Here is a 55197-nt window from a genome sequence, read left to right as displayed (position 1 = left end):
TTTGCCGCGGGTCATCTCGGGCAATTCTTCGGTTGGGAAGACCAGGAACTTACCGTTCTGAGACACCACCGCCACGTGATCGCCATCGATGGGCTTACAGATCATTGCGGTTTCTTCGCCTTTGACGTTCAGCACCTGTTTACCGTTGCGGGTCTGGGCCAGCACCTCATCCTCGGGCACCATGAACCCGTTACCCGCATCCGAGGCCACAAGCAGCTTGCGCCCGGGTTTATGGATCAGGATGTCGATGATCTGCGCTTCGTTCGGTAGATCGACCATCAGACGCAGCGGCTCGCCCATGCCTCGCCCGCCGGGCAGGTTGGCGGCGCTGACCGTGTAAAACCGCCCGTTCGAGGCAAACACCAGCAGCCGGTCCGTCGTTTCCGCGTGGAAGATGAAACGCGGGCCGTCGCCATCCTTGAATTTCAACTCGCGCTTCAGGTCGATATGCCCGGTCATGGCGCGAATCCAGCCCATCTGAGAGCAGACGACCGTGATCGGTTCCTTATCGATCATCGCCTCAAGGGGAACCTCTTCAACCTGTCCGGCTTCGGCAAACTGGGTACGGCGCGCACCGCCTTCGTAGTCTTTGCCAAAGGTCTTTCTGGTCTCTCTCAACTGCTCGGCGATCTTGGCCCATTGCAAGGCCGGATCGGCCAGCAAGTCTTCAAGATTGGCGCGCTCCATCATCAACGCGTCGCGCTCGCGCACCAGTTCCATCTCTTCCAGACGGCGCAAGCTGCGCAGGCGCATGTTGAGGATCGCGTCGACCTGAACCTCGGACAGCTCGCCCTCACCCGGTTTGGGTGAGACATAGTCGGCCTCACTTGTGGCACGGACATGATCGATCCCCCAGTCCTCGCGCATCAGCGCGGCTTTGGGGTCGTCGTCGTAGCGGATAATGTCGATCACACGGTCGAGGTTCAGGAAGGCGACGATAAAGCCTTCCAACACCTCAAGGCGGTGGTCGATCTTGGCCATACGGTGACGCGAACGTCGCAGCAGCACCTCTTGCCGATGATCGAGGAAGGCGCGCAGAACTTCCTTCATCGAGCAGACCTTGGGCGTGACCCCGTCGATCAGCACGTTCATGTTCAGGCTGAACCGCACCTCAAGGTCCGAGTTGCGATACAGCATTCCCATCAACACCTCGGGGTCCACATTCTTGGAACGTGGCTCAAGGATCAGGCGGATGTCGTCGGCGGATTCGTCGCGCACATCAGCGAGAATTGGAATTTTCTTGGTCTGGATAAGCTCGGCGATCTTTTCGATCAGCTTGGATTTCTGAACCTGATACGGAATCTCGGTGACAATGATCTGCCACTGGCCACGGCCCAGATCCTCAACCTCGAACTTACAGCGCAGACGGAAGGACCCGCGCCCGGTGCGATAGGCCTGCGCGATATTCTCAGGCGGCTCGACAATGACGCCACCGGTCGGGAAATCGGGGCCGGGCACATAGTTCAGCAGAGTGTCGTCGCGCGCGTCAGGTGTTTTGATAAGATGCAGGCAGGCGTCACACAGCTCGGCAATGTTATGCGGCGGAATGTTTGTCGCCATACCAACCGCGATGCCGCTGGAGCCATTTGCCAGCAGGTTTGGAAACTGCGCGGGCAGCACGACCGGTTCGGTCAGCGTGCCGTCATAGTTATCGCGGAAATCGACGGCGTCCTCGTTCAGACCCTCAAGCAGCGCCTCGGCGACGATGGTCATCCGTGCCTCGGTGTATCGCGAGGCCGCCGGGTTATCGCCGTCGATATTGCCGAAGTTCCCCTGCCCGTCGACCAGCGGGTAACGGACGTTGAAGTCCTGCGCCAGACGCGCCATCGCATCGTAAATCGCGGCGTCGCCGTGCGGGTGATAGTTGCCCATCACGTCGCCGGAAATCTTCGCAGACTTCCGGAAACCACCCGTCGCACTGAGTCGCAACTCGCGCATCGCATACAGGATTCGCCGGTGAACCGGCTTCAGCCCGTCGCGCGCATCAGGCAGCGCCCGGTGCATGATGGTGGACAAAGCATAGGTCAGATAGCGTTCGCCAATCGCGCGGCGTAGCGGTTCGGCTATCTCGCCCCCGTTGTCGGGGGCCTCCATGTTGGGGTCGTCGATCGTATCGGTCATACATGATGTGATACGCCGCAACCGCGCGCTGGTAAAGCGAGCAGCACGCATTTTACTGGGGACAAGTGGCGCTTTTTGCAACAGGGGGAGGCAACCCCCCGATTTCCCCCGTCTTTCGACTTGGACCCTGAAATATGCTACGCTGACTGGATTAGACTGCTGCCTATTTCTTGTATCTTACGATTGACCCTGGGGGATGCGCCATGACGCGCCTTGTTGTTTTTACTTTCGCTGCACTTGGTTGGTGCTTTTACGTAATGAGCGGCGGGCCGGATTTCGAACCGCGTGGCCTGCGTGCCGAGCAACCCGCTCGTATTGCAACCGCCCCGACGCAAACCATTGCTCCTGCCCAGGCCGAAGAGCTTGTGACCAATGTCGCAGTTCGTGCGCCAACTGCACGTGTGCAACCCAAGCCCGCCGTGGAAGAGGTGGTCGAATTTGTGGCCGATGATGCCACGCTGGGGTCTTTCTCAACCATTACGGTTTTCGCGGACCAAGACGCCAACATCACGCTTGCTTCGCTTGAGGACGGTGTCGCCGGGCTGCGCCAGATCACGGATGACGTACAGGAAGATGTGGCCGAAACACCCGCCATCCCCGAGCCCGAAAAAGACATTCGCGAGATTTCGGGAACCCGCGTGAACATGCGCGACGGGCCGGGTACGATCTATCCGATTGTCGGCAAGGCCACCATCGGTCAGAAGGTCGAAGTACTAAGCGAATCCGGAACCGGCTGGCTGCGCCTGCGCGTGTTGCCTCAGCAACAGGTCGGATGGATTTCGGCCTCGCTAGTGCGAAAAATCGCGAACTGACGCAGCCGTGTCATTGTCCTGACCTGAACCTCGCCATAGCTATAGATCAGGTTCAGATTCAGGAAGACCATGCAAAAGACCATTCTTATCACCGGCTGCTCCTCGGGCATTGGACTGGATGCGGCGCACGGCATGCGCGCCCGAGGTTGGCGAGTGTTTGCCTCCTGCCGTCAGCAGCGAGATTGCGACCGGCTGCGGGCTCAAGGGTTTGAAAGCCCGCATATTGATTACACCGACGCCGACAGCATCACCGCGGGGCTGGCTTCGGTGTTTGAGGCGACGGGTGGCACGCTGGATGCGTTGTTCAACAATGGCGCGCATGGCCTGCCCGGTGCGGTCGAGGATTTGCCGACGGATGGCTTGCGCGCAATTTTCGAGGCCAATTTTTTTGGCTGGCACGAGCTGACCCGGCAGGTGATTCCAGCCATGAGGGCGCAAGGACATGGGCGAATCGTTCAGAACTCGTCCGTGCTGGGCCTGGTGGCCTATCCCTGGCGCGGCGCCTATGTGGCCACGAAGTACGCGGTCGAAGGTCTGACGGACACGCTGCGCCTGGAACTGGCAGATACCGACATCAAGGTTATCCTGATCGAGCCCGGCCCGATCACCTCGAAAATCCGCGAAAACTCGATCCCCTTCTTTGAAAAATTCATCAACTGGCAGAACTCGCCCCTGCGAGAGCGGTACGAATCTTCGTTGTTGAAAAGACTGTACGAATCCTCGGGGCCGGATCGGTTCGAACTACCCGCGTCGGCGGTAACCGACAAGCTGGCCCATGCGGTCGAATCAAAACGGCCACGCGCGCGATACTATGTGACGACGCCGACTTATATCGCCGGATACCTGCGACGCGTTCTGCCGACCCGCACGATTGATCGCATTCTGTCGGACGTCTGAGGCAATATTACCCGTTCGCTTTTCACACCTACGGGGCTAGATGATAGCCCAAGGAAACAAAAAACGCGGACGGTGCACCCATGGACCTAATGATGGTCGTTTTGCTGTTGGCCATGGCGGCTGTTGTCGTCGTGCTGGCGATTGGCATCTCAAACTTTGGCAAAAGCGGTAAAGAGGCCGCGATGAAAAGCAACAAGATGATGCGCCTGCGTATCCTGTTTCAGTTCATTGCCGTGGTGCTGATCGTGCTTTACGTCTGGTTGCGTGGACAAGGAGCCCAATAGATGGTCGTTCTCAACAAGATTTACACTCGCACTGGCGATGACGGCAAAACCGCTCTGGGCAATGGTGAGCGTGTTGCAAAGTATTCCGGCCGTGTTGCTGCCTATGGCACTGTTGACGAGTTGAACGCATTTGTTGGCGTGGCCCGCACCGAAGCCGAGGGCGATGTCGAAGCCGCCCTGTCCCGTATCCAGAACGATTTGTTCGATTTGGGCGCCGATTTCTGCCGTCCCGACATGGAAAAGGATGCCGAGGCCGACTATCCCCCGCTGCGCATCGTGCCAGCCCAGATCGACCGATTGGAAGCGGAAATCGACGCCATGAACGAAGCATTGGAGCCGCTGCGCAGCTTCATTCTGCCGGGTGGTTCGCGTCTGGCGGCACATCTTCACGTGTGCCGCACTGTTTCACGCCGGGCCGAACGGCTGGCGGTAGAGCTGACCAATATGGAACCGGTGAACACGGTTGCGGTGAAATACCTCAACCGTCTCAGCGACTGGTTCTTCGTCGCCGCACGTTGCGCCAATGAAAACGGCACGCAGGATGTGCTTTGGGTTCCGGGAGCGAACCGCTAAGTCGCGGACCTTAACGTCAAAAAACACGAAACGCGACGTCCCAAACCCATGACGTGACGATTTTGCTCTGTTGCAGGGCGAATTCAGACGTTATTCAGTCGTCCGAGAGCATTGGTGGAGTCGCAACGCGGCTTACCGTTTTTTGTGAGGAGCAAGCGCTAAAATGAAGGTACTCGTGCCTGTCAAACGCGTGATTGACTACAATGTGAAGGTTCGCGTGAAAGCGGACGGTAGCGGTGTCGATCTCGCCAATGTCAAAATGTCGATGAACCCGTTCGACGAGATTGCGGTGGAAGAGGCGATCCGCCTGAAAGAAGCCGGCAAGGCCGAAGAGGTTGTAGCCGTTTCGATTGGCGTCAAGCAGGCGCAAGAAACCCTGCGGACCGCGCTGGCCATGGGCGCCGACCGCGCCATTCTGGTTGTGGCCGCCGATGACGTGCATCAAGACATCGAGCCGCTGGCCGTCGCCAAGATCCTGGCCAAAGTGGTCGAAGAAGAGCAGCCCGGCATCGTTCTGGCGGGCAAGCAGGCGATCGACAATGACATGAACGCCACCGGTCAGATGCTGTCGGCCCTGCTGGGTTGGTCGCAAGGCACCTTCGCGTCCGAGCTGGACATCGAAGGCGACGCCGCCAAAATCACCCGCGAGGTGGACGGCGGCCTGCAGACCATCAGCGTCAAGATGCCGACCATCGTGACCGTTGATCTGCGCCTGAACGAGCCGCGCTATGCGTCGCTGCCCAACATCATGAAGGCGAAGAAAAAGCCGCTGGAGGAGAAGACCGCCGCCGATTACGGCGTAGACGTTTCCCCGCGCCTTGAGATCGTCAAGACCGAAGAGCCGCCGGCGCGTGCTGCGGGCATCATTGTCGGCTCGGTTGATGAGCTGGTTACGAAACTCAAAGATGCGGGGGCTGTGTAATGGCTGTTCTTCTTCTTGCCGAGGTTAACAATGGCGAGCTGGCGCTGGACGCCACCGCCAAGGCCGTCAATGCCGCCAAGGCTCTGGGCGACATTACCGTTCTGGCCGCTGGCGGTTCCGCCGCTGCTGCTGGAGAAGCCGCTGCCAAGATCGACGGTGTGTCCAAGGTTCTGGTTGCCGAAGACGACTCGCTGGGTCATCGCCTGGCGGAATCGACCGCTGCGCTGATCGTCAGCCTCGCAGGCGACTATGAACATATCGTTGCCCCTGCCACCACCGACGCCAAGAACGTGATGCCGCGCGTTGCCGCGCTGCTGGACGTGATGGTGATCTCGGACGCGTCGGGCGTGGTCGACGGCTCGACCTTCGAGCGCCCGATCTATGCGGGCAACGCCATCCAGACCGTGAAATCGAACGACGCCAAAAAGGTCGTCACCTTGCGGACCGCCAGCTTTGACGCGGCGGGCGAAGGCGGATCGGCCGCGGTCGAGACCGTTTCGGTTCCGGGCTCCGAAGGCCTGTCGTCCTGGGTCGAGGACAAGGTGGCCGAAAGCGACCGGCCGGAACTGACTTCGGCTGGGGTCGTTGTGTCGGGCGGACGTGGTGTCGGCTCGGAAGACGATTTCAAACTGATCGAAGGTCTGGCCGACAAGTTGGGCGCGGCGGTTGGTGCCTCGCGCGCGGCGGTCGATTCGGGCTATGCGCCGAACGACTGGCAGATTGGGCAGACCGGTAAGGTTGTTGCCCCGGACTTGTATGTCGCCGTCGGTATCTCGGGTGCGATCCAGCACCTGGCTGGCATGAAGGACAGCAAGGTCATCGTCGCGATCAACAAGGACGAAGAAGCACCGATCTTCCAGGTCGCAGACTTCGGACTGGTTGCCGACCTGTTCCAGGCCGTGCCAGAACTGACCGAAAAGCTCGACTGATTGCAGGATAAGATTTTTTGATGAAAAATCTTGCAAGGCCCGCCATTTGGCGGGCCTTATTCATTGCAGGTTCCGAATTGGACTAACCAGTGCATCCGCGATTGACCGATGTGCCGCTGGGCCAATCATGTGCTCGGCCATCGGCTGTTGCAACGTACCGAACAACATATCCTCAAGCTCATTTGAATGCCCGGACACACAAGCCGTGCCTTCGACACAATCGGCGCAGAAAGGCCGCACGGCCTTTAGCATTTCAGGAGTGACTGTCATTGGTGCCCTCTCTTCCTGATGTTCATCATTTTTTTGCGGCAGCACCTTCAGCGCCAGCAGCAGGACCGGTACCTTCAACCTTTGCAGCAGGTCGCTGATTTTCCGAACCCAGTTACGACGCAGCTCTTCTGCCACAACCTCAAAGCGGGCATCCTGATAGTCTTGCAGCCGCCGCATCAGGTGGCCCACAAAATGGACATCGGTAAAGTCAACCTTGGGGTAGAGGTCGATCAGATCCTGAGTTGGTGCCAAAACCCGGTCGTTGCGCCGAGGATGGACACGGTAAAAGTGGTTTGACTGGCTCAGAACCCCGGGCGCCTGTAACACACACAGTTCAGCCCCATTCAACAGCGTGAACAGGCCTGCATCGCCGCACAGCGCCTCGACGCCGCAAAACAGGCTGCCCAAATTCAGGCAGCGCCGGTCCAGCCTGTCCTCTAGAATCGCTGCATAAGGACGGTCAACAAATCGCCCATAGGTCTCATTCCCGCCGACACAAGCCATATAGGCCGTGTCCAAAGACCTCTCTGGTCCCCGAAACCAAAGACGTGATTGACCGTATTGGCATACGGCATGCCCGGCACCTGCCGAGCCTGTTTGATGATAGCTCATAACACTCACCCATTTTTCACCCGGTTGCCATCTTGCAGCCGCATGTCTTGAGAAATTCCTAATGCGCGCAATTTAGACAAATTCGATGGGTCCGATCCCCTTGCCGCCCCTACCGATCTGCCGGTACTGTCCCTTCAATCCCGAGACACAGAGGCATCAGAACATGGACGTAAAATCAGTCGGAGTGATTGGCGCAGGCCAGATGGGCAATGGTATCGCCCACGTCCTGGCCCTTGCGGAATATGACGTTCTGCTGAATGACGTGAACCAGGATGCACTGGAAGCTGCCGTCGCCGCAATCGAAGGCAACATGGCGCGTCAGGCCTCGCGCGGGAAAATTACCGATGAGGCGATGCAAGCCGCCCTGAAACGCGTAAAGACGACACTGGAATTGCCGGAACTGGGGCAAACGGACCTGGTGATCGAGGCCGCCACCGAGCGAGAATCAATCAAGCAGGCGATCTTCGAGGATTTGCAGCCGCACCTGCAACCGCACACGATTCTGACGTCGAACACGTCGTCAATTTCAATCACCCGCCTGGCCAGTCGTACGGACCGGCCTGAACGGTTTATGGGGTTTCACTTTATGAACCCGGTGCCAGTGATGCAGCTGGTCGAATTGATCCGCGGGATCGCCACGGACGAAGAAACCTTCAACACTTGCAAATCCGTGGTGGATCGTCTGGGTAAAACCGCCGCCAGCGCCGAGGATTTCCCCGCCTTCATCGTGAACCGCATTCTGATGCCGATGATCAACGAGGCAGTCTATACCTTGTACGAAGGCGTGGGCAATGTGCAATCCATCGACCAGTCCATGAAATTGGGCGCCAATCACCCGATGGGGCCGTTGGAATTGGCCGATTTCATTGGTTTGGACACCTGTTTGGCGATCATGAACGTGTTGCACGAAGGATTAGCCGACACAAAATACCGCCCCTGCCCGTTGCTGACCAAATATGTCGAAGCCGGATGGCTGGGCCGAAAAACCGAACGCGGGTTTTATGACTATCGGGGCGAGGTTCCGATTCCGACCCGCTAAGGCAGAGGGGGTCAGCCCCCTCACCCCCGAGGTATTTTGGCCAGATTAAGAAACGGATCAGTTTTTTTGCGTTTCGGCCAGCGACATTGTGCGTTTTCTGAGCCAAGCCATGAAGCCACGCGGGTCGCGTTCCAGCAATTGCATGTCCTCGTCCGAGATCGGATCGCCGATAACCGGTGATTGCGGTTTGTTGCACGACCGCACGATCTCATGCAGCAGAAGGCCTTGTCGCAGGATCGGGGACAGCTTGTTGGCAATCTGATAGGCGCGAGAGTTTCTGCCCGGAAAGAAGATCGGAACCACTTTGGCACCGGACCGGCGGATCATCTTGGCAGTGAACACGTTCCACTCCCGCTCTTGCGCCGGGCCGAACCAGTCGTCCGAGGACATCACCACGCCTGACGGGAACAAGGCAACGACACCACCTTCTTTCAGGTGGTCCATCGACTTGCTGCGCATTTCCAGCATCTTGGTTTGCGCCTCGGGGTCATGGGGAAATGGCACTGGGATCATGAACGATGTCGCGGCTTCGTCCAGCCCCGTCAGAACAGAACGGGTCAGGATGCGGTAATCGCTGCGCACCTGGCCAATGAGTTCAGCCAAGATCATCCCGTCAACCATACCGTGGGGGTGGTTCGCCACCACAACAACGGGACCTTCTTTAGGTATACGGGCGATTTGTTCCTGAGGGGTGGTCAGGTCGATGCCCATCGTCTTGAGCGCACCACCCCAGAACCGTTGGCCGCGATAATATTCGTTCTTCTTTTCGAATTTGTTGACCATACGCAGAATGGTCAGCTTGCCAGTACACCATTCGATGGCGCGAATGGCCGTCGACGTCCAGACATCATCGAACGAATTCGCATAGGTCAGGGTTCTACGATCGTAGATCTCACCCTGATCTGTGGTCCCATCCACCACTGGGCCGGTCTTCGTCTCGTGCGTTGTTTCCGCCAATTCCAGGTCTTCCCGTTCTTCGTTGCGCGGCGGATGAAATCAGAAACCTTCCCCGAACTTGTCGTTCACCAGGGTTTCCAAGGCATCAGCCAACGCCTCAGCATCCGGTCCGGACGTCTCGACGTCAATAGTCGTTCCGCGCGAGGCTGCCAACATCAAAAGGCCCATTATACTATCGCCGGATGCAGAAAATCCGTCTTTGGATACTTCGGCCTGTGCGTCAAAGCCCTCGACCACCTCAACCAACTTGGCCGAGGCGCGGGCATGCAAACCTTTTTCATTAATGATTTTCAGGCTTCGATTGGTCATTCTTAATCTGTCCGGTCTTCTTCTAATGTAATGTTTTGCGCATTGATATATTTGCGTCCAGCCTCCATCGCCTGCCGTACTGAATCTGCTATGGGCAGGTGGCGGGTTTTGGCCAGTTTGATCAACATAGGCAGATTTGCACCGTAAAGGATACGGCGATCCTGTGGCGCGCAGGCCCGCAAGCTCAGGTTCGACGGGCTGCCCCCGAACAGATCAGTTACAACAACAACCCCATCCCCGACATCGACGCTGTCAGCAGCCGCACAGATTTCAGCCTGTTTTGCGGCACGGTCGTGGTCAGCCTCGATCGAAATCGCGACTAGGCCGGGCTGCTTTCCGACCACATGTTGCATGGCGGCCAGATACTCTTTGGCCAACCCACCATGTGCTACGAGTACGATCCCGATCAATCCGGCCTCACATTCAACGATCGACGTTCTATTTCGCGGTGCCTAATTGCCACTTGCTGCCCCTCCTCTGCAAGGGCCTTTGCAACCGCTTCGGCCATGGCCACCGATCTGTGTTGCCCTCCGGTACACCCAAAGGCCACGGACAGGTGTGCTTTGCCTTCGGCACGGAAGGTCGGCAACAAGAGTTTTAGCAGATCCACCACCCGGTCGAAAAAAGGTGCGTAGTTCGTGTCCGATTGTACATAGCGCGCGACATCGGGGTTTCGACCATCTTTCGCCCGCAAGTCAGGGCGCCAGTACGGATTGTCCAGAAACCGACAGTCAAACACCATATCCAACCCGCGCGGCAAACCGCGCTTGTACGAGAAAGATTCAATCGAAACAGCCAGATGCCGTCCGCCTTTGGGAGCGAACCAGCGTTCGACCTCTTCGCGCAATTGGTGGACGTTCAGCGGGCTGGAGTCGATCAATGTGTCGGCGATTTCGCGGATCGGAGCCAACAGTTCTTTTTCCTGCCGCACACCGGTTTCCGGGCTGGCATCTGTGGCCACAGGGTGCCTACGCCGGGTTTCCGAGAAACGCCGCAGCAATACCTCGTCGCTGCAATCCAGATAGAGGGTAGTCAAGTCTACCTGCTCCATCCGCCGCAGCCGGACCGCCAGCTCAATAAACCCGATGGTCGAGAAATCGCGGTTGCGTGCGTCGATGCCCAGCGCCATAGGACGATCGCTTTGCGGACCGTCCAGCAGGCGCATCAAAAGACCCATCGGCAGGTTATCGATGGCTTCAAAACCCAGATCTTCAAGAACGCGAATCGCCGTCGAGCGCCCGGCGCCCGAGGGGCCGGTTACCAGAACGATGCGCCGTTGCGAAGTCATGTGCTGGGCCATTCCGGGTCCACGCGTCCCATTTTCAAAAGTTGCATGAGTGCTGCCGCCAAATTGGGGACGCCTGCCGCCCGTAGCAAGGGAACGGATTGCTTTAGAACTAGGGTCTTATCGGGATCGGGCAAGCGGGCGGATTCGTTTTGATCAAGATCCACCACATAGCGGATCGGCGTTGTCCCCGCCGTGTGCGCCCGAAGCAAACCAATGCCCCGTGCCTCGATCAATCCACGTAGGTTTGGAGCAGTATCAGCCATAGCCGTATCGCCCACCATCGACAGGGCAACTCGGTCGTCAGCCACCAAAGTTGCGCCATGCGCCATCATCTGCAAGGCCAGCGCCGATTTGCCCGAACCCGACTGCCCCAGAATCAATGCGCCTTGCCCGTCGACGGCAACACATGTCGCATGGAGGATGGCCTTGTCTTGATGTTGGATGTCCAAGAGGGTCTTGCCGCTCATGCGCTTATACAGGCAGCCCCACGACAAAGCGCGCGCCTTGTGGGTCTGATGTAATATCTGCCTCGGTTGGGCGGATGTTCTCGGCCCAAATCACGCCGCCATGGGCCTCGACAATCTGTTTCGAGATCGCCAGCCCAAGGCCCGAGTTATTGCCGAAATGCTCGTCGGGACGCTGTGAATAGAACCGTTTGAAGATTTTGGTCAGCGCCTGTTCCGGGATGCCCGGGCCGGTATCCTCGACCACGATCAATACCCGGTTTTCGCGACGCCGCACCCAGACGCGAATGGCATCGCTGTCTTCGCAGAAAGAAATCGCATTGGTGATCAGGTTGACGAATACCTGCGCCAGTCGCGCTTCGAGCCCGTTCACGATAATCGGCTGAGACGGCAGGTCAGTGATATAGTCGATGCCTTTGGTACGGGCCTCTTCGCCCAGATATTGACCGATATTGCCCAGCAATTTCAGCAGATCAAAGGGTTGTTCCTCTTCTTTGACCAGTTCGGCATCCAGACGCGATGCGTTCGAAATATCGCTGACCAGACGATCCAGCCGCCGCACATCATGTTCGATCACGCCCAACAACTTGTCGCGTTGGTCGTCGCGTTTGACCACGCGCAGGGTTCCCACCGCGGATTGCAGGCTGGCCAACGGGTTCTTGATCTCATGCGCCACATCGGCGGCAAACTGTTCATTCGCATCGATACGATTATACAGCGCTGTTACCATCCCACGCAGGGCGCGGCTGAGGCGTCCGATTTCATCCGGCCGCGCACTGAGGTCCGGGATGCGGATACGGCCGGGATTTACCCCGGCACCGCGATCTTTGCCCATCTCGGCCGCAGCGGCCAGATCGGCCAACGGGTTGGCGATGGTCGAGGCCAAAACAAGGCTGAGACCGATGGACACCAGCAATGCCACAACAAACATCTGCAAAATGCGTTCCTGCGCGCGCCGGGCCAGCGCGTCAATCTGTCCAGCAGGACCAGCCATTGCGACGGCGCCCACCGGCTCGCCGCTTTGCAGGATCGGAGCCGCTGCCACGATGACCGTTTGACCAGCGTCATCCTTTACCGCCTCAATCTGCTTCTGCCCCTGAATCGACAATGGAATGATTTCCTGCACGCGCTGCGCCAGCGTTGGTGCTTCGTCGGGGTCGGAACGGGTGAACACCCGGGACAGCCCGGTCCACACAGCGTTCAGTGCGTCACTGATCAGGGTACTTCCGGTCTGCACTTCGGCTTCGGTTTTCAGCAGTGCATAGGTCTGCGTTGAGGTCGAAACTCCGCGCGTCCAGCCGATCAGCGTTCCATCCATGTCATAGACAAAGACCTCGCCGCCGTCAGGCAGGCTAAGCCCCGCCAGCGTATCCTTAACGTCCAACGCCGCCGCATCCTGTGCGGTTCCGGATTGGTTTTGACGCAGCTGGGCTTCGAACACATTGCTGACTAGCTGCGCGTCCCCGATCAGGTTGCGCGCAGTCTGCTGGACCTGCTCTTCGCGAGAATCGTCGAGATACAGCAACCCGGTGACTAGGATCACAAGGGCAATCAGATTGAAGGTAATAATCCGACGCGCAAGGGGCGACCCGCGCAGCGAGAACATGTTGCGACGTCGGCGCGAGGCCCGGAGTTCAGCCGAATCCGGGTCTTGTGGGATGACCCAATCATCCCCCAGAACGACGTCACCGTCGCGCAACTCGTTTGCTTGTTCCGTATCGCGCACGAGACCCGGTTACCCCTTCTCAGTGGCCACACTTATTCTTCGTTGTACCTGTATCCGATACCATACAGCGTTTCGATGGCCGAAAACTCAGGGTCTGCGGTGCGCATTTTCTTGCGCAGGCGCTTGATGTGGCTATCGATGGTCCGGTCGTCGACATAGACTTGGTCATCATATGCAACATCCATCAGCTGATCACGGCTTTTGACAAAGCCCGGTCGCTGCGCCAACGCCTGAAGCAGCAAGAACTCGGTCACCGTCAACGATACATCCGCACCCTTCCAACTGACCGCATGGCGCAACGGGTCCATCCGCAATTCGCCACGTTCCATCACCTTGGTTTCGCCGGTATTGGCGTTGGTCGCATCACCCGCCGTCGCCTCTTGTCGACGCAGCAATGCGCGGATGCGTTCGACCAGCAAACGTTGGGAAAAGGGCTTTTTTACATAGTCGTCCGCGCCCATGCGCAGGCCCAAAACCTCATCGATTTCATCATCTTTCGAGGTCAGAAAGATCACCGGCATCTGGGTTTTCTGTCGCAGCCGTTGCAACAGATCCATACCGTCCATACGCGGCATCTTTATATCCAGCACGGCCATATCGGGCAGTTTCTTGTTGAAAGCATCCAGAGCCGCCTGCCCATCATTATAGGTTTCGACTTCGAATCCTTCAGCTTCGAGCGTCATGGACACGGACGTCAGAATGTTTCTGTCGTCGTCCACCAGTGCAATCTTTGACATCGGGTTCACCCCTATTCCTGCTCACCTACGCAATAATACGCTTTTTTGTAAGTCATTGTTGGCGGTTTTGACGCGCCGAATCAATCCGTAACTGCGAATCATGCCATTCTTGCGGCAGCTATGCGGCAAAAATGCCTTGCAGCCCGCAAAATACTGCCCAGATTTCCATCAGGAAATTCTTGGTGGCGCTAAACTTGAGCTTGGTGGCGCTAACTGCGCCAAACCGTCCTGTTCATGCCCTAAACGACCGTGATAAGAGGCGCCTGACCGCCGGGTTTTTCCGGCAAATGCCCCAAGAGCGCATCCAGGCCAATCGCCAATGCGCCGCCACAGGAGAAGACACACATGACATCTGGACGGGTTAACCCGCAATTCCGCCTCGAAGATCAGGGCATCGAGGGATTGGGCAATGTCTATTACAACTTCATGGAACCGGCGCTGATTGAAGAGGCGTTGAAGCGTGGCGAGGGTACACTTGGCAACGGCGGGGCATTTCTGGTCACTACCGGCAAGTTTACCGGTCGCTCACCCAAGGACAAACATGTCGTCAAAACTGAAAGCGTTCTTGACTCTATCTGGTGGGAAAACAACGCCGAGATGAGCCCAAAAGGCTTTGACGCGCTTTATGATGATATGCTGGCTCACATGAAGGGCCGGGATTATTTCGTGCAGGACCTCGTTGGCGGAGCAGACCCAGCCTATTCGATCAACGTTCGGATGGTCACCGAGCTGGCCTGGCACAACCTGTTCATCCGCCACCTGTTGCGCCGTCCGGATCGCGAGGATTTGGATGAATTCATCGCGGATTTCACCATCATCAACTGCCCCAGCTTCCAGGCCGACCCGAAAAAGCACGGCTGCCAGTCTGAGACGGTGATTGCACTGAACTTCGATCGCAAGCTGATCCTGATCGGCGGCACTGAATACGCAGGTGAAAACAAAAAGTCCGTATTCACCCTGTTGAACTACATGCTGCCGGAAAAAGGTGTGATGCCGATGCATTGCTCGGCCAACCACGCGGTTGGCAATCCAGTCGACACCGCTGTTTTCTTTGGCCTGTCCGGCACGGGTAAGACTACCCTGTCGGCCGACCCGTCGCGTACGTTGATCGGTGACGACGAGCATGGCTGGTCGGATCGCGGCACCTTCAACTTCGAAGGCGGCTGCTATGCCAAGACCATCAATCTGAATGCCGAGGCCGAGCCGGAAATCTATGCGACAACCAGCAAATTCGGCACGGTCATCGAAAACATGGTTTTCGACCCCGAAACCAAGGAACTGGATTTCGACGACGACTCGCTGACCGCAAACATGCGCTGCGCTTATCCGCTCGAGTATATCTCGAATGCGTCCAGCAGCGCACTGGGTGGTCACCCTAAGAACATCATCATGCTGACCTGCGATGCGTTCGGCGTTCTGCCTCCGATCGCGCGACTGACCCCGGCACAGGCGATGTACCACTTCCTGTCGGGCTTCACATCCAAAGTGGCCGGAACCGAGCGTGGCGTCACCGAACCCCAGCCGACCTTCTCGACTTGTTTCGGCGCGCCGTTCATGCCGCGCCGTCCGGAAGTTTACGGCAACCTGCTGCGTGAAAAAATCGCTCAGCACGGCGCGACCTGCTGGCTGGTGAATACCGGCTGGACCGGCGGTGCCTACGGCGTTGGCTCGCGGATGCCGATCAGAGCCACCCGTGCGCTGCTGACTGCGGCACTGGACGGTTCGCTGCGTGATGCCGAATTCCGCAAGGACGCAAATTTCGGCTTTGACGTGCCGGTGACCGTACCCGGCGTAGCCGAGGTTCTGCTGGACCCGCGCCGCACTTGGGACGATCAGGCGGCATTCGACAAACAGGCCGAGAAACTGGTGAAGATGTTCGCCGAGAACTTTGAGCAGTACCTGCCGTTCATCGACGACGACATCAAAGCCGTTGCAATCGGGTAATTGGACAAGGGGGCGCTGACGCCCCCTTTTTCCTTTGAGGGTATCGCGAAAATACTCTCTCTAAAGTTGCATAATGCAGACTTCACGTACAAATGCGTTGCCCGGCATGCCTGCCTGAGGTAATTTCGACGCTATTGAAATGAATAAGCCCGGCGCTTACGCACCGGGCGGAAAGTAAAAAGACCTTTGGGTGGCTCGGGCGAACTCTCACATCAGCACGATGAGCAACCTGAAAACGTGACTAGTGTAAGCTAAAGGGGATGAGTGTCAATATGAGACTTACTGATATTGTTTAAGAAATCGGTATATCGCATTTTGCCGCCGAGCAGCGGCATCGACACGAAGAGCAACAGGTAGAATATGACAGAAATCTCAAAACTGACCGAACTGCGCAAACTGATGCAGAGCATGGAACGGACGCTGGGTCTGGAACAGCTGTCTCCGGTTGAGCGTGACATTTATTACGCCGCCGAAGAGCTGTCCAAATCCGACGACGAAGTGCGCACATTCGGTTTGATTGAACACACGCTGGTTCAAAGCGTTTCGCGCCCGACATTCTTTCGTGCGCTGAAATCATTGGTACAGAAAGGCTATCTGTCGCAAAGCGGCACCGCCAACCGGGGCCGGTATATCGTTCATGCACCCAAGTAATGCCTTCTTCCTGCGTACAGGTGGCTGATCAACGTGCGCAGGTGGGCTACTGACACGCTCTTTGCCTCATCGGCTTATGTCGTCGCATCGTACCTCACTTTTGAGGTCCTGATGCCGCTTCAGAACGTGTTTTTTCCGGAATACCCCAGTCGGGCCAGTCTTTTGTTTCTTCCGCACGGGGTGCGGGTTCTATCGGCGTGGCTGTTAGGATGGCGGGCGATTTTCGCCTTGTTTCCCGGCGTTTTCCTGGTTTTTGCCGTTCTCGGCGGCAGCGACGTGTTTCTGCCAAGCCGACTGATGGCGATATTCATTGCCGTCACCACCGTTCCTGCGGTGTTCTATCTATTTAAGTGGGCAGGTTGGGATCTGTTTCCCCGACCGGATCGCAAACCTTGTTGGTTATGCGTCATGGGGGTTGGGATCGTCACCTCCTTCCTTGTCTCGGGGTTGACCAATCTGGCTTTTGGCAGCGCGCGCGTCGAATATGTCGCCTTTCTGATCGGTGATATCTCAGGCCTGTTTTTCCTGATGCTGGGGCTATATTTTGCCTTTCGGCTTGCGGACAGGCGCCACTAACCGATTAGCGCGCGACGAAGCAGATTCACCCCTGCGACCAGCAAAACCAGCAACGTTACCTTTCGAAACAACGCCTGATCGATTCGTGATTGCAACTGCAAGCCCGCCCACATACCAAACAGTGCCGGCAGGACCAAAGCAACCGAGAAAGGTGCCGTCTCGACTCGCAAAATGCCCGACGCTATGTGCGCCAGCAACAATGCCACTGAACCCAGTCCGTATATCACGCCTTGCACGCGCATCTGCACTGCCTTCGGTGTGTTCAGTGCAGTCAGATAGGCAACGGTTGGCGGCCCCCAGATGCCGGACATCCCTCCGATAAACCCGGCAATCGCGCCTATGCCCACCTCGACACGTGCCGATGGTTTGCTCAGTGTCAACTGCATTCCCAGCACTTGAAACAGCGCGAAAACCGTAACCGGAAGGCCAATCATCAACAGAAACGTGGACGCGGGCACGGCGCTGACAACCTGGGCCCCCAACAGCAGGAACACAAAGCCTACCATCAAGAAGGTACGGAACTGCTTGATCGCGGACACGGCGGCGGGCACCCCCTCGCGCAGGGCCTGAAACACGTTGGTTACCAGCGTTGGTAAGATCAACCCGGCGATCGCCAAATCGGGCGGCAAGAACATACTCAGCCCCGACACCAGAACCATCGGCATGGCAAATCCAACCATGCCCTTAACCCACCCCGCAACAAAAGCAAGGGCGGCGGCCAGCATCAAGTCATGCGGACTGAGTAAGGAAAACAATGTCATGCGCCCGTGATAACACTCTTGGCGCGCGCTGCATCGCAAAATCGACAAAGCAATTTTCGAACTTTTTCACTGCTTAATTCGCATTTTTGTTGCGCTGCACGTGCAGCATGGTATGACCAGACGACTCTAAAGAAGGACGTGATTCATGGCCCATGACGGACAGGATATGACCCATATGACGACATCCGCGATTTTGCCCGACCTTCTGACGCTGACCCGCGCGGCCCTGCCTGCCGTTGAAGCAGTTTTTGAACGCGCCCGCGAGTCGGTCCGCGGGATAGTCACCGCTGACGGCCGGGTCTCTGGCGCGTTGATTGAAGCCAATCAAACCGCCGCCCACGGCCTTTCGTGGCTGGCGACGTACAACCAATCACTACAACAGATGCAACGCTGGGCCGAAGCCCTGGATGCAGATGGCAAATTTGGCGAAATGGAACAGCTGTTGCATCAGATCGCCTTTGGTGAGTACCTGCATCAGGTCGCAGGTGGCATCCCGATGAACCAGGGAGAGGTCGTGCGTCTGCAAGATATGGGCCTTGGCTGGGACGCCCTGTCTGGTTTCCAATGCACCGAAGTCCAGACGCTGATGGCTCAGGCCAACACACAGGCCGCCCGCACACAACTGGTTGGTCTGATGGGTGATCAGGCCGGTTCCACCATGTTCGGCGCCTCGGGTCTGGATGAAGAACTGGAAATGATCCGCGACCAATTCCGCCGCTATGCACAGGAAAAGGTCGAACCGAACGCCCATGACTGGCACCTCAAGGACGAGCTGATCCCGATCGAAATCATCGAAGAACTGGCCGAAATGGGCGTCTTCGGCCTGACCATCCCCGAGGAATTCGGCGGCTTCGGCTTGTCCAAAGCCTCGATGTGCGTGGTGTCCGAGGAACTGTCGCGCGGTTACATCGGCGTCGGCTCGCTGGGCACCCGGTCCGAGATCGCGGCCGAGCTGATCATCGCAGGCGGCACCGACGAGCAAAAGGCCAACTGGCTGCCGAAACTGGCCAGCGCCGAGATCCTGCCCACCGCTGTGTTCACCGAACCGAACACCGGATCCGACTTGGGCAGCCTGCGCACGCGTGCCGTCAAAAACGCGGATGGTGACTATGAGATCACCGGCAACAAGACCTGGATTACTCACGCGGCCCGAACCCATGTGATGACCCTGCTGGCGCGGACCAATCCGGACACTACCGATCACCGCGGCCTGTCCATGTTCCTAGCTGAAAAAACACCCGGCACGGACGAGAACCCCTTCCCCACCCCCGGCATGACCGGTGGCGAGATCGAAGTGCTGGGCTATCGCGGCATGAAGGAATATGAGCTGGGTTTTGACGGTTTCCATGTGAAAGGGGAAAACCTTCTGGGTGGCGAAGAGGGCAAAGGCTTCAAACAGCTGATGGAAACCTTCGAGTCGGCCCGTATCCAGACCGCCGCCCGCGCCATCGGCGTGGCACAAAGTGCGCTGGATATCGCCATGCAATACGCGCAGGACCGCAAGCAATTCGGCAAATCGCTGATCAACTTCCCCCGTGTCTCGGGCAAGCTGGCGATGATGGCGGTTGAGATCATGATCGCGCGGCAGCTGACCTATTTCTCGGCCTGGGAAAAGGATCACGGCCAGCGCTGCGATCTTGAGGCAGGTATGGCCAAACTGTTGGGCGCGCGTGTGGCCTGGGCGGCTGCGGACAACGGTCTGCAAATCCATGGCGGCAACGGCTTTGCGCTGGAATACAAGATCAGCCGCGTTCTGTGCGACGCACGTATTCTAAATATTTTCGAAGGGGCTGCTGAAATTCAGGCTCAGGTTATCGCAAGACGACTGCTGAGCTGACCGTTTTCGGTATTCCCGTTTCCCCAACTGACCCGGCCCTGGCGCCGGGTCTTTTTCTGTTCGGGGCAGGTTGTGATCCGCTGATGGCGAACTTCCCCTTTGATCTCAGGTACGAACCTGGTTAGAGCATCCTGCGCTCAAGAAAGAATGGCACGAAAAATGACCAGACGACTTTTCGCACTGTGTGCGGTTCTAGCGGCAATAGTCCTTGGCGGATGCGCGACCAAGCAACCGACCGTCGGCCAAAGCGATATTGACGATCTGGCGATGGCCATCCAGGCCCTTGGCCCCAAGGTCGATCCGGCCGAGGCAAACAAAGCCGCGACGATTGCCTACTCTTATTCCCAGCAATTGAAGCAGGAATGGAACGTCACAGACTCAGCCATCATCCACAACGCCAAGGTCATCAACGGCTTTCGCGAGTTTGGGCTGTGCAATGATTGGGCTCAGGCCATGACCACACGCCTAAAGCAAGAGAATTTCCGCACGCTGGACCTGCACTGGGCGACTTCACCGCCGACGGCGTTTCGGATCATCCACCACTCGGCTCTGATCAGTGCCAAGGGGGATTCGATGTATGACGGGATCATCCTTGACCCTTGGCGGGCCAGCGGCGCGCTGACATGGGCGCCGGTCCGGGAAGATACCAAGTATAACTGGCGCCCTCGTCTGGAGGTCCGGGAAGAATTGATTAGCGGCGAGATCCCCTACTGACGTCGGTTCCGTCCGCTCAAAGGTTGCGCTAAGACCATCCCATGACCCGCCTGATCCTGACCCTACCCCTGCTGGCCCTTTTCCAATGCGACAAAGACGAAACCGTCGCTGCCTACGGCGCGGCTGATCAAACATGGGCGTTGCAGGAGATCGACGGGCAACCCTTTGAGGCCAGCGCCCTGCTGCGCTTTCCCAAGGAAGGCAAGATAGCAGGAAATGCCCCTTGCAACAGCTACAGCGGTACTCTGAACGCGCCATATCCGTGGTTTGAGATTGCAGACCTGACTGCGACCCGCGCCGCCTGTGCCGGGCTTGAGGCTGAAGGGTTCTACTTCGCAGCCCTTATGGCCATGACTCAATCCGAGGTCTCTGGTGATGTATTGATCCTGCGAAATGAAGACGGGCACGAGATGGTGTTTACAGCCGTCGAGTAAACTGAACCACAAATCGTTCCCGCGCCTCTGGCAACGGGTGGTGCCCCAGCGACGGGGCCACGCGGTGTTCCAGAAAATACCCGGTCGTTTGCAAACCCGCTGCGATCTCTGCGTCCGGCGCAGCGCCTTCTCCGCGCAGGCAAGGCGGCAGAGGTAACAGCTTATCCGCCCATTCCCCTGCCGCTTCGCCGCTGACCGCCCGACCGGATTTGGGCGAGACATAAATAAGCCCCTCACGTGCGCCCGTCACGGCGCATACGGACAAATCAAGCCCGAACCCAAGCTCTTCCAACATGGCCAGTTCCCACCGTAGATAAGCCAGCGGCCAGATTTCATCCTGGCCCAGCAAATCCATCAGCTGTTCCGTCTGATTGTAGACGGCAGGGTGCGGCTCTCGTTCCGGCAGACAAAAGGACAACAAGGAGACAACAGCGTTTAACCCGGCCAGCGCCAAGCGCCCCGAAAACGCCGCCGCCGCGCGGGATCGCAGGGGTTCAACCTGAAACGTTCCGATATGTTCCTCAAGTCGCGCGCGCCACAGAACGTCCAACTGCGCCCCCGGTTGCAGGATCGGCGCGGTCTTGCGGCTGGCGCCCCCGCGCACAACCCCAGCATGGCGACCGTGGCCTTCGGTAAAAACCTCGATGATCGCCGCCGTTTCGCCGTGGCGGCGCGAGGTCAGAAGGATGCCGTGATCACGCCAATCCAAAGTGGGCTCCTGATGGGTATAGAACTTCCCGGCCACAAGACCGCAACAACCGATCATGCGCAAGATATATGCCGGTGCTGCTGCACTTTTGTAAAAGTCCCCAGACCTTCCGACAAATGCTATGATCAACGGCACCGGCGCGCTGCTGGGGCAGGTTCATTGATTGATTTGAACGGGATACGCCCCGAGAACAGACAGGAGTACACCATGAAAACACCTTTTATCACCTCACCTTCCGACTACCCTGAACCCCTGAACGTTCTTGGTGACAAAATCACTGTGCTAGCACGTCTTGAACAGATCGGGGATTATGCAGTCACGCTCAATTACGGTCACGAAGGCAATGGCCCACCGCCCCACACGCACCCATGGGATGAGACCTTTTTTGTGGTGAAAGGCGAGGTCGAATTTGTCATGGACGGGGAAACCAGAAGCGCCCCCGCCGGTACGCTGGTTCATTTCCCGGCCGGGACAGTACACAGTTTCAAGTTTGGCCCCGGGGGCGCACATCTGCTTGAGATAAGCGGCAGGGGTTCGCGCGCCATCGAGATGTTCGCGGACCTTGATCGTGAAGCACCAGGCCCAGTTCAAGACGGTGCCAAAATTGCCGAGGTATTGCGCAAAACCGGGGTGGAACTGGCTGGATAAGAGTGGTTTCTTTGCGCGTCAATCGACAATTGTCTGTGCGGTATCAATACCTCCGATTTTGACGCAACAATTAGATTCAGAAGTATGCCGTGATCGCACTAGGCCAATCCCGGTCCCCCATGGCTCCAGGTTTTCGGAGGATAGTCGCAGGTCGGGTAGTCTAGAGGGAAAAACTGAACCAGAAGGGCAATTAGAACCTTACTCTGAATGCAAAGCCGACCAATGGTGCCGTTTCGTAATTCTGGCGACTGAGTTCCGAACCATTTGCATCGTCCAACGTCAAACGGCCATCCAACTCAGCCCCTGCAAAGACATTCAACGAAACGCCAGGATTGGGACTGTAACCTAACGCCAGCACAACAGGGATGCTTTTGTCTTCACCCACCCCATCCGGAGCCAAGCCATCTCCATCCAATCGAAACCGTATTCTCTCGGAGCGAGCCGAAAGCGACAGGTTCATTTCGTTATTTAGCGCGTAGCTGAGCGTGAGTCCTGGACCTTGCGTAGCACCAATCCCTGAGCCTGTGTTCAAGTTCCAGCGGTCGTTTATATCCCAATCCACCAACAAGGCTGGGAAGAAATCGATATCGTCATCCTCCAACTGCGAAAACACGCCTAATGCAGGGCCGATGGTAAGACGCTCACTTAGCTTCCATGCAATACCCGCAAAAGCTCCATAGGTACGTCCGTCCGAGGCAGTAGCGCCGCTTTGATAGTCCCATCTGATCTGTGGCGATATAAAGGCGGTGGCTGTATTTCCAACTCGAAACCGCACTGGCAAGGAAACGCGAATGTCTCGGATATCTTCCCAAGGCTGGTTATTTGCTTCGCTAAAGTTGTAATCGAACCTACCGAAGCTAGCCGACACCCCAACGGAGTTCCCTCCGTCCATGTTATAAAGCGCGGTGGTTCGCACAAAAGCACGGCTTGCCGAGAACTCTCCACCTCCACTCAAACTCGCATCGCCCTGAAAAGCAGCAAGCCCGTCAAGTTGATAGATCCAACCCAATCTGGGCTGCGCCGCTGCGGAAGTCGCTGTGCAAACCAAGAGCAAAAAGGGAAGACGGCAGGCTAACAAGAAGGTTTTCATAAATTCCAAACTCTTAGGAAGGGGGCGCAATTCCAGATGGTATTTCAGTGTGCAGGGTGTAACGATAAATAGAAATAGATTGTTAGACTTTGTCCGCCAGACCAAGCTGCAGTTAATCCAGCCCTTCTTCTCCAAGAAGATGCCGCCCCTGCCGGTCTTCTACCTCAATCACCCAAAGGTCTGGGTCAAAGCTGCGCTGGCGTTGAATGGCTTCATCCACATCCATTTCCGCACCGGTAGAGAGTTCAACCCATTTACGCTCGCCACTCATCAGATCAAAGCTGCGTTGGAAGGCCACGGCCCGCCCGTCCAGAGTGTTCAGCTTAACCAGCACAGCGCCGGCCGTGTCGTCCCCGTGGGCCACTACATAGGCCGGAATGTCCTGAAACCGCAGCCGCGCCAGATAGGCGTGGACCCAGAAATCAGCCGTCAGGCGCGTCATGCGTTGCCGTCTTTGAAATCCAGCCCCATTTCCGAATAGCGCTCGGATTCTTCCAGCCAGTTCGGGCGCACCTTGACCTGCAGGAACAGATGAACCTTGCGGTCGAGGAACTCTTCCAGCTCGGCCCGCGCTGCCTGGCTGACGGCCTTGATGGTCTCGCCGCGTTTGCCCAGCACAATACCTTTGTGACCGTCGCGCATGACATAGATGACCTGATCGATCTTGGCGGACCCATCCTTGCGTTCCTCCCAGTTCTCGGTCTCGACGGTCAACTGGTAGGGCAGTTCCTGATGCAGGCGCAGGGTCAGTTTCTCGCGCGTCATCTCGGCGGCGATCATGCGCATCGGAAGATCGGCAATCTGATCTTCGGGATACAGCCAAGGTCCTTCGGGCAGTTCTGCGGCAAGCCACTTGCGCAGGTCTTCCACACCATAGCCGCGCTCGGCCGAGATCATGAAAGTTTCGGCAAAAGGATAGCGCGCGTTCAGATCGCTGGTCAGCGCCAGCAGTTTCTCGGACGGAACCTTGTCAATCTTGTTGATGGCCAGCGCGATGGTACGGCCCTGCCCGATCTCTTCCAGACCTTCGAGGATGCGTTCGACCCCTTCGGTGATGCCTCGATGCGCCTCAACCATCAGCACCACCACATCAGCATCCGCAGCCCCGCCCCAGGCGGCCGCGACCATGGCGCGATCCAGACGACGGCGGGGTTTGAACAGGCCGGGCGTGTCAACGAATACCAGTTGCGCATCCCCTTCCATCGCCACACCACGAATGCGGGCGCGGGTGGTTTGCACCTTATGCGTCACGATCGAGACCTTAGCCCCGACCATGCGGTTCAGAAGGGTGGATTTGCCTGCGTTGGGCTCTCCGATCAGGGCGATAAATCCGGCGCGTGTGGTCATGTGTGATGCGATCCTGTTTGCAAGTGCGCACCCCTATAGCAGAAAGCCCCCGCGGGCCAGAGGCATTTGTCGCATTGCGGCCATGCGGTCGGGATGGCATCACCGGATCACGCCACGCCATTAACAGCCAGGCAATCCTTCTTTTCATGAGGCTGATATGAACCGTCGCGAGTTTCTTTTGGGCAGTGGTGCCACCGCCGGGGCGTTAGGACTGGGATGCATTGGTTTAGCGGCAGGTGCGCAAGAGCTGGTCGTCCAACCCGCCAGCTTTGCCCTACGCGATCAGGTCACCACCGGTATGGTCAGCCTGTCGCCCGACGCGCCGCCTCCGGTTTTACATGGCAAACAGGGTGAGGTGATGCGCCTGCCGGTGCGCAACACCCTGCCTGATTATACGGCGATGCATTGGCACGGGTTGCGTATTCCGAATGACATGGACGGGGTGCCTTATCTGACCCAAATGCCGATTGGACCGGGTGAGGTGTTTGACTATGAATTCACACCTCCGGATGCGGGCACTTATTGGTATCACCCTCATTGCATGACGATGGAACAGATGGCCCATGGCCTGACCGGAGTGCTGGTGATCGCCGAGGCCGCAGATCCCGGTTTTGACAGCGAGCAGGTGATCAACCTGCGTGATTTCCGCCTGAATGATGACGGGTCGTTCCTGCCTGCCTTCACCGCGCGCGGGGCCGCAAGGGCGGGAACCTTTGGTAATGTGCAAACGGCGAACTGGCTGGATGGGCCGGTTTATGATCACGCCGCAGGCAGCCTTGTACGTTTGCGCGTGGTAAACACGGACACAACCCGCATCTACAAGGTGCATCTGAGCGGTGCCGAGGCCCGAATTATCGCATGGGACGGTCATCCGGTCGAAGTTGACTTTCCATTGCCCAGTGCCGATGACCCCTTGCTGATTGGACCCGGACAGCGTGTGGATTTTGCTTTGAAAATGCCACTAGGCGAGGGTCAGACTGTCGATCTGATGGCCAAGTTTCCTGGACAGCCGAATCGCTCTATGACCCGTTTGCGTGCAGTGGGTGCGCCCGTCTCGCGCGAACTGCGCGAGCTGCGCCCCCTACCCGTGAACCCCACAACAAAACCGGATCTGGCGAATGCCGAATTGCACGAATTTGTCTTTGGCTGGACACCCGAAGGAGGCGAGCCGACCAATGGGTTTTGTGGCTCTCTTGGGTATAACTTCTGGTCGATCAACCGAACGCCTTGGCCGGGGGATGCGGCGAAAGGGGTTGGTCCGTTGGCCACGCTGCAACGAGGTAAAAGTTATGTTGTGCGATTGCGTAACGAGTCACCGAATCTGCATCCGATCCACCTGCATGGGTTGGCTTTTGTACCGATAAAATCGAACCTTCGCCCGTTACCACCATTGCTGACCGACACGATGTTGCTGTTGAAAGATGAGGTGGTCGAGATCGCGTTGGTCGCCGACAACCCGGGCGACTGGGCGTTTCATTGCCACGTGATCGAACATCAAAAAACCGGGCTAACCGGATATATTCGGGTGGATTGAGGTTCAGTTTGACCACACCAATACGGGCGAAAGGGGGCTTGCCCCCTGCCCAAGACCACAATCTACTTAGGTAGGTTTTCCAACAGCGATTTGGCTGCGGCCTGTTCTGCCTGACGTTTTGAACCTGCGGTTGCCTGAGCCTCGGTGCCGTCTTGCAGTCGAGCGGCAATCGTGAAGACGGGGGCGTGATCCGGGCCGCTGCGCTTGATCTCGACATAAGACGGCGGCTTTTGGCCCCGCGCCTGCGCCCATTCCTGCAACGAGGTTTTGGCGTCCCGCGCATCAGCTTCGACCGTGTGGATACGATCGCCCCAAAGCGCCAGAATTACATCCCGCGCCGCTTCGAACCCGGCATCGCGATAGATCCCGGCAATGACCGCCTCCATCGCGTCGCCCAGCAGGGCCTGTTTACGGCGGCCGCCAGACATCATTTCCGACCGGCCCAGTTTCAACACCGCGCCCAGGTCGATCTGACGGGCCACGTCAGCGCACGCCTCCTTGCGGACCAGCGCATTGAAGCGGGGGGCAAGTTGGCCTTCGGATGCCTTCTTGTCGGCCTCAAGCAGAGCCGTCGCCATGACCAGGCCCAGAACGCGATCGCCCAGAAACTCCAGCCGTTGATTGTCGGGTCGGGTCGCCGAAGAGACCGATCCATGAGTCAACGCGCGTACCAGCAGTTCGGGGTCTGCGAACTCATACCCCAATCGCTGCTCAAACGCTTTTATCTCGGCGGAAAGCTTCAATTGATCGCCTTGAAGAAGCGGTCACCACGCCAGGTCCAGAAGAACAGCATCGACCGACCCGCGGACGAGAACATGATCCGATCAGCACGACCAATCAGGTTTTCATAAGGAACATACCCCACGCCCCCGGCGGATTGTGGCAAGCGGCTGTCGCTGGAATTGTCGCGGTTGTCACCCATGAAGAAATAGTGGCCTTCGGGCACAGTATAAATGCCGGTATTGTCCGAACCCTGATCGGTGATGTTCAGCACGTCGTAAGAGACCCCGTTGGGCAAGGTTTCGATCAGACGGCTCTTTTCGCAGACACCGCCAATGCCGACAGGCCCGTTCTCGCAGCGCGGGCGCAGGCCTTGCGGGCCTTGAGGTTCGGCGGTTTCGGTAAAGACGCCGTCGGGTTGTTGCGGCACTGGTGTACCGTTCAAGATGATCTGCCCCTCACGGACCTGAACGCGATCCCCCGGCAGGCCGATCAGCCGCTTGATATAGTCGCGCCCGGTGACGGGATGACGGAAAACGATGACGTCGCCGCGCTCGGGCTCACCACCCCAAATGCGCGTGTTGTCACCTTTCATCCAACCGCAAATATCTTCCGCATCGACGTTCAAGCCGACGCTGGGAATAATCAGGCTTGGGCACGAGGCATAAGAATAGCCATAGGCCATTTTATTGACGAACAGGAAGTCCCCGATCAGCAACGTCTGTTTCATCGAGCCGGAAGGAATCCAGAACGGCTGAAAGAACAGGGTACGGAAAACGCCCGCGATCAATAGGGCATAGACGATGGTTTTGATCGTCTCCCACACGGGATTTCCGGTTTTGACGTCCTCGGCCATACTGCTCTCCGGTCCTTTGGTTGTTGGGGTGCTACATGCGGGGCCGACGGGGGCAAGTCAAGGCTGCGTGGCGTTATCTTGAAGTGGTCGGGCCTCGATCACCACGAAGGCCTGTGCCCAAGGGTGGTCGTCTGTCAGAGTGACATGGATGATGGCTTCATGGCCCTCGGGCGTCATCTCTTTCAGACGTTCGGCAGCCCAACCGGTGACATGCATGACGGGTTGGCCTGTACGCAGGTTAGTGACCGCCATATCCTTCCACGCGATACCCATTCGCAGGCCGGTACCCAGCGCCTTGGAACATGCCTCTTTCGCAGCCCAGCGTTTGGCATAGGTCCCAGCCGTATCGGCGCGGCGCTCGGCCTTGGTCTGTTCAGTATCGGTGAAAACACGATTGCGGAACCGGTCGCCAAACCGGTCGAGCGTACCCTGAATGCGTTCGATATTTGCGAGGTCTGTGCCAATGCCAAGGATCACATCAGACCTCCAGAACCACGGTGCCCAGTTTGTCACCGGCTTCAACCATCTGGTGGGCTGCCGCTGCGTTGGCTAAATGCCCGCCTGGTACTACTGCATGGTTCAATGCCCCCTGCTTCAACCATTCACTCAGTTGAGCTTCGCCCCTGCGCCGTGCAACAGCATCCAGTTGATAAACAATCAACATATGCAAGCGGATGTTCTTGAACATGAAACCGTAGAAATCGAGCTCTGGTCGCATTTGCGACACGGAAGAATAACTTGCGATGGTACCACCCGGCCGGATTAGTGCCAGAGACGCATCCTGATTTGCCGCAAAGTCCACTTCGACAATACGATCAACGCCCGCGCCGTCTGTCATATCCAATACAGTCTCAGCCACGTTTTGGGTGCGGTAATTCACAAATTCCTTTGCACCAGAGTGCGTTGCTTTTTCCTGCGAACTGACCGTGGTGATAACCCGAGCCCCGCCAAGAGCGGCCATTTGGCAGGCGTAACGCCCCACAGTACCCGCCCCGCCGGTCACCAGGATAGTTTTGTCAGCGATCGGCCCGTCAGCATACAAGGCGTACCATGCGGTCATTGCCGGAATCCCAAAACACGCACCTTCGGCGAAACTGGTAGTGTCAGGAAGAGTAACGGCCTGCTCTGACGGTAAAGCGATATACTCAGCAGCGGTTCCGAACGCGCGTTGCCACTGGCCATTCCAGATCCAGACCCTTTCACCAACCCGGGACGGATCGACACCTGAGCCAACGGACACAATTACTCCGGCACCATCCGAATGTGGAATGACAAGCGGGTGCTGCATGACCGCCCCGGGCCGCGCACCACCACGCAACTTAACATCCGACGGATTGATTCCGGTGGCTTTGATCTGAACCACAACTTCACCTGGCCCAGCCACCGGATCGGGCATATTAATCAGTTCAAGTACGTCCTCTGCTGGACCAAAGTTACGATATGAAATTGCTTTCATTGCATTACCCCATCTTCCGACAATGGTGATATGAAGCGGTCAGCCCCGCGCGTCATCCATCAGCCGACGCATCTCGGCAATGGCAGGGGTGAGGCCGCGGAAGATCGACTCGCCGATCAGAAAGTGACCGATGTTCAACTCGCGCACCTCGGGGAACGCGGCGATGGGTTGCACCGTGTCGTAGGTCAGGCCGTGGCCCGCGTGAACCTCCAGTCCCAGCGAGTGGGCATAGGTGGACATCTCGCGCAGTGATTCCATTTCGCGCGTGGCGTCGTCCATGCGGCCCTCGGCGTGGGCATCGCAATAGGCGCCGGTGTGCAGTTCGATCACTTCTGCGCCGATGCGGTGGGCAGCTTCGATCTGGCGCTGGTCGGCTGCAATAAAGATCGACACGCGACACCCCGCCTTGCGCAAAGGGGCGATGTAATGGGCCAGCCTGTTTTCCTCGCGCGCAACCTCAAGCCCGCCTTCGGTGGTCCGCTCTTCGCGTTTTTCGGGAACGATGCAAACCGCGTGCGGTTTGTGGCGCAGGGCGATCTGTTGCATCTCCGGCGTTGCGGCCATTTCAAAGTTTAGCGGCACCGACAGAACCTCCATCAGCCCATCGATATCAGCGTCCGAGATATGGCGGCGGTCTTCGCGTAGGTGAGCAGTGATGCCGTCGGCACCGGCCTCTTCGGCCAGCTTGGCCGCGCGCAAAGGGTCAGGATAAGCTCCGCCACGTGCGTTACGCACGGTGGCCACGTGGTCGATATTCACGCCCAGACGCAGGTGTTTGTCAGACATCGCTTGATTCCTTTCCCGAATTCCGGCCCGAGCCTAGAGGGTTTGCCACCGGAACGGCAGCCTTGGTTTCGGCCAAACGCTTGATTTCATCGAATTTCGCCTTGATCCGGGCGCGGCGGCGCTGCTGATAGGTGCGTACCACCGGCAGGCTGAGATAATAGCAGATATACCCGGCAATCAGCCCAGGAAAGATGCCGCCGATCAGATAAGGAAAGAACACCTCATCATAAAACACACTTAGCCCGCGCCAATCGGCATCGCGGCCCGTGAACATCGCCATGAAGTTGTTCTTCAGGTCACTCAACGCCTTGAAGAAGCTGTCCATCAAGCCGTGGGTTTCTTCCTCTTCAAAGTCGTCACCCAAAAGGAAATGGCCCGTTTGCAGGCAGACGACCCCGATGGGCACATAAGTCAGAGGGTTGCCAAAGAAGGTACCGCTGAGCGATGCCAGCAAATTGCCATTGAAAATCCGGCTAAGCAGGGCCGCGATAAAGAAGTGGAACCCATAAAACGGCGTGAACGCCGTGAACACGCCCACCCCGACACCACGCGCGATACGCTCAGGTGAATCGGGCAGCCGCCGGATGCGGTGTTTGACGTAATGAAAGGCACGGGTCCAGCCGCCGCGCGGATAGATGAATTCCGAAGCGATCTGAATGGGCGAGCGTCGGTCTCGGCGCTTGAAAACCACTCCTGATCACCCCTTCTCAGCCTGCCGCAACTGCGGTTTTTTCCCGATTCCGATGCCGCTCGACCGCGGCAACGTCGCTTTCAGCCTCAAGCATCAACATCAGCGAATGCAACTGTTCAAGGTCACGCAGTTCGACAGAGATCAAAAGACGGTAAAAATCCGGTTTGCGGTCAACGAATTCCAGGTTCGAAATATTGGCCTTTTTCTCACCGATCAACGTACAGATACGCCCCAACACCCCAGCGTCATTGCCGATGGTCAGGTCCAGCGTCACCCCATAAACTGCCGGGTGTGTGCCCGAATGCCAGTGCAAGTCGACCCATCGATCCGGTTCGCTTTCATAGTCGGACAAGCGGTCGCAATCGATGGCATGAACCACCACGCCCTTGCCGCGAAAAGTGATGCCGACGATGCGTTCGCCCGGCAACGGCTGACAACAGGGCGCGCGGTCGAATTTCTGCCCAGGCTCCAGACCAATCACAGCACGACGAGGGGAAATGGCGTCGCCATCGTCTTGGGTCAGCTCTGGGTAAACGGCGCTGACCACATCATGTGCTGTTAGCTCAGCGCTGCCGAGGCGGGCCAGCAGCTCGTGCCGGTCTTTCAGACGCAGGTGCTTGGCTGCGGTGTCCAGCGCCTTGTCGGTGGCCTTGCGCCCGACATGATCAAACCCTGAACGTGCGAGTTCTTTGCCCAGTTTGATGAACCGTTCACGATCCACCTCGCGCAGGGCGCGACGGATGGCCGTGCGGGCCTTGCCGGTAACTGCGATTTCAAGCCATGTGACCTGTGGGGTTTGCCCATCCGCAGTAATCACGTCCACCGATTGCCCGTTCTTGATCCGGGTCCACAGCGGCACACGGATACCGTCCACCTTGGCCCCGACGCACGCATGGCCGATCCTTGTGTGGATGGCATAAGCAAAATCAATCGGCGTCGCGCCGCGCGGCAGTTTCACCACATCACCCTTGGGCGTGAAGCAGAACACCTGGTCCGAATACATCTCAAGCTTGACGGCTTCGAGGAAATCTTCGTGATCATCCTCGCTGTCGAACTGTTCGGTCAGATTGGCAATCCACTTGGCGGGATCGACTGCAAACGGGTTTTCCGACCGCACACCATCGCGATACGACCAGTGCGCTGCAACACCGGTTTCGGCCACGTCATGCATCTGACGGGTGCGAATCTGAACCTCGACCCGTTTGCCATCACGCCCTGACACCGTCGTGTGAATCGAGCGATATCCGTTCGATTTCGGCTGGCTGATGTAATCCTTGAACCTTCCCGGCACCGCGCGCCAGCGCTGGTGGATAGCGCCAAGGGTACGGTAACAGTCTTCTTCGGTCTGGGTGATGATGCGGAAGCCATAGATGTCGGACAGGCGTGAAAACCCCTGATCCTTTTCCTGCATCTTGCGCCAGATCGAATAAGGTTTTTTGGCACGGCCAAACACTTCTGCCTCGATCCCGGCCTTTTCAAGCTCGTGCCGCATATCGCCGGTGATGCGGTGGATCACATCGCCAGTTTCCCGTTGCAGAGTAATAAAGCGGCGGATGATAGATTGGCGGCCTTCGGGGTTCAGCACTCGGAAGGCGAGGTCTTCCAGTTCCTCGCGCATCCACTGCATACCCATCCGTCCCGCAAGTGGCGCGTAGATATCCATCGTCTCGCGCGCCTTGACCACCTGCTTTTCCGGACGCATCGCTTTGATGGTGCGCATGTTGTGCAAACGGTCGGCAAGCTTGACCAGAATAACCCGCAGGTCCTTGGACATGGCCATGAACAGTTTGCGGAAATTCTCGGCCTGTTTGGTCTCACGGCTGGACAGCTGCAGATTGGTCAGCTTGGTGACGCCATCGACCAGCTTGGCGACCTCATCCCCGAACAGCTCGGACACTTTGCCATAGCTGGCCTTGGTATCCTCGATCGTGTCGTGCAGCAGCGCTGTGATAATTGTCGCATCGTCCAGACGCTGTTCGGTCAGGATGGCGGCAACGGCAACGGGATGGGTGAAATAGGGTTCGCCGGAATGGCGGAACTGACCGTCATGCATCTGCATCCCGAACTCATAAGCCCGGGCGATGCGGTCGGCATTGGTTTTGGGATTATAGTTGCGGACCAGCGCAATCAGGTCTTCAGCAGAAATCATCCGGTCCGCACCTTCGTGTTTGGGGGTTACCCCTGGCCTTGAGCCTCCATCAGAGCGCGCAGCAGCTTCTCTTCCGACATGTCATCCTCGACCGGTTTGTCCGATTCCGCCCCCATCAGCAGAGCCATCTGATCTTCTTCTGGCTCATCCACCTCGATCTGGGTCTGGTTGGCTTCGATCAGACGCTCGCGCAGCTCGTCGGCACCTTGGGTTTCGTCCGCGATCTCGCGCAGCGACACAACAGGGTTCTTGTCGTTGTCACGGTCGACGGTGATCGATGCACCGGCGGAAATCTCGCGCGCACGATGGGCGGCAAGCATCACCAGTTCAAACCGGTTTGGAACCTTGTCTACGCAATCTTCAACCGTCACGCGGGCCATGGGGCGCTCTCCGTTACTGAATCCATGTCAGGAAGACGTTTATCTAAGGGCGAATCCCCGCCTTGACAAGCAGGAAATGGTGTCAATTGCACCTTTCACAGAGGGGTTACAGCCTCGACATCCTCGGTAGGCAGACTTGCGACCATCTCGGTGACGGTCCGACCAAGCACCGGGTGCCGCCAATCAGGGGCTATATCCGCCATCGGAACCAACACGAATGCCCGGTCCTGCAGGCGCGGATGTGGCAAGATCAATTGCTCGGGCGCCTGCTGTTTCTGCGCCTCGGGCGGCAGGTTAAGCCAATGGTCGTATTCAGCACGATCCGGCAGTATAAGATCGTCATAAGAGACCAGATCCAGATCCAATGTCCGCATGCCCCACCGTTGCACCCGCTCGCGGCCAAATTCGTGTTCGACCTCATGCAGTAATTGCAGAACCTCGGCCGGGGTCTTTTCAGTCTCGATCAATGCTGCGGCATTGACGTAATCCGGCCCAGCTCCGGCAGGGAAACAAGGGGTCTCGAAAAGGCGGCTGACGGCGCGAATCACCACCCCCTGACGCAAAATCGCGTCAATAGCCCTTTGGAGTGTCAGCTTGGGCCCAGATGATCTCAAATTGAGATTCGCACCCAGTGCAATCACTGATTCTGACAAAGATTTGCTCCTACTACTCGCTATATTCGGTGAATTGCATGGTTGCGATACATGATAAAAGCCCTAATTATAGGCATATCAGCGCGCCGCCTATTTTCTAGCTCACTCACCTAATCATCCGGCGTTCTGGTTAGTACCGGAAGGATCTATTTATGTTTTATAAAGACGAACGGCTAGCGCTGTTCATCGACGGCTCGAATCTTTATGCGGCCGCAAAAGCACTGGGGTTTGACATCGACTATAAATTGCTGCGCCAGGAGTTCATGCGCCGCGGCAAGATGCTTCGTGCTTTCTACTACACAGCGCTATTGGAAAATGACGAGTATTCGCCGATCCGTCCCTTGGTTGACTGGCTGCATTATAACGGCTTCACGATGGTGACCAAACCGGCAAAAGAATACACCGACAGCATGGGGCGTCGGAAAGTCAAAGGGAACATGGACATCGAACTGACCGTTGATGCCATGGAACTTGCACCGCGCGTTGATCATATCGTGCTGTTTTCGGGCGATGGGGATTTCCGCCCGCTGATTGCCAGCCTTCAGCGCCAGGGCGTGCGTGTTTCGGTTGTTTCGACCATCCGCAGCCAGCCGCCGATGATTTCGGACGAGCTGCGTCGCCAGGCCGACAATTTCATCGAACTGGAAGACTTGCGCGATGTGATCGGGCGGCCTCCGCGGGAAATGCCGATGGAGCCGCGCAGCGTTGCGGCTGCAGGCGGGCAATAAACCCCGGCCACCTATCAAACCGGGGAAAGTAATCAGCGCGGTCAGTGTCTCAATCCTGACCGCGCCATTTTTAACAATGAACAGGTGCTGAAACATCTATTGGCTAGCACCGATTCATGTCAGGGAAATGACAAGCTCCTGTCTGGACCAAGGCCGGGAAAAGACTTACCTGTGGCCTAAGGAGACCGTGACATGACTAAGCCACCCCTGACTCTTTACCTTGCTGCCCCGCGCGGATTCTGCGCCGGCGTCGACCGCGCCATCAAGATCGTCGAGATGGCGCTGCAGAAATGGGGCGCGCCGGTCTATGTGCGCCACGAGATCGTGCATAACAAATTCGTCGTCGACGGATTGCGCGCGCAGGGTGCCGTGTTCGTCGAAGAACTGGACGAATGCCCCGACGACCGTCCGGTAATCTTCTCAGCCCACGGTGTGCCAAAATCCGTCCCCGCGACCGCGGCACAGCGCGAGATGATCTATGTCGACGCAACCTGCCCGCTGGTGTCCAAGGTCCATGTCGAGGCCCAGCGCCACGCCGAGTCCGGGTTGCAAATGATCATGATCGGTCACAAAGGCCATCCCGAAACCGTCGGCACCATGGGTCAGCTGCCCGAGGGTGAGGTTCTGCTGGTAGAAACCGTCGAGGATGTGGCCACCGTACAGGTGCGCGATCCGGGTAAACTGGCTTTTGTCACCCAGACCACCCTGTCGGTGGATGACACCAAGGACATCATCGCCGCGCTAGAACAACGGTTTCCGGCCATCGTTGGACCGCACAAGGAAGACATCTGCTACGCCACCACCAACCGGCAAGAGGCCGTCAAGGCCGTAGCCCCGAAATCGGATGCCTTGCTGGTTGTCGGCGCGCCGAATTCCTCGAATTCGCGCCGCCTGGTTGAGGTCGCCTCGCGCGCGGGCTGCAATTACGCGCAGCTGGTGCAACGCGCGACCGAGATCGACTGGCGCGCGCTCGAAGGTATCTCGTCGGTTGCGATCACCGCCGGGGCGTCGGCTCCCGAAGTGCTGGTCAACGAAGTGATCGACGCCTTCCGCGCCCACTATGACGTGACCGTCGAGCTGGTCGAAACCGCTACGGAAAACGTCGAGTTCAAAGTGCCCCGCGTGCTGAGAGAACCTGCATGAGGGGCATACCAACGGCCCCGCTTTTTCTTGGACTGGCGGGGCTGATCCCGTTTATCTGGGGCGCGCTGACTTATCTGAACGATGATCTGCATAGTTGGGGTACGCAGATGTTTGGCTCGCGTTTCGTCGGGCCCTATGTACAGCTGTTCTATGGCTCGGTGATCCTGAGCTTTATGTCCGGCGTTTTGTGGGGATTCGCCACCAAAACCTCGGGCGGCAAGGCGGCGACATGTTATGCCCTGTCGGTTCTACCCGCGCTATGGGCGTTCTTTAAAACCGGGGGCGGTCCTGTCAGCACCGGCACCAATCTGATGTACGGTTTTGCCGGGTTGTTGGTATTGGATGCCATCTTTGCCTATTGGCGGCTGACCCCAACCTGGTGGCTGCGGTTGCGAGTCATGTTGACCGCCGTCGTGTTGGTCTGCCTCGCCGTAGGAGTATACCTGTGACCGACGATAAAACGATCAACGCCTATACGACACGGGTGGCGGAGTACCTGCAAATCCCCCTGCCCCCGGAACAGATCGAGGCCCGCCTGGCCTTTACCGAGGCCGTTGGCAGTGGCCACATTCTGGATCTGGGTTCGGGCCCGGGATCAGACAGTGCCTTTTTCATGCGCGAGGGTCTGACCGTCCGCGCACTGGACGCAACCCCTGCCTTCGTCGAACACGCGAGGGAAAATGGTGTCGACGCGCATCTGGGCACGTTTGACGATGTGACCGAGGTGGACGCCTATGACGGCATCTATGCCAGCTTTTCCCTGCTGCACGCCCCCCGCGCAGATTTCTCGCGCCACCTGGCGGCCATTCACCGGGCACTGAAGCCCGAGGGCATCTTTTTTCTCGGACTGAAGCTGGGCACAGGCGAACACCGCGACGATCTGGATCGCTACTACACCTATTTCTCACAGACCGAGATCGAGGCTGCGCTGGAACAAACCGGGTTCACCATCGACCGGATCACCACCGGTATGGGAACGGGTCTGGCCGGGTCTTATGACGGGTTCATTCTGGTGCTGGCCCATGCCTGAATTGTTTGCCTATACCGACGGAGCCTGTTCCGGCAATCCCGGACCCGGCGGCTGGGGCGTGTTACTGCGCGCAATGGATGGCGACAAAGTCCTGAAAGAGCGCGAGTTGAAGGGCGGAGAGGCCGAAACCACCAACAACCGCATGGAACTGCTAGCCGCGATCAATGCGCTAGAGGCGCTGGAACGCGCTTCGAAAATCACCGTCATAACCGACAGTGCCTATGTAAAGAATGGCGTGACGGGGTGGATTTTCGGATGGAAGCGGAACGGCTGGAAGACCTCGAACAAAAAACCGGTCAAGAATGTCGATCTGTGGCAGCGGTTGGATGAGGCCCAGACCCGGCATGATGTGACCTGGGAATGGGTCAAGGGTCACGCGGGCCATCCCGAAAATGAAAAAGCCGATGAGCTGGCCCGCGCAGGCATGGCACCGTTCAAGCCCCAAAAGGCTAAATCGTGAACGGTCTGGCCCTGCTGGACTATGCCTCGGTTCTTGTCTTTGCCCTGACCGGTGCCTTGGTGGCCAGCCGAGCGCAGCTGGATTTGGTGGGCTTTGCCTTCATCGCCTGCCTGACGGCAGTAGGCGGTGGCACTGTGCGCGACGTTCTTTTGAACCGGCATCCGGTATTCTGGATTGGGCAACCCGACTATATCCTGATCGCCGTAGCCGCAGCGGTGCTGGTGTTTTTCACCGCTCACCTCGTTGAAAGCCGTTATAACTGGCTGATCTGGCTGGACAGTTTTGCCCTGTCTATTGCGGTCGCGGCTGGAACAGGTGCGGCGCTGTCGTTGGGGCAGTCCGGCACCATTGTGGTTTTGATGGGTGTCTGCACCGGATGCTTGGGCGGGCTGATGCGCGATGTGGTTTGCAACGAAGTACCGCTGGTTTTGAAACAGGGCGAGCTTTACGTCTCATGCGCTTTCGCGGGTGCTGTGACCGCCGTGATCGCACACCGTCTTGAGGTCGACGAGCTTGTGACGCTGGCGACCTGCGCGCTGATCTGCTGGGCCTTGCGGGCGGGGTCATTGCTGTTCGGCTGGAGACTGCCCGCTTACAAAAGCCGCCCGCCCCGCCATTAACGCGACAACAACCGCGCGCCAATTTCCTTGACAAATTTTGCCGCCACCATTGCGGTCATTCCGTAGGGATCGCGATGGGGGTTCAACTCGACGATATCCGCACCAACAAGCTGACCTTCGAACCGGTGGATCAGATTGATCACCTCACGCGTACTCAACCCGCCGGGTTCATGATGCGACACACCGGGCGCAAAAGCCGGGTCCAGCGCGTCCAGATCCAGCGACAAATAGACCGGCCCGTCAAAGCATATTTCCAGATCAGGGCGCCAGTTGCGCATGTCGACAACCTCGACCCCGAACTTGTCGGCCTGTTCCTGCTGGTGTTTGTTCATGGTGCGGATGCCCACCTGCACAAGACGATTGATCTGACAGGTTTCCATCACCCGCGCGAACGGGCAACCGTGGCCCAAAGGGCCGATCTGCTGGCTGTCATACAAGTCAGGATGCGAGTCGATATGCAGGATGTTCAGCCCCTCATACCGCTCAGAATGCGCCTTGATCAGCGGATAAGCGACCGAGTGGTCCCCGCCCAGTGACAACAGCCGCGCACCGGTTGCGATGCGGGCGGCAGCGCCCTTTTCGATCCGGTCGATGGGTTCCTGCCCGATCATCTCGAACACCTCCAGGTCGCCGGTATCCTTGAAGCGGTCCGTCGCGCCCAGATCGGTTCCATCCTCGGCTGTCAGATTGGCGGCCCCGGAATGCAACGCTTCGCGGATACGACCCGGTGCAAAGGCAGGTCCTTGCAGAAAAGACGAATGCAAATCCAGCGGCACTCCCATCAGAGCGACGTCACCGGAATTCAGGTTATGTGGCATGAGGCACCTTTCAGGTTGGATATTCCGGCGATCTGGCTGGCATCCCGCCCAAACGTCAAGAGGTTAGCGGCGTAGATAGGTCTGCCAGATCCAGATCACCAACAATGCGCCCAGTACCGCGCCCACAAAGCCCGACAGCCAACCTGCCACTGTAATAAAAAAGCGCAACAGGAACCCACCCACCAGCGCACCCACGATTCCAATCAGCATGGTCGTTGGTATATTTGCCTCGATCCGCATCAACCGGGTGGCCAGAAATCCGGCGGCGGCACCGATGACGATCAGGGCAATGACGGGCACGTTATTTCCTCCAATGGGTTGGCACGATAATCAGCGCACCGATGGACGAAATCACAGCATTCAGGCCGGGCGGGCCAAAGCTGATACCGAACATGATGCGGACAAAATAGAACAGAAACGCCCCACCCACGCAAATGATGATCGAGGGCAGGTATCCGTTATGGGTAAACCCGGTCTTCTCGGCCAGATAGCCCACGATACCGGCAATCACGAAGGTGCCCATCAAGACCATGAACATTTGTCTTACTCCGTGTTCAGGCGGGTTCCGGCTGCGACCGGCCATCCTCGCAGGAAGGTTTCCGTATCCTGTGCCCCTTTTCCTGCTCGCTGCAAGCGCAACAGGTCAATCGCCTCATCACCGCAGGCCACGCGCAGCGCGTCGTTCAGAACCTCTCCGGGCGCGCCCTGTCCCTCGGCCAGTTTCGAGGCCAGTAGCTTGACCCGATCCCCTCCGATCAGAGTCCACGCACCGGGAAAAGGTGACAGGCCGCGTATCTGGCGATCCACCTCAACCGCCGGGCGGGTCCAGTCGACCCGCGCCTCAGCCTTGTCGATCTTCGAGGCATAAGTCACGCCATCCTCGGGTTGAGGCTCGGGCGTCAGTTCGGGAAGACGGGCCAGAGCCTTTACGATCAGATCAGCCCCCATCGGTGCTAGACGATCATGCAGTTGCGCCGTGGTTTCCTGCGGCCCGATATCAGTGGCCTGCCGCAACAGGACGGGGCCGGTGTCCAAACCGGCCTCCATCTGCATGATACAGATGCCGGTTTCCGCATCGCCTGACATAATCGCCCGATGGATCGGAGCCGCCCCGCGCCAGCGTGGCAACAGGCTGGCGTGGATGTTCAGGCAGCCTTGCGCCGGGGCGTCCAAAATGGGTTGAGGCAACAACAGCCCGTAGGCCACCACTACGGCCACATCAGCGTTCAGTGCGGCAAAGGCATCCTGTTCCTCAGGCGACTTTAGTGAAACCGGATGGCGGACAGTCATGCCCAACGCCTCGGCCCGGGCATGTACGGGCGTCGGGCGGTCTTTCTTGCCCCGCCCGGCCGGACGCGGAGGTTGGCAATAGACTGCGGCGATCTCATGCCCGGCCTCAACCAGCGCATCCAGAACAGGGACCGAAAAATCGGGCGTGCCCATGAAAATGACGCGCATTTCTACCCCTGTTTCTTAGCTTTGCGCAGCAGCATGTCTCGTTTGACCTTGCTGAGACGATCAAAATACATCCGACCGTTCAGATGATCGATTTGATGCTGCACGCTGGTGGCCTCGATCCCGACAAAGTCGCGGCGGTCGATCATACCCTGTTCGTTCAGAAACCGGACAGTCACCGCACGCGGGCGTTTCACCTTGGCCGAGACGCCGGGCAGATTCGGACTGGCCTCTTCGTGTTCTCGCAACTCGATAGAGCTGTGCAGAATTTCGGGATTTGCCAGACGTACTGCACGGCCCCGCTCGGTCGATCCGTCAACGACCGCCAAGCGCAGCATCACACCGATCTGCGGGGCGGCAAGGCCAACGCCAGGCATGGCCTCCATCGTGTCGATCATGTCATCCCAGATAGCACGAATTTCGTCGGTTACTTCAGACACATCCTCGGCCTTGGTCCGCAGACGTTTGTCCGGCCAGGGCAGGCAGCTGTGGACGGTCATGCGCGGGCCTGTTCGCGTTTGAGTTTCTGCATCTTACGAGTGATCATCTGACGTTTCAGCGGCTTGAGATAATCAATGAACAGCTTACCGTTCAGATGATCGATCTCGTGCTGCACACAGGTTGCCCAGAGCCCATCGAACGTCTCTTTCTGCAAGTTCCCGTCGCGATCCATCCACGTCACGTCCACCACTTTCGGGCGCGTCACCTCGGCGAACTGCTCAGGGATCGACAGGCACCCTTCTTCATAGACGTTAGTCTCGTCTGACGAAGCGATGACCTCAGGGTTGAACATGATCAGAGGGCGTGGCGTCTCGCCTTCTTCCTTGATGCAGTCCATCACGATCAGCCTGTCCAGCACGCCGATCTGCGGTGCGGCCAGCCCGATGCCGGGCGCATCATACATCGTCTCAAGCATGTCGTCGGCCAGTTTGCGCAGTTCGTCCGACAGGTCGGCCACCGGGGCACAGACCTTTTTCAGACGGGGGTCGGGATGGATCAAAATATTACGCTTCATGGGGTTGATTTAGGCCATCCCGCCCCCCGCCGCAACGCCCCCCTTGCACCTGCGGGAATTGTAGCTAGCTTTCCTGCGGACAGATGGAGCAGACATGACTTTCAACGACCTGATCGACCGCCGGGGCACCAACAGCTCAAAATGGGACAAGATGGAAAAGCTGTACGGTGTCTCGCCACAGGATGGGCTGGCCATGTGGACCGCCGATTCCGATTATGCCACCGCGCCTTGCGTAATCGAGGCTGTCCGGGATGCCGCCGATCACGGGGCCTTTGGCTATACCTGGGAACACCCGCAATATCTGGCCGCTGTACAGTGGTGGATGCAGAACCGTCACGATTGGGCGATTGACACCGATTGGGTGCTGACCTCGCAAGGGTTGGGCAATGCAATTGCCCTGTGCCTGGATGTCTGGACCCAGCCGGAGGATGGTGTTGTCATCTTTACCCCGGTCTATCACGAGTTTGCTCATAAGATTAACACCGCTGGGCGGCGCGTGGTGGAATGCCCGCTGGCGCGGCAAGGCGACAGCTATGGCATTGATCTTGAGGATGCACAGTCACGGCTGGACGGGTCTGAAAAACTGTTGATGTGGTGCTCACCGCAAAACCCGTCGGGTCGGGTCTGGAGCCCCGAGGAGCTGCGGGCCGTCGCCGCCTTTGCCGAGCGCAACGGGTTGATCCTTGTGTCGGATGAAATTCACCAGGATCTGGTCTATCCCGGTCATACCTTCGTGCCGATGGACAAGGCCGCGCCCGAGGCACGCCCCTGGACCGTGACGCTGACTGCGGCGTCAAAGACGTTCAACATCGCAGGGCAGCGGACCGGCAACATGATCATCCCCGATGACAAGCTGCGCGCCACTATGCGGCATCGGCTGAAAACGTTGGACTATGCGCCCAGCGCCTTAGGCGTGGCCATGATCACTGCGGCCTATTCACCGGAAGGCGCGGCCTGGGCGGATACGCAGGTGGCGCATCTGGACGGCAACCGCAAACTATTTGACGCCGCCATCGCCGAAATACCGGGTCTGTGGTCAATGCCCCTGCAGGCCACCTATCTGGCCTGGGTCGATTTCTCGGGCACCGGGATGGATCACGACGAGTTTGTTCGACGTCTGCGCGAGGACGCCCGGATTGCCACCTCCTCCGGCCCCGGATTCGGCGCTGGCGGAGAGACTTTCGAACGGTTCAATCTGGCCACCCAGCGCAGCCGCGTCGAGGAAGCCTGCGCGCGCCTGAAACGCGCGTTTGGCGACCTTCAATAGCGTCGCGCTAGATTGAGCTATTGATCCTGCTTGTCGTACTGGCTGCCGCGGCGTGGATTAGCTGGCACAGATTAGACCTGCGCACGCCCGCGCCGCATTGGTGCCGCAAGCAACCAAACCGATTACATCCTGTTCGAAAAATCCGTCCCTAGTCTTTGTGCCCTAGCAAAGCAATCGGCGCGTCGGGTGCGCGGTAGAAATCCAGCGGGGCCTTGTCGGCCGCGGCCGTACTACGCTTAAAATCATACCGCATCTCACCGGCCTCTTCATCATCGGCGATGATCAGGCATTGATACAAATGGCGCGCACCGTCGTAGATATCGACCAATCCACGCAATTGCGGTGTCGTAGCGGCCTCAACCGTAAAGCCATCTTTCCACAATCTGAGTATTTTGAACGTATTGTCGTCAACTTCGACACGAAGGCGGCTGGTTTTCTTCAACCCCGCGATTCGCGCTGCGTCCAATTCTGCGCTTATTTCCTTTGAAACATAGGTACTCATAACAACTATTCCCCCGGCAATGGATTCCATTGTGACGGCTCAACTGTAAAAATCCAGTGAAGGCCGTCACATAGCGCCATGCGCTGACGATCTGTTGCTGGGAAATCATCGCATGCCCTGTGCGCAGACGCAGAGCCAGTGCGCGACCCTTCACGTGTCAAGGCTGTGTTCAACACCCTATGTTTGTCGAAACGCACAAGCGGAGGATACGCAATGGGCCTGTTGGTCGACGGCAAATGGCACGACACATGGTATGACACCGAATCTACTGGCGGCGCCTTCAAACGCAGCGCCGCGCAGTTTCGCAATTGGCTGACCGCAGATGGCAGCGCAGGGCCGTCCGGCAAGGACGGTTTCAAGGCGGAACCGGATCGCTATCACCTCTATGTCAGCCACGCCTGCCCCTGGGCACACCGCACACTGATCTTTCGCGAACTAAAAGGGCTGAGCGATCTGATTTCCGTCTCGGTGGTGCATCCAGACATGCTGGACAAGGGATGGACCTTTGAAACTGACGACCACGGTGCAACCGGCGACACCCTTTATGGATTCGATTACGCCCATCAAATCTATACCAAAGCTGATCCAGCTTATTCGGGACGTGTCACTGTGCCGATCCTGTGGGACAAGCAACAACAGACCATCGTTTCGAACGAAAGTTCGGAAATCATCCGTATGTTCAATACGGCCTTTGACGGCACTACCGGCAACACCGACAACTACTGGCCCGAAGCGATGCGGGACGAGATCGAAGAGGTCAACGCCCGCATCTATTCCGACATCAACAATGGGGTCTACAAATCCGGTTTTGCCACCACGCAACAGGCCTATGACGCCGCCGTGCATCCCCTGTTCGACACACTGGACTGGCTTGAGGATCGCCTTGCCCGAAACCGGTATCTGATGGGCGATCAGGTGACTGAAGCAGATTGGCGGCTGTTCACCACCCTGATCCGGTTTGATCCGGTCTATCATCTGCATTTCAAATGCAACAAGCGGCGGCTGATCGACTATCCGAACCTGTGGGCCTACACACGCGAGCTATATCAATGGCCCGGTGTCGCACAGACGGTAAATATGAACCATATCGTGCGCCACTATCACTACAGCCACGAAACAATCAATCCGAGCCGGATCATCCCAGTGAACCCATCCTTGGATTATCTGCAGCCCCACGGGCGCGGTCAGCGACCCGCCGCGTAATGTTCGACCATCGCCGCCAGATCCTCTGGCGGCGTTGCGCTTTGCACATAGGCGCAGGCATTCGGGCTGTGGGCAAAGATCGAACCGTCCGAGAAAAAGGTGGTGTTTGTGACAAAGATCACCCGCGCCTCGGGGCGGCGATAGCTGGCAAAATCGGCCACGGCCAGCGCGCTGCCGGTTTCAAGCACCAGATCCAGCACGATGATATCGAACTCCTGACCATATAGCGCCAGAATCGCTGCCTCCTGCCCGGCCACCAGCGTCACTTCGGTGCCGTGCCGTTCAAGATGCCTTTTCCAGACCCGACCAAGGTCGGGGTTACTCTCAACAATCAAAACATTCATTTGCGACAACCTCGGCCCAAAAAAGAGTGAATGGTGCCGACCCCCCGTGAATTGTGATCACGCTTATTCCTTAACAAAGCGTTAACGACGTTGCCGCAAGGCCCGGAACTTGCGGATTCGCTTGTGTAAACGGCAAAAATCCGCTTGAAACGGGCCGAAACAGGCGATTCCAGCGAGAAACCCCATGGCAAGCCCTACCGAGAATTTGAACCCGCGCGCCGCACGCGACCATGGCGGAGGGCTGGACGGGGCCATCGCATCTTATGGCGGCACGCGCACCGATTGGGTGGACCTGTCCACCGGGATAAATCCTCACCCCTATCAGGTGTCTGGACTGATCCCTTCAGACTGGGCTGAGTTGCCGGATCATGGTGCCTTCGAGCGCCTGACTGAGGCCGCCCGCCAGTTCTGGGCAGTGCCCAATGGGGCCGCAATCCTGCCCGCGCCCGGCGCATCGGCGGTGATCTCCCGCATTCCGGCGCTGGCCGCCCGTGGTCGGGTTCAGATCACAACGCCCACTTACAACGAACATGCCGCCGCCTTCGCCGCGCAAGGCTGGACCGTTCAACCCGACGGCCCAACCGACGCCCGTGTCATCGTGCATCCCAACAACCCCGATGGCCGGATTTGGTCCGAGGCGGATGCAAACGCCCCGCTGACCGTGATCGACGAGAGCTTTTGCGATGTCAGCCCCGGTGTTTCACTGATCCATCTGGCCGCGCGCCCCGGTGTGATCGTGCTGAAAAGCTTTGGCAAGTTCTGGGGGCTCGCCGGGCTGCGGCTGGGGTTTGCCATCGGTCATCCTGACCTGATCGCCCGGCTGAACGACCTGACGGGGCCTTGGTCCGTGTCCGGCCCTGCCCTGCGGATCGGAGAGCAGGCTTTGCGGGACGTTGACTGGGCCAGTTCCACCCGTCAACACCTGACCGCCGAGTCTGACCGGCTGGATCGATTACTGATCAATAAAGGAGCCACCCTGGTCGGGGGCACCACGCTGTTTCGCCTCTACACCGTCGAAAACGCAGCCCAATGGCAGGACCGTCTGGCCCTCGCCCATATCTGGAGCCGCGTCTTCCCCTATTCCCAGACCTACTTGCGGGTTGGCCTGCCCCCAGCGGATGGATGGAGCAGGTTAGAGGCCGCACTGTGAGCATCACTTTCATGCTGGTCTGCGCCATGTGTCTGGACGCGGCATTGGGTGAGCCGAACTGGCTCTGGTCGCGCGTTCGCCACCCTGCAGTCGTGATGGGCAACATCATCGGGTGGTTGGACAAGCACCTGAACCACGGCGCGCAGCGGCGGATGAAAGGCGTCGCAGTAGTGATATTGCTGGTCGTTGGCGCATTGATCCTTGGGCGTTTACTGGCACTGCTAGGACCAGTCACTGAGATCATACTCTGTGCCATCCTGCTGGCGCAGAAATCGCTGGTGTCGCATGTGCGCGATGTGGGCGAAGGGCTGCGCGTCTCCTTGGCCGAGGGCCGTGCCAAGGTGGCGATGATCGTGTCCCGCGACACTCGCGACATGACCGAGGCGCAGGTTGCCCGCTCTGCGATCGAAAGCGCGGCTGAGAACCTCAGCGACGGGGTCATCGCACCTGCTTTCTGGTTCCTGCTCGCCGGGTTGCCGGGGTTGCTGATTTACAAGGCTATCAACACCGCCGACAGTATGATCGGCTACCGCACCGAAAAATACCGCGACTTTGGCTGGGCCGCCGCCCGACTGGACGACGTGCTGAACTTGATCCCCGCGCGCCTGACCTGCCTGATGATCGTGGCACTGTCCGGCCAATGGGCACGCGGGCCTGACATGGTGGCGGATGCGCGCCGCCATATCTCTCCCAATGCAGGATGGCCCGAGGCCGCCATGGCGCGCGCCCTGAACGTGGCCCTTGCGGGCCCGCGCAGCTATGACGGCAAGGTCCGCGATCTAGCCTGGGTGAACAGCGATGCTCCGCGCGAAATCGGCGCGTCAGAGGTTTTCCGCGCATGTAACATGCTGTGGACCGTTTGGGGGCTTGCGCTTGGCCTTCTATCGGTGTGGGTTGGGGTCAGCTTTATTCTCTGACGGACCTGCCCATGCGCATTCTCTCTGGCCTTGTTGCCGCCGTTCTGCTCGCCTCGCCCGCCCTTGCCCAATGCGGTGGCGGATTCAATTCCTTCGTCAAAGGGCTGAAGGCTGAGGCCATACAGCAAGGTTTCGACAAATCCACCGTCAATGCGTTTTTCAACGGCGTGCAGCAGGACGGCGCCGTCCTGAAAGCCGACCGCGCGCAGGGTGTGTTTCAGAAACCGTTCATCGACTTCTCACGCCATTTGATCTCGCAAAACCGGATCGACCGGGGTCAGGCCATGTCACGCAAATATGATGCGGTGTTTGATCGGATTGAGCAGGAATACGGCGTCTCACGCGGGGTTCTTTTGGCCTTTTGGGCGTTCGAGACCGACTATGGTGCGTTTCAGGGCGACTTCAACACCCGCAACGCGCTGGTGACACTGGCCCATGATTGCCGCCGCCCAGAATTGTTCCGACCACAGATCTTTGCGGCCATCGAGCTGTACCAACAGGGCAACTTCGAACCAAATCGCACCACCGGTGCCTGGGCTGGTGAGATTGGAATGGTGCAAATGCTGCCTCGCGACATTCTAGAAAACGGTGTCGACGGGGACGGAGATGGCACGGTCTCGTTGAAAACGTCTGCGCCGGACGCGCTGATGTCGGGCGCCAAGATGCTGTCGCACCTGGGCTGGCAGCCGGGGCAGCCGTGGCTGCAAGAGGTGACGGTGCCCGCGCAAATGGACTGGTCGCTGTCCGGCCCGGGCAAACCGCGCCCAGTGTCCGACTGGCAGGCCATGGGTGTGCAGGCCCGCAACGGATCTTTGGCTAACTTGCCCGCATCGCTGATATTGCCGCAGGGCCACAACGGCCCGGCCTTTTTAGCCTATCCGAATTTCGACGTCTATTTCGAATGGAATCAGAGCTTTGTCTACGTTCTAACCGCCGCCTATTTCGGCACACGGCTGGAAGGTGGTCAAATCTATGATGCCGGTAATGCTCCACAGGGGCTTTCAGGCGCACAAATGAAACAGCTGCAAAGCAAGCTACAGGCGCGCGGGTATGATGTAGGCAAAATCGACGGAATTCTGGGCGCGGGTACACGGGCTGCTGTTCAGGCCGAACAAGCGCGGCTCGGATTACCGGCGGATGCCTGGCCGACGGCCGAATTGCTTGGACGTTTGTAAAATGTTGTTGGATTACGCGCTTTTTGCCGCAAAAAGTGCTCGGCCAGGTTCGAACGCGTGTGAAATGATCACTGATCCTTCCGTTTCGATTGCAGTGTTCGGCTGAATTTCGACCCAGCCGTCGCTGTCACCATCCAATGGCTCTGATGAGATGATAACACCATCTTTGCAGCGACGGTAATGCAGGCTCGGCGCGTACCGATCCGAAGCATAACGCGCTGCAAATATACGTTCTCCATCTGACCAGCAGGCCGCGAACCTAAGATAGGGCAACACACCGCATCGTCTTGACGCCGCCTCCACTCGCGCGACCGCTCGGGACATTGCTGCTACCGGGTCAGCGTCTAGCCCCTCGCCTTGCGCGATCAGAAAGATCGCTTCGCTTTCTGTTGCGCCAAATCTATACCCATACAGATGTGCCGGGATCATCGCGTCCAGTTCCTGCCGGATCAGATCATGCCCTCCGGCTTGGCCATTGTGCATAAAGCTCCATGCACCGACCCCAAAAGGATGACAGTTGTTCCGAGACGTGGCTGTCCCGGTCGAGGCCCGAACATGGGCCAGGAAAAGGCGCGATCTGGTATGATGGGTCAATTGCTTAAGGTTTGCGTCCGACCAGGCTGGGTGTGTATCTTTATAAAAACATGGCGTCTCACGATCAGAATACCACGCAAGCCCAAATCCATCAGCATTTACGGGCGTCTTCCCGATCAGCGCGTTGCGGCTCTGAATGACAAGAGATTGCTCTTGATCCAGAACCAATTCATCAAGATACCGCTGCTCGCCGACCCAAGCCAGAAACCGACACATCTGTTCGCCTATTCAAAAATTTCAGATGTGGCTGGTATATCAACTCATTGTGTAGTTTTTTTCCCAAATTTCTAACTTTTTTGGAATTTCTTCTATCATATGACAACCAGAGTTCACATTTGGCAATCAATTACTCCGGTCGCACCGGATAACGATCGCCCTTTTGATCAATCAGGATCAGTCGTTCGCCGCTGCGCACATACAAATCGCAGCGATCGAACCCGTTTCTGTACTGGATGCAGACGCTGCCATCCTCGGCGATCGAATAGGTGCCAAAGGCGGATTCACCGCTGGCATAGGTGTAAGAGTAGGCTCCACCGACCGAGAAACTGGACTGCCCATCATCATAAAAGGTCAGTGTGCGCCCGGCCAGCGCCTCCAGTTCTGTTGGCGTCAGGGGAACATCTCCAGGTTTGGTTGGCCATTCCGCCGCCCATACCGGGCTTGCGATCAGCAGGATAAGGATCAATAGACGGATCATACCAACACCCTACCCCGAGTGGTGATGAAAAGGGCATAACGTTGCAGTGATGGGTCAAGCGACCATCTGCTCGGCCTTTTTCAGATCGACCGAGACCAGTTGACTGACGCCCTGTTCCTGCATGGTCACGCCGAACAAACGATCCATCCGCGCCATCGTCACCGCGTGGTGGGTGATGATCAGGAAACGTGTATCGGTCTGGCGACACATCTCATCCAGCAGATCGCAGAACCGGGTAACGTTAGCATCGTCAAGCGGCGCGTCGACCTCATCCAGCACGCAGATCGGGGCCGGATTGGCGAGGAAGACGCCAAAAATCAAGGCCGTCGCCGTCAGGGTCTGTTCGCCACCCGACAACAGGCTGAGCGTCGACAATTTCTTGCCCGGCGGCTGGCACATGATCTCAAGCCCGGCATCCAGCGGATCGTCGCTTTCGACCATAACCAAATTGGCCTCGCCACCGCCGAAGAGGTGCTTGAACAGCATGGCAAAGTTTGAGTTCACCTGTTCAAACGCGGTCAACAGACGTTCGCGGCCTTCGCGGTTGAGGCTGGCAATACCAGAGCGCAGGGCTTTGATTGCCTCTTCCAAATCCGCCTTTTCGCTGTTCAGTGTGTCAAACTCTTCCTGAACTTCTTTGGCATCTTCTTCAGCGCGCAGGTTCACTGCTCCCATCGCATCGCGCTGGCGCTTGTGACGGTTCACTTCGGCCTCAAGCGCGTCGGCGGCAGGCATCTGATCGGGGTTCACGTCTAACTGATTCAGCAACTGGTTCGGGGTCAGCTGCTGATCTTCAGCAATCCGTTCTGCCGTTGCAGTCACGCTTTCCTTGGCGGCATCACAACGTGCTTCTGCCGCCGCGCGGGATTCGCGTGCTTCCGAAGCCTGACGTTCCGCATCCCGTTCGGCCAGCACCACTTCGCGCTGCTGGGTTTCGGCTTCGGCCAACTTATCGGCGGCCTCGGCGCGACGGGCCTCGGCTGTTTCAATCAGCTCGTTCAGCTCCTCGCGGGCTTCGGCGATCTCGCTGGGCGCAGCCATCGCTTCGGACAGCTCTTCTTCCGAACTTTTCTTGCGTTCGGCCAGTTCTGATATCCGTTTTTCCGCCGTTTCCAGACGATGCTTCCAACCGCTGAGGTCTTTTGTGACCTCTTGCGAACGTCGCGTGCGGGCCTCGCCCTCGCGGCGCAATTCATCATGGGACGAGCGATGGGTCAGCATAGTGATCCGCGCAGCCTCGACCGTCTGTTTGATATCTTCGACCTGCGCGCGGGCGGTGTCGAGATCGCCCAGACCGGTCAACGCCCCCTCGGCCTCGCGCAGTTGCGCGCGGGCGGACATGGCGTCCTCTTTGTGGCGATCCACAGCCAGCGACAGAGTCTCAAGCTTGCCTTGCGCCAGATTGCGGTCAGCTTCGGCGCGGCTGAGCGCGCGAGCGGTTTCGGCCATACGCTGATCGGCGGCGCGGCGGGCATCGCGGGCGCGGCGGTCCGCCTCGGTGACATCAGCCAGTTGCTGCGACAACGCCTCATGCGCAGCGCGGGCACCTTCGGCCTGTGCCTCGGTGCGGGTCAACTCCTGTTTCAGCGCCTCCAGCTTATTGAGCTGCTCTAGCCGCAGGGCTGCGGCGCTTGGTGCATCCTCAGCCCAGGCGCGGAACCCGTCCCACCGCCACAAATCGCCGGACCGGGACACCAGACGCTGCCCCGGCTTCAGCGAAGCCTGCAAACGCGCACCCTGATCCGCATCAACCAGACCAATCTGCGCGATCCGACGGCTCAGGCGATCCGGGCCAGACACATGCAGCGCCAGCGGTTCAACCCCATCCGGCAATGGCTGATCAGCATCATAGCCCGCTACCTGCACCCAACCCGATGGACCGTCGCCTTCGACCAGTGGGGCACGCAGATCATCGGCCAGTGCAGCTCCGAGTGCCTTTTCGTAACCGGGTTCGACGCGTAGCAGGTCAAGAACCTGACCGCCTTCGGCTGTATCGCGTTCCACCAGCTTTGCCAGCGCTGAGGTTTCGGCACGGATCGCGCCCAGTTCGCCCTCGGCCTCAGACCGTTGTGCGCGGGCCTCAGCCTCACGCGCTTGCGTATCATTGCGCAGCTCATCCGCTGCGGCCAGCGCTTCCTCGGCGGCCTCAGCCGCCTCGCGGGCTTCTTCCTCGCCCTCTTGCGCAGTCTCAAACGCGTCGCTTGCGTTGGTCAAAGCTTCGCGCGCCTCATCCACGGCGCTGCGGGCCTTTTCCTCTTCGGCCTCGGATCGAGTCAACGTCTTGCGGCTGTCTTCAACCAGACGCTGCGCCGATTGGTGGCGGGCGACCAAGCGCGCCATATCCTCGGTTTCCTGCGACAGATGATCTTCGCGGTCCTGCAACACTGACGCCGCTTCACGCGCGATTTCGGCAGCCTCGGCCACCTTATCCTCGTGCCCTTCGGCAGCCTTGGCCAATTCGCGCGCTTCCCATTCCAGACGTTCGATCATCTGGCCGGCATCGCGATTCAGGCCGGTTTCGCGTTCTATATCGTTGCCTAATTGCTGAATACGGTTGGTCAGCGTCTCAATGGTCTGGCGGGCGCGGGTTTCCTGATCCGACAGGGCATCACGTTGTACCTGCTGGCGTTGCAGGACGGCGGCGGCGATGGCTTCTTCTTCGCGCAGAGGTGGCAGGGTCTCTTCGATTTCGGCACGTTTGGTGGCGGCCGCGCGGGCTTCGGCCTCGGCCCGCGACGCCTCGGTGATCCGTTCGCGCAGCTTTTCTTCGGCCTGCTGGCGGGCCATGTCTGCCTCTTTCCAGCGACGATAGAGCAACATGCCTTCGGCCTGGCGCAGTTGCTCGCCAATCTCGCGATAGCGCGCGGCCTGACGGGCCTGGCGCGCCAGTTGCGCAAGCTGACCGCCCAGTTGTTCAAGCACATCGTCGACGCGGGTCAGATTGGATTCAGTGCCCTTCAACTTCAATTCGGCTTCGTGCCGACGTTGATAAAGACCCGAGATACCTGCGGCCTCTTCCAGAATGCGGCGGCGGGCGCGGGGTTTGGCGTTGATAAGTTCGGCAATGCGGTTCTGCCCAACAAGCGCAGGTGAATGCGCACCTGTCGAAGCATCGGCGAACAGCATCTGAACATCTCTCGCCCGCACGTCCTTGCCATTGGTCTTATAGGCGCTGCCCACGTCGCGGGTGATGCGACGCACGATCTCAAGCTGATCCGCGTCGTTGAACCCTGACGGTGCCAGCCGTTCCGAGTTGTCCATGGTCAGGACAACTTCGGCAAAGTTACGGGCTGGGCGCGTCGCGGCGCCTGCAAAAATCACATCCTCCATCGCGCCGCCACGCATGGATTTGGGGCGGTTTTCCCCCATCACCCAACGCAGAGCTTCCAGAAGGTTGGACTTGCCGCAGCCATTCGGGCCCACCACACCGGTCAACCCATCCGCTATGATCAGATCGGTCGGATCAACAAAGCTTTTGAAGCCGGTAAGTTTGAGTTTGCTAAAGCGCAAAGGCAATGAGTCCTGTGATTCCTATGTGAAGGAAGTCTGCGCAACGGATGGGGGCTGAGTCAACGAAGTTGCGCAGGATATGGGATATCACCCCGACTTATCCACAATATCTTGCCGAAATGCGCAGGAATACGCGTATCTCAGTACGGCGTACACTCGAACACCTGAAGGCCGTACTCCTTCCCGATATCCTCATAAACACCATAATCGACGCATTCGTAATTCGGTGTCGAGATGGCGGTCAGCAACAGACGTTCCCCCGCTTCGCGGTCACAGCCCAGCACACCAACGGTCACCGCGGCGTCGCCCAGTACATCCAGGATTGGACAGCCCGAAACCTGCGCCATGGCCAGCCCCGCCCGATCTTTGATCGGCCCCAAACGCGGGGCGTATTGGGTGTTGATCCGCACGGCCTCGGCCAGATCCCCGCGCACGCGTACGTCAAAGACACTGCCGTTCACGGCGATGCGGGTTGCAGGGATATCCCGGAAATAGGGGGTGCCGGCCGAACAGGCGGCCAGCACCGATAGGAGGAACAGATACCGGATCATACGGCCAGCATTGCCGCAATATGGTTAACAGAACCTTTCCTGCATTTAGGTTCGCAGGACGTCGCCTAACCGGCGGATACCCTCGCGGATTGTTGCCTCATCCGAATTCGAAAAGCTCAGACGGATAGTATTGGCCCCGGTTTCGTCCGGAAAGAACGCCTGGCCTGGAACAAAAGCCACCTTCACCGTCTCAAGCGCCTTGGCCAGCAAATCAGCCCCGCTCAGCCCCTTGGGCAAGGTCACCCAAATGAACATGCCGCCCTCGGGCTTGGTCCAGTCCACCCCATCGGGCATATGTTCGCGCAATGCGCTGAGCATCGCATCGCGTCGTGCGCCGTAAACGCGGCGCAACATGGGGATATGCGTATCAAAGCAGGCACGCGCCACTTCGTTGATAGCCATTTGGTTGATCGTCGCGGAATGCAAGTCAGCCGCCTGTTTCATCAACACCAGCTGCGAGATCACCGGCTTGGCCGCCACGACCCATCCCACCCGCAGACCCGGAGACAAAGTTTTCGAGAAGCTGCCACAATAAATCGTCCTGCAGTTTTCGATCGACCCTTTGCGCGCCAATTCCAACGCCAGAACTGGCGGAATTGCTTCCCCATCATAGCGCAGGGCCTGATAGGCGCCGTCTTCGATCACAGCGCAGTTCAATTCGTCCGCCAGATCGAGCAGGGTTTCGCGGCCGCGCAGGTCTACAGTTTCTCCGGTCGGGTTGGCAAAGTCAGGCGACAGATACGCAAATTTAACAGCCCCCTCACCCGCTGCGGCAGCGTATTCAGCCGCCCTGCGGTTGCCGTTGATGCCAAGCCGGTCAAAGCGCGGTTCATAAGCATTGAACGCGGCCAATGCCCCCAGATAGGTGGGCCATCCGACCAGTGCTGTATCACCCGGCGACAGATACAACTTGCCCAAGTAGTCCAGTGCCTGCTGCGAACCCGACGTGATCAGGATGTTATCAAGCCCGCAGTCGATCCCGATCTGGCGCATATGATCGACCAGCCATTCACGCAACGGGGCATAGCCCTCGCTGACGGAATATTGCAGCGCCTGATCTTTTAGTTCAGTGCCCAGTGCATTCTGGAACGCAGCGGCAAAACCCTCTGCTGGAAACAACGCCGGATCCGGAATTCCTCCCGCGAAGGAAATAATGCCCGGCTGGTCCAACAGCTTGAGCAATTCGCGTATCTCGGACGCCTTCATCCGCTTTGTTCGCGTGGCAAACAGGTCTTTGGTCGACATTGGTCTCCTCCCCTACCTCGCAGGGCAGACTAAGCGCGAATTACTTAATGTCAATCATTCTGACCTAATTTTCCGAACCAACATTCACCTGTTCTTGAACCGGTCAATATTACGTGGTCATATGATTTGACCAATTTCGGAAAAGCCGACATGCCCTTTCAAAAAGTCCAGACTGAAAAGCTGTCCATCGCAGTGGTGAAACAGATCGAATTGCTGATCCTGCGTGGCATCCTGCGCCCAGGCGAGCGGCTTCCGGCGGAACGCGAGTTGGCAGAGCGGCTGGGCGTATCGCGCCCCTCGTTGCGCGAAGCGATCTCGGAATTGCAGGATCAGGGGTTGCTGACCGCCAAGGCCGGGTCCGGTATCTATGTGGCCGAGGTTCTGGGCTCTGCCTTTTCCCCGGCGCTGGTTCGGCTGTTCAGCAGCCACGAAGAAGCAGTGTTCGACTATCTGTCTTTCCGCCGCGATCTAGAAGGGTTGGCGGCCGAGCGTGCCGCACGGCTGGGATCAGACAGCGATTTGAAAGTGGTTCAGGCGATTTTCGACAAGATGCAGGCTGCGCATGCGCGCAACGCCCCTCAGGACGAGGCACAATTGGATGCGCAATTCCACATGGCCATCATCGAGGCCAGCCACAACGTAGTTATGCTGCATATGATGCGGTCGATGTACGACCTGCTGCAACAGGGCGTGTTCTACAATCGTCAGATGATGTTTCAGCAGCGCACAACGCGTGGTGCCATTCTGGACCAGCACCGCGCGATCAACACGGCCCTGCAGGTACGCGACCCCGATGCAGCCCGCGATGCAGTCCAGCAGCATCTGAACTATGTCCAGAGCTGTATGGAAGATCACCAGAAAGCCCTGCGAAACGAAGCCATCGCACAGCAACGGCTG

At 58.3% G+C, this 55197-nt stretch carries 63 protein-coding genes (2 of these 63 only partly in view); 27 read left to right on the top strand and 36 right to left on the bottom strand.

Going from position 1 to position 55197, the window contains the following annotated elements; all coding sequences use genetic code 11:
- Positions 1 to 2121: the 5' portion of a DNA topoisomerase IV subunit A gene (locus GOX21_RS12345; protein WP_170377539.1), read on the bottom strand. It extends 228 nt beyond the left edge of the window; only the first 2121 of its 2349 coding nucleotides appear in the window; its start codon is at positions 2119 to 2121; the stop codon falls past the left edge of the window.
- Positions 2122 to 2324: 203 nt separating this feature from the next.
- On the opposite strand from GOX21_RS12345, the gene GOX21_RS12340 reads away from it, so the two are divergent.
- The 6 genes from GOX21_RS12340 to GOX21_RS12315 all read left to right on the top strand — a co-directional run bounded on the left by GOX21_RS12340 (position 2325) and on the right by GOX21_RS12315 (position 6538).
- Positions 2325 to 2933: an SH3 domain-containing protein gene (locus tag GOX21_RS12340; RefSeq protein WP_254428538.1), complete on the top strand. Its 609-nt coding sequence runs from the start codon at positions 2325 to 2327 to the stop codon at positions 2931 to 2933.
- A gap of 69 nt (positions 2934 to 3002) precedes the next feature.
- Entirely contained in the window at positions 3003 to 3830 is an 828-nt protein-coding gene (locus tag GOX21_RS12335) for an SDR family NAD(P)-dependent oxidoreductase (protein ID WP_170360068.1), read from the top strand.
- An 80-nt stretch (positions 3831 to 3910) separates the two neighbouring features.
- Positions 3911 to 4114, top strand: coding sequence for a twin transmembrane helix small protein (locus tag GOX21_RS12330; RefSeq protein ID WP_170350405.1), 204 nt, complete (start codon positions 3911 to 3913; stop codon positions 4112 to 4114).
- Complete coding sequence (locus GOX21_RS12325) at positions 4115 to 4687, top strand: cob(I)yrinic acid a,c-diamide adenosyltransferase (protein WP_170377537.1); 573 nt, start codon at positions 4115 to 4117, stop codon at positions 4685 to 4687. It begins immediately after the preceding gene.
- 163 nt (positions 4688 to 4850) lie between these two features.
- On the top strand, positions 4851 to 5609 hold the full coding sequence (locus GOX21_RS12320) for an electron transfer flavoprotein subunit beta/FixA family protein (protein WP_170360063.1): 759 nt from the start codon (positions 4851 to 4853) through the stop codon (positions 5607 to 5609).
- Positions 5609 to 6538 carry an electron transfer flavoprotein subunit alpha/FixB family protein gene (locus GOX21_RS12315; protein WP_170377535.1) on the top strand — a complete coding sequence of 310 codons (930 nt, stop codon included), beginning with the start codon at positions 5609 to 5611 and terminating at the stop codon, positions 6536 to 6538. Before GOX21_RS12320 ends, GOX21_RS12315 begins: the two co-directional genes overlap by 1 nt.
- A 60-nt stretch (positions 6539 to 6598) precedes the next feature.
- On the opposite strand, the gene GOX21_RS12310 is transcribed toward GOX21_RS12315, so the two are convergent.
- Positions 6599 to 7420, bottom strand: coding sequence for a DUF6473 family protein (locus tag GOX21_RS12310; RefSeq protein ID WP_254428537.1), 822 nt, complete (start codon positions 7418 to 7420; stop codon positions 6599 to 6601).
- 163 nt (positions 7421 to 7583) lie between these two features.
- Between GOX21_RS12310 and GOX21_RS12305 the strand changes: the two genes are divergently transcribed.
- Positions 7584 to 8459: a 3-hydroxybutyryl-CoA dehydrogenase gene (locus GOX21_RS12305; RefSeq protein WP_170377533.1), complete on the top strand. Its 876-nt coding sequence runs from the start codon at positions 7584 to 7586 to the stop codon at positions 8457 to 8459.
- 57 nt (positions 8460 to 8516) lie between these two features.
- On the opposite strand, the gene GOX21_RS12300 is transcribed toward GOX21_RS12305, so the two are convergent.
- Genes GOX21_RS12300 through GOX21_RS12270 form a run of 7 tightly spaced genes read right to left on the bottom strand, consistent with a single transcriptional unit; the run spans position 8517 to position 13940 of the window.
- The gene (locus tag GOX21_RS12300) at positions 8517 to 9416 is read right to left on the bottom strand and encodes a lysophospholipid acyltransferase family protein (RefSeq protein WP_170350394.1); all 900 of its coding nucleotides are present in this window, start codon (positions 9414 to 9416) and stop codon (positions 8517 to 8519) included.
- A gap of 39 nt (positions 9417 to 9455) precedes the next feature.
- Positions 9456 to 9725 (bottom strand): HPr family phosphocarrier protein, encoded by a 270-nt coding sequence (locus tag GOX21_RS12295; protein WP_170328297.1) that lies wholly within the window; start codon positions 9723 to 9725, stop codon positions 9456 to 9458.
- A gap of 2 nt (positions 9726 to 9727) precedes the next feature.
- Positions 9728 to 10135, bottom strand: a complete 408-nt coding sequence (locus tag GOX21_RS12290) for a PTS sugar transporter subunit IIA (RefSeq protein ID WP_170350392.1) — start codon at positions 10133 to 10135, stop codon at positions 9728 to 9730.
- A complete protein-coding gene (gene rapZ / locus GOX21_RS12285) occupies positions 10132 to 11025 on the bottom strand; it encodes an RNase adapter RapZ (RefSeq protein WP_254428536.1) in 894 nt (297 codons plus the stop codon). Before rapZ ends, GOX21_RS12290 begins: the two co-directional genes overlap by 4 nt.
- Positions 11010 to 11480 (bottom strand): HPr kinase/phosphorylase, encoded by a 471-nt coding sequence (locus GOX21_RS12280; RefSeq protein WP_170350390.1) that lies wholly within the window; start codon positions 11478 to 11480, stop codon positions 11010 to 11012. The genes rapZ and GOX21_RS12280 overlap by 16 nt, the downstream gene beginning before the upstream one ends.
- 4 nt (positions 11481 to 11484) lie before the next feature.
- The gene (locus tag GOX21_RS12275; RefSeq protein WP_170377531.1) at positions 11485 to 13203 is read right to left on the bottom strand and encodes an ATP-binding protein; all 1719 of its coding nucleotides are present in this window, start codon (positions 13201 to 13203) and stop codon (positions 11485 to 11487) included.
- A gap of 32 nt (positions 13204 to 13235) precedes the next feature.
- Complete coding sequence (locus tag GOX21_RS12270) at positions 13236 to 13940, bottom strand: response regulator transcription factor (protein ID WP_170350387.1); 705 nt, start codon at positions 13938 to 13940, stop codon at positions 13236 to 13238.
- 345 nt (positions 13941 to 14285) lie between these two features.
- Between GOX21_RS12270 and GOX21_RS12265 the strand changes: the two genes are divergently transcribed.
- The 3 genes from GOX21_RS12265 (at position 14286) to GOX21_RS12255 (ending at position 17111) form a co-directional block, all read left to right on the top strand.
- The gene (locus GOX21_RS12265) at positions 14286 to 15884 is read left to right on the top strand and encodes a phosphoenolpyruvate carboxykinase (RefSeq protein WP_170350385.1); all 1599 of its coding nucleotides are present in this window, start codon (positions 14286 to 14288) and stop codon (positions 15882 to 15884) included.
- A 360-nt stretch (positions 15885 to 16244) separates the two neighbouring features.
- Positions 16245 to 16535 (top strand): hypothetical protein, encoded by a 291-nt coding sequence (locus GOX21_RS12260; protein WP_170350384.1) that lies wholly within the window; start codon positions 16245 to 16247, stop codon positions 16533 to 16535.
- 111 nt (positions 16536 to 16646) lie between these two features.
- Positions 16647 to 17111: a hypothetical protein gene (locus tag GOX21_RS12255; RefSeq protein WP_174818874.1), complete on the top strand. Its 465-nt coding sequence runs from the start codon at positions 16647 to 16649 to the stop codon at positions 17109 to 17111.
- Here the strand turns inward: GOX21_RS12255 and GOX21_RS12250 are convergent.
- On the bottom strand, positions 17108 to 17872 hold the full coding sequence (locus GOX21_RS12250; protein ID WP_170377528.1) for a sulfite exporter TauE/SafE family protein: 765 nt from the start codon (positions 17870 to 17872) through the stop codon (positions 17108 to 17110). The two genes, GOX21_RS12255 and GOX21_RS12250, sit on opposite strands and share 4 nt — an antisense overlap.
- Positions 17873 to 18017: 145 nt before the next feature.
- Between GOX21_RS12250 and GOX21_RS12245 the strand changes: the two genes are divergently transcribed.
- The 3 genes from GOX21_RS12245 (at position 18018) to GOX21_RS12235 (ending at position 20857) form a co-directional block, all read left to right on the top strand.
- Positions 18018 to 19709, top strand: a complete 1692-nt coding sequence (locus GOX21_RS12245) for an acyl-CoA dehydrogenase family protein (protein WP_170377526.1) — start codon at positions 18018 to 18020, stop codon at positions 19707 to 19709.
- 159 nt (positions 19710 to 19868) lie between these two features.
- Positions 19869 to 20423: a hypothetical protein gene (locus tag GOX21_RS12240; protein WP_170377524.1), complete on the top strand. Its 555-nt coding sequence runs from the start codon at positions 19869 to 19871 to the stop codon at positions 20421 to 20423.
- A gap of 41 nt (positions 20424 to 20464) precedes the next feature.
- Positions 20465 to 20857, top strand: coding sequence for an META domain-containing protein (locus GOX21_RS12235; RefSeq protein WP_170377523.1), 393 nt, complete (start codon positions 20465 to 20467; stop codon positions 20855 to 20857).
- Here GOX21_RS12235 and recO read toward each other — a convergent pair.
- Positions 20841 to 21566 (bottom strand): DNA repair protein RecO, encoded by a 726-nt coding sequence (gene recO / locus GOX21_RS12230; RefSeq protein WP_170377521.1) that lies wholly within the window; start codon positions 21564 to 21566, stop codon positions 20841 to 20843. The genes GOX21_RS12235 and recO overlap by 17 nt on opposite strands.
- 207 nt (positions 21567 to 21773) lie before the next feature.
- On the opposite strand from recO, the gene GOX21_RS12225 reads away from it, so the two are divergent.
- The gene (locus GOX21_RS12225; RefSeq protein WP_170377519.1) at positions 21774 to 22214 is read left to right on the top strand and encodes a cupin domain-containing protein; all 441 of its coding nucleotides are present in this window, start codon (positions 21774 to 21776) and stop codon (positions 22212 to 22214) included.
- A gap of 190 nt (positions 22215 to 22404) precedes the next feature.
- Here the strand turns inward: GOX21_RS12225 and GOX21_RS12220 are convergent, their stop codons facing one another.
- From GOX21_RS12220 to era, 3 genes are read right to left on the bottom strand one after another with little or no spacing between them, the layout of a single operon-like run.
- Positions 22405 to 23439, bottom strand: coding sequence for a hypothetical protein (locus GOX21_RS12220; RefSeq protein WP_254428535.1), 1035 nt, complete (start codon positions 23437 to 23439; stop codon positions 22405 to 22407).
- The gene (locus GOX21_RS12215) at positions 23417 to 23746 is read right to left on the bottom strand and encodes a DUF1491 family protein (RefSeq protein WP_170377517.1); all 330 of its coding nucleotides are present in this window, start codon (positions 23744 to 23746) and stop codon (positions 23417 to 23419) included. The genes GOX21_RS12220 and GOX21_RS12215 overlap by 23 nt, the downstream gene beginning before the upstream one ends.
- On the bottom strand, positions 23743 to 24651 hold the full coding sequence (gene era / locus GOX21_RS12210) for a GTPase Era (RefSeq protein WP_170360038.1): 909 nt from the start codon (positions 24649 to 24651) through the stop codon (positions 23743 to 23745). Before era ends, GOX21_RS12215 begins: the two co-directional genes overlap by 4 nt.
- A gap of 157 nt (positions 24652 to 24808) precedes the next feature.
- On the opposite strand from era, the gene GOX21_RS12205 reads away from it, so the two are divergent.
- Positions 24809 to 26185 carry a multicopper oxidase family protein gene (locus tag GOX21_RS12205; protein WP_170377515.1) on the top strand — a complete coding sequence of 459 codons (1377 nt, stop codon included), beginning with the start codon at positions 24809 to 24811 and terminating at the stop codon, positions 26183 to 26185.
- A 62-nt stretch (positions 26186 to 26247) separates the two neighbouring features.
- On the opposite strand, the gene rnc is transcribed toward GOX21_RS12205, so the two are convergent.
- From rnc to folK, 9 genes are all read right to left on the bottom strand, one after another.
- Entirely contained in the window at positions 26248 to 26928 is a 681-nt protein-coding gene (gene rnc / locus GOX21_RS12200; protein WP_170360034.1) for a ribonuclease III, read from the bottom strand.
- A complete protein-coding gene (lepB, locus tag GOX21_RS12195; protein WP_170350371.1) occupies positions 26925 to 27761 on the bottom strand; it encodes a signal peptidase I in 837 nt (278 codons plus the stop codon). Before lepB ends, rnc begins: the two co-directional genes overlap by 4 nt.
- Positions 27762 to 27818: 57 nt before the next feature.
- Positions 27819 to 28238, bottom strand: coding sequence for a holo-ACP synthase (gene acpS / locus GOX21_RS12190; RefSeq protein WP_170350370.1), 420 nt, complete (start codon positions 28236 to 28238; stop codon positions 27819 to 27821).
- Position 28239: 1 nt separating this feature from the next.
- Positions 28240 to 29217 carry an NADPH:quinone reductase gene (locus GOX21_RS12185; RefSeq protein ID WP_170377513.1) on the bottom strand — a complete coding sequence of 326 codons (978 nt, stop codon included), beginning with the start codon at positions 29215 to 29217 and terminating at the stop codon, positions 28240 to 28242.
- A 39-nt stretch (positions 29218 to 29256) separates the two neighbouring features.
- Positions 29257 to 30003: a pyridoxine 5'-phosphate synthase gene (locus tag GOX21_RS12180; RefSeq protein WP_170377511.1), complete on the bottom strand. Its 747-nt coding sequence runs from the start codon at positions 30001 to 30003 to the stop codon at positions 29257 to 29259.
- The gene (locus GOX21_RS12175; RefSeq protein ID WP_170360028.1) at positions 29996 to 30694 is read right to left on the bottom strand and encodes a DUF2062 domain-containing protein; all 699 of its coding nucleotides are present in this window, start codon (positions 30692 to 30694) and stop codon (positions 29996 to 29998) included. Before GOX21_RS12175 ends, GOX21_RS12180 begins: the two co-directional genes overlap by 8 nt.
- A gap of 16 nt (positions 30695 to 30710) precedes the next feature.
- A complete protein-coding gene (locus GOX21_RS12170) occupies positions 30711 to 32843 on the bottom strand; it encodes a RelA/SpoT family protein (protein WP_170360026.1) in 2133 nt (710 codons plus the stop codon).
- Positions 32844 to 32869: 26 nt separating this feature from the next.
- Positions 32870 to 33223, bottom strand: coding sequence for a DNA-directed RNA polymerase subunit omega (gene rpoZ / locus GOX21_RS12165; RefSeq protein ID WP_170350365.1), 354 nt, complete (start codon positions 33221 to 33223; stop codon positions 32870 to 32872).
- 95 nt (positions 33224 to 33318) lie between these two features.
- Positions 33319 to 33876: a 2-amino-4-hydroxy-6-hydroxymethyldihydropteridine diphosphokinase gene (gene folK / locus GOX21_RS12160; protein WP_174818872.1), complete on the bottom strand. Its 558-nt coding sequence runs from the start codon at positions 33874 to 33876 to the stop codon at positions 33319 to 33321.
- Positions 33877 to 34028: 152 nt separating this feature from the next.
- Between folK and GOX21_RS12155 the strand changes: the two genes are divergently transcribed.
- The 6 genes from GOX21_RS12155 (at position 34029) to GOX21_RS12130 (ending at position 37857) form a co-directional block, all read left to right on the top strand.
- Positions 34029 to 34604 carry a LabA-like NYN domain-containing protein gene (locus tag GOX21_RS12155; RefSeq protein ID WP_058283597.1) on the top strand — a complete coding sequence of 192 codons (576 nt, stop codon included), beginning with the start codon at positions 34029 to 34031 and terminating at the stop codon, positions 34602 to 34604.
- A 192-nt stretch (positions 34605 to 34796) separates the two neighbouring features.
- Positions 34797 to 35747 carry a 4-hydroxy-3-methylbut-2-enyl diphosphate reductase gene (gene ispH, locus GOX21_RS12150; RefSeq protein WP_170350364.1) on the top strand — a complete coding sequence of 317 codons (951 nt, stop codon included), beginning with the start codon at positions 34797 to 34799 and terminating at the stop codon, positions 35745 to 35747.
- Positions 35744 to 36196: a DUF3429 domain-containing protein gene (locus GOX21_RS12145; protein ID WP_170350363.1), complete on the top strand. Its 453-nt coding sequence runs from the start codon at positions 35744 to 35746 to the stop codon at positions 36194 to 36196. Before ispH ends, GOX21_RS12145 begins: the two co-directional genes overlap by 4 nt.
- Positions 36193 to 36777 carry a class I SAM-dependent DNA methyltransferase gene (locus tag GOX21_RS12140; RefSeq protein ID WP_170360022.1) on the top strand — a complete coding sequence of 195 codons (585 nt, stop codon included), beginning with the start codon at positions 36193 to 36195 and terminating at the stop codon, positions 36775 to 36777. Before GOX21_RS12145 ends, GOX21_RS12140 begins: the two co-directional genes overlap by 4 nt.
- On the top strand, positions 36770 to 37237 hold the full coding sequence (gene rnhA, locus GOX21_RS12135; protein WP_170360020.1) for a ribonuclease HI: 468 nt from the start codon (positions 36770 to 36772) through the stop codon (positions 37235 to 37237). The genes GOX21_RS12140 and rnhA overlap by 8 nt, the downstream gene beginning before the upstream one ends.
- Positions 37234 to 37857, top strand: a complete 624-nt coding sequence (locus GOX21_RS12130; protein ID WP_170377509.1) for a trimeric intracellular cation channel family protein — start codon at positions 37234 to 37236, stop codon at positions 37855 to 37857. The genes rnhA and GOX21_RS12130 overlap by 4 nt, the downstream gene beginning before the upstream one ends.
- On the opposite strand, the gene speB is transcribed toward GOX21_RS12130, so the two are convergent.
- From speB to def (GOX21_RS12100), 6 genes are all read right to left on the bottom strand, one after another.
- On the bottom strand, positions 37854 to 38675 hold the full coding sequence (gene speB / locus GOX21_RS12125) for an agmatinase (RefSeq protein WP_170377507.1): 822 nt from the start codon (positions 38673 to 38675) through the stop codon (positions 37854 to 37856). The genes GOX21_RS12130 and speB overlap by 4 nt on opposite strands.
- A 63-nt stretch (positions 38676 to 38738) precedes the next feature.
- Entirely contained in the window at positions 38739 to 38975 is a 237-nt protein-coding gene (locus GOX21_RS12120; protein ID WP_170377505.1) for a GlsB/YeaQ/YmgE family stress response membrane protein, read from the bottom strand.
- 1 nt (position 38976) lies between these two features.
- The gene (locus GOX21_RS12115; RefSeq protein WP_170377503.1) at positions 38977 to 39213 is read right to left on the bottom strand and encodes a hypothetical protein; all 237 of its coding nucleotides are present in this window, start codon (positions 39211 to 39213) and stop codon (positions 38977 to 38979) included.
- A 5-nt stretch (positions 39214 to 39218) separates the two neighbouring features.
- A complete protein-coding gene (fmt, locus tag GOX21_RS12110; protein WP_170377501.1) occupies positions 39219 to 40133 on the bottom strand; it encodes a methionyl-tRNA formyltransferase in 915 nt (304 codons plus the stop codon).
- Positions 40134 to 40135: 2 nt separating this feature from the next.
- Positions 40136 to 40630 carry a peptide deformylase gene (def, locus tag GOX21_RS12105; RefSeq protein ID WP_170377499.1) on the bottom strand — a complete coding sequence of 165 codons (495 nt, stop codon included), beginning with the start codon at positions 40628 to 40630 and terminating at the stop codon, positions 40136 to 40138.
- Positions 40627 to 41145 carry a peptide deformylase gene (def, locus tag GOX21_RS12100; protein WP_170377497.1) on the bottom strand — a complete coding sequence of 173 codons (519 nt, stop codon included), beginning with the start codon at positions 41143 to 41145 and terminating at the stop codon, positions 40627 to 40629. The genes def (GOX21_RS12105) and def (GOX21_RS12100) overlap by 4 nt, the downstream gene beginning before the upstream one ends.
- Positions 41146 to 41239: 94 nt before the next feature.
- Between def (GOX21_RS12100) and GOX21_RS12095 the strand changes: the two genes are divergently transcribed.
- Positions 41240 to 42412: a MalY/PatB family protein gene (locus GOX21_RS12095; protein WP_170377495.1), complete on the top strand. Its 1173-nt coding sequence runs from the start codon at positions 41240 to 41242 to the stop codon at positions 42410 to 42412.
- Positions 42413 to 42560: 148 nt separating this feature from the next.
- Here the strand turns inward: GOX21_RS12095 and GOX21_RS12090 are convergent, their stop codons facing one another.
- A complete protein-coding gene (locus GOX21_RS12090) occupies positions 42561 to 42914 on the bottom strand; it encodes a hypothetical protein (protein ID WP_170350352.1) in 354 nt (117 codons plus the stop codon).
- A gap of 213 nt (positions 42915 to 43127) precedes the next feature.
- Here GOX21_RS12090 and GOX21_RS12085 point away from each other — a divergent pair, with 213 nt between their 5' ends.
- Positions 43128 to 44117, top strand: coding sequence for a glutathione S-transferase family protein (locus GOX21_RS12085; RefSeq protein ID WP_170377493.1), 990 nt, complete (start codon positions 43128 to 43130; stop codon positions 44115 to 44117).
- Here the strand turns inward: GOX21_RS12085 and GOX21_RS12080 are convergent.
- Positions 44099 to 44461, bottom strand: coding sequence for a response regulator transcription factor (locus GOX21_RS12080; protein WP_170350350.1), 363 nt, complete (start codon positions 44459 to 44461; stop codon positions 44099 to 44101). The genes GOX21_RS12085 and GOX21_RS12080 overlap by 19 nt on opposite strands.
- A 184-nt stretch (positions 44462 to 44645) precedes the next feature.
- Between GOX21_RS12080 and GOX21_RS12075 the strand changes: the two genes are divergently transcribed.
- The 3 genes from GOX21_RS12075 to GOX21_RS12065 are packed head-to-tail and all read left to right on the top strand — an operon-like array spanning position 44646 to position 47703.
- On the top strand, positions 44646 to 45611 hold the full coding sequence (locus tag GOX21_RS12075; RefSeq protein WP_170377491.1) for a threonine-phosphate decarboxylase: 966 nt from the start codon (positions 44646 to 44648) through the stop codon (positions 45609 to 45611).
- Positions 45608 to 46528: an adenosylcobinamide-phosphate synthase CbiB gene (gene cbiB, locus GOX21_RS12070; protein ID WP_170377489.1), complete on the top strand. Its 921-nt coding sequence runs from the start codon at positions 45608 to 45610 to the stop codon at positions 46526 to 46528. The genes GOX21_RS12075 and cbiB overlap by 4 nt, the downstream gene beginning before the upstream one ends.
- 11 nt (positions 46529 to 46539) lie before the next feature.
- On the top strand, positions 46540 to 47703 hold the full coding sequence (locus GOX21_RS12065; protein WP_170377487.1) for a lytic murein transglycosylase: 1164 nt from the start codon (positions 46540 to 46542) through the stop codon (positions 47701 to 47703).
- A gap of 12 nt (positions 47704 to 47715) precedes the next feature.
- Here GOX21_RS12065 and GOX21_RS12060 read toward each other — a convergent pair whose 3' ends face one another.
- From GOX21_RS12060 to GOX21_RS12040, 5 genes are all read right to left on the bottom strand, one after another.
- Positions 47716 to 48513 (bottom strand): class II glutamine amidotransferase, encoded by a 798-nt coding sequence (locus GOX21_RS12060; RefSeq protein WP_170377485.1) that lies wholly within the window; start codon positions 48511 to 48513, stop codon positions 47716 to 47718.
- 130 nt (positions 48514 to 48643) lie between these two features.
- Positions 48644 to 48994 carry a hypothetical protein gene (locus tag GOX21_RS12055; protein ID WP_170377483.1) on the bottom strand — a complete coding sequence of 117 codons (351 nt, stop codon included), beginning with the start codon at positions 48992 to 48994 and terminating at the stop codon, positions 48644 to 48646.
- Positions 48995 to 49048: 54 nt separating this feature from the next.
- Positions 49049 to 52504, bottom strand: a complete 3456-nt coding sequence (locus GOX21_RS12050) for a chromosome segregation SMC family protein (protein WP_170377481.1) — start codon at positions 52502 to 52504, stop codon at positions 49049 to 49051.
- A gap of 140 nt (positions 52505 to 52644) precedes the next feature.
- A complete protein-coding gene (locus GOX21_RS12045) occupies positions 52645 to 53055 on the bottom strand; it encodes a hypothetical protein (RefSeq protein WP_170377479.1) in 411 nt (136 codons plus the stop codon).
- Between the two features lie 45 nt (positions 53056 to 53100).
- Positions 53101 to 54300, bottom strand: coding sequence for a PLP-dependent aminotransferase family protein (locus tag GOX21_RS12040; RefSeq protein ID WP_170377477.1), 1200 nt, complete (start codon positions 54298 to 54300; stop codon positions 53101 to 53103).
- Positions 54301 to 54450: 150 nt separating this feature from the next.
- Here GOX21_RS12040 and GOX21_RS12035 point away from each other — a divergent pair, with 150 nt between their 5' ends.
- A protein-coding gene (locus tag GOX21_RS12035) for a FadR/GntR family transcriptional regulator (RefSeq protein ID WP_170377475.1) crosses the window boundary here: on the top strand, positions 54451 to 55197 show its 5' portion. 24 nt of this gene lie beyond the right edge of the window; 747 of the gene's 771 nt are visible here — the first part of the coding sequence; it begins with the start codon at positions 54451 to 54453; its stop codon lies beyond the right edge, outside the window.

Source organism: Ruegeria atlantica (assembly GCF_013032005.1).
GTDB classification, from domain to species: Bacteria; Pseudomonadota; Alphaproteobacteria; order Rhodobacterales; family Rhodobacteraceae; genus Ruegeria; species Ruegeria atlantica_A.
Note: the sequence above shows the minus strand (reverse complement) of the source record. Positions and strands in the feature narration are given on the sequence as shown.

Bases quoted from the DNA above. Each gene is read 5' to 3' on its own strand.
- GOX21_RS12340 (WP_254428538.1), top strand. From the start codon at position 2,325: ATGACGCGCCTTGTTGTTTTTACTTTCGCTGCACTTGGTTGGTGCTTT.
- GOX21_RS12335 (WP_170360068.1), top strand. From the start codon at position 3,003: ATGCAAAAGACCATTCTTATCACCGGCTGCTCCTCGGGCATTGGACTG.
- GOX21_RS12330 (WP_170350405.1), top strand. From the start codon at position 3,911: ATGGACCTAATGATGGTCGTTTTGCTGTTGGCCATGGCGGCTGTTGTC.
- GOX21_RS12325 (WP_170377537.1), top strand. From the start codon at position 4,115: ATGGTCGTTCTCAACAAGATTTACACTCGCACTGGCGATGACGGCAAA.
- GOX21_RS12320 (WP_170360063.1), top strand. From the start codon at position 4,851: ATGAAGGTACTCGTGCCTGTCAAACGCGTGATTGACTACAATGTGAAG.
- GOX21_RS12315 (WP_170377535.1), top strand. From the start codon at position 5,609: ATGGCTGTTCTTCTTCTTGCCGAGGTTAACAATGGCGAGCTGGCGCTG.
- GOX21_RS12310 (WP_254428537.1), bottom strand. From the start codon at position 7,420: ATGAGCTATCATCAAACAGGCTCGGCAGGTGCCGGGCATGCCGTATGC.
- GOX21_RS12305 (WP_170377533.1), top strand. From the start codon at position 7,584: ATGGACGTAAAATCAGTCGGAGTGATTGGCGCAGGCCAGATGGGCAAT.
- GOX21_RS12295 (WP_170328297.1), bottom strand. From the start codon at position 9,725: ATGACCAATCGAAGCCTGAAAATCATTAATGAAAAAGGTTTGCATGCC.
- rapZ (WP_254428536.1), bottom strand. From the start codon at position 11,025: ATGGCCCAGCACATGACTTCGCAACGGCGCATCGTTCTGGTAACCGGC.
- GOX21_RS12280 (WP_170350390.1), bottom strand. From the start codon at position 11,480: ATGAGCGGCAAGACCCTCTTGGACATCCAACATCAAGACAAGGCCATC.
- GOX21_RS12270 (WP_170350387.1), bottom strand. From the start codon at position 13,940: ATGTCAAAGATTGCACTGGTGGACGACGACAGAAACATTCTGACGTCC.
- GOX21_RS12265 (WP_170350385.1), top strand. From the start codon at position 14,286: ATGACATCTGGACGGGTTAACCCGCAATTCCGCCTCGAAGATCAGGGC.
- GOX21_RS12260 (WP_170350384.1), top strand. From the start codon at position 16,245: ATGACAGAAATCTCAAAACTGACCGAACTGCGCAAACTGATGCAGAGC.
- GOX21_RS12255 (WP_174818874.1), top strand. From the start codon at position 16,647: ATGCCGCTTCAGAACGTGTTTTTTCCGGAATACCCCAGTCGGGCCAGT.
- GOX21_RS12250 (WP_170377528.1), bottom strand. From the start codon at position 17,872: ATGACATTGTTTTCCTTACTCAGTCCGCATGACTTGATGCTGGCCGCC.
- GOX21_RS12245 (WP_170377526.1), top strand. From the start codon at position 18,018: ATGGCCCATGACGGACAGGATATGACCCATATGACGACATCCGCGATT.
- GOX21_RS12240 (WP_170377524.1), top strand. From the start codon at position 19,869: ATGACCAGACGACTTTTCGCACTGTGTGCGGTTCTAGCGGCAATAGTC.
- GOX21_RS12235 (WP_170377523.1), top strand. From the start codon at position 20,465: ATGACCCGCCTGATCCTGACCCTACCCCTGCTGGCCCTTTTCCAATGC.
- GOX21_RS12225 (WP_170377519.1), top strand. From the start codon at position 21,774: ATGAAAACACCTTTTATCACCTCACCTTCCGACTACCCTGAACCCCTG.
- GOX21_RS12215 (WP_170377517.1), bottom strand. From the start codon at position 23,746: ATGACGCGCCTGACGGCTGATTTCTGGGTCCACGCCTATCTGGCGCGG.
- era (WP_170360038.1), bottom strand. From the start codon at position 24,651: ATGACCACACGCGCCGGATTTATCGCCCTGATCGGAGAGCCCAACGCA.
- GOX21_RS12205 (WP_170377515.1), top strand. From the start codon at position 24,809: ATGAACCGTCGCGAGTTTCTTTTGGGCAGTGGTGCCACCGCCGGGGCG.
- lepB (WP_170350371.1), bottom strand. From the start codon at position 27,761: ATGGCCGAGGACGTCAAAACCGGAAATCCCGTGTGGGAGACGATCAAA.
- GOX21_RS12185 (WP_170377513.1), bottom strand. From the start codon at position 29,217: ATGAAAGCAATTTCATATCGTAACTTTGGTCCAGCAGAGGACGTACTT.
- GOX21_RS12180 (WP_170377511.1), bottom strand. From the start codon at position 30,003: ATGTCTGACAAACACCTGCGTCTGGGCGTGAATATCGACCACGTGGCC.
- GOX21_RS12170 (WP_170360026.1), bottom strand. From the start codon at position 32,843: ATGATTTCTGCTGAAGACCTGATTGCGCTGGTCCGCAACTATAATCCC.
- rpoZ (WP_170350365.1), bottom strand. From the start codon at position 33,223: ATGGCCCGCGTGACGGTTGAAGATTGCGTAGACAAGGTTCCAAACCGG.
- GOX21_RS12155 (WP_058283597.1), top strand. From the start codon at position 34,029: ATGTTTTATAAAGACGAACGGCTAGCGCTGTTCATCGACGGCTCGAAT.
- ispH (WP_170350364.1), top strand. From the start codon at position 34,797: ATGACTAAGCCACCCCTGACTCTTTACCTTGCTGCCCCGCGCGGATTC.
- GOX21_RS12145 (WP_170350363.1), top strand. From the start codon at position 35,744: ATGAGGGGCATACCAACGGCCCCGCTTTTTCTTGGACTGGCGGGGCTG.
- rnhA (WP_170360020.1), top strand. From the start codon at position 36,770: ATGCCTGAATTGTTTGCCTATACCGACGGAGCCTGTTCCGGCAATCCC.
- speB (WP_170377507.1), bottom strand. From the start codon at position 38,675: ATGCCACATAACCTGAATTCCGGTGACGTCGCTCTGATGGGAGTGCCG.
- GOX21_RS12115 (WP_170377503.1), bottom strand. From the start codon at position 39,213: ATGTTCATGGTCTTGATGGGCACCTTCGTGATTGCCGGTATCGTGGGC.
- fmt (WP_170377501.1), bottom strand. From the start codon at position 40,133: ATGCGCGTCATTTTCATGGGCACGCCCGATTTTTCGGTCCCTGTTCTG.
- def (WP_170377499.1), bottom strand. From the start codon at position 40,630: ATGACCGTCCACAGCTGCCTGCCCTGGCCGGACAAACGTCTGCGGACC.
- def (WP_170377497.1), bottom strand. From the start codon at position 41,145: ATGAAGCGTAATATTTTGATCCATCCCGACCCCCGTCTGAAAAAGGTC.
- GOX21_RS12095 (WP_170377495.1), top strand. From the start codon at position 41,240: ATGACTTTCAACGACCTGATCGACCGCCGGGGCACCAACAGCTCAAAA.
- GOX21_RS12090 (WP_170350352.1), bottom strand. From the start codon at position 42,914: ATGAGTACCTATGTTTCAAAGGAAATAAGCGCAGAATTGGACGCAGCG.
- GOX21_RS12085 (WP_170377493.1), top strand. From the start codon at position 43,128: ATGGGCCTGTTGGTCGACGGCAAATGGCACGACACATGGTATGACACC.
- GOX21_RS12080 (WP_170350350.1), bottom strand. From the start codon at position 44,461: ATGAATGTTTTGATTGTTGAGAGTAACCCCGACCTTGGTCGGGTCTGG.
- GOX21_RS12075 (WP_170377491.1), top strand. From the start codon at position 44,646: ATGGCAAGCCCTACCGAGAATTTGAACCCGCGCGCCGCACGCGACCAT.
- GOX21_RS12065 (WP_170377487.1), top strand. From the start codon at position 46,540: ATGCGCATTCTCTCTGGCCTTGTTGCCGCCGTTCTGCTCGCCTCGCCC.
- GOX21_RS12060 (WP_170377485.1), bottom strand. From the start codon at position 48,513: ATGTGTCGGTTTCTGGCTTGGGTCGGCGAGCAGCGGTATCTTGATGAA.
- GOX21_RS12055 (WP_170377483.1), bottom strand. From the start codon at position 48,994: ATGATCCGTCTATTGATCCTTATCCTGCTGATCGCAAGCCCGGTATGG.
- GOX21_RS12045 (WP_170377479.1), bottom strand. From the start codon at position 53,055: ATGATCCGGTATCTGTTCCTCCTATCGGTGCTGGCCGCCTGTTCGGCC.
- GOX21_RS12040 (WP_170377477.1), bottom strand. From the start codon at position 54,300: ATGTCGACCAAAGACCTGTTTGCCACGCGAACAAAGCGGATGAAGGCG.